Source organism: Lentzea sp. NPDC005914 (assembly GCF_040629405.1).
Taxonomy (GTDB): domain Bacteria; phylum Actinomycetota; class Actinomycetes; order Mycobacteriales; family Pseudonocardiaceae; genus Lentzea.
In genome coordinates, this window is the sequence record NZ_JBEXVQ010000031.1 from 1 (window position 1) to 57,378 (window position 57,378).

The window sequence follows — 57,378 nt, forward strand, 5'->3', positions numbered from 1 at the left end:
CACGATCCAGGGGAGCTGCTCGCCCTTCCTCACACCAAGGTCAACACGCGGTTGATCAACAGTATTCCAAGATCATTCTGTTAGGAGTTCTAAGCCCGACCCAGCACTCGCCGGAACGACGGGCACTCCAGGTGGGACGGTGCCGGGCAGGCCGCCGCGTGCCGCAGGTCGTCCCGCATGGACGCGAGCCTGCGGATCGTCGCGTCCAGCTCGTCCGCCTTCGCCGCCAGCATCGCGCGGTTCGGGCTGGGCCGGCCGTCCGGAGCGAACATCAGCAGGATCTCCTCCAGCGAGAACCCGGCCGAGCGGCACACCGCGATCAACGCCAGCTGCTCCAGCACGGTCGTGGAGAAGACACGGGCGAGGCCACGGCGGCGCACGCAGGTGATCAGGCCGCGTTCTTCGTAGTAGCGCAGGGTGGAGGCGGGCACGCCGGAGCGGCGGACCACCTCTCCGATGCCGATTTCGAGTTCGTCCACGACACTTGACCTCAAGCCGACTTGAAGTAGGACGGTGGGAGCATGACATCAGAGGTCAACAGCGAACAGGCCGAGTGGTGGAACGCGGCGGGTGAGGGCTGGGCGAAGGCGCAGGCCATCGTGGACCTGGTGCTCCGGCCGTTCGAGGAGGTGCTCGCGCAGAAGGCGCTGGAGCGGCCGCGGGACAGGGTGCTCGACGTCGGATGCGGCACGGGTGCGGTGACCAGGGCGATCGCCGACGCTCTCGGGGACGGTCCGGAGTGCGTCGGGCTCGACATCTCGCGGACGATGATCGCCGGGGCCGAGCAACGCGGCAAGGTGCGGTTCGTGGTCGCCGACGCGCAGGTGCACACGTTCGACGAGACGTTCGACCTGATCGTGTCGCGGTTCGGGGTCATGTTCTTCGACGACCCGGTGGCCGCCTTCCGCAACCTGCTGCGCGCCGCCACGCCCGGCGGTGAGCTGTGCTTCATCACGTGGCGGACGGCGGAGGAGAACCCGTTCATGACCACGGCGTCCCAGGCCGCCGCGTCGCTGTTGCCCGACGCGCCGCCGCCTGACCCGAATGGGCCGGGACCGTTCTCACTCGCCGACGCCGACAGCACGAGGATGCTCTTCGAACAGAGCGGGTGGGGCGGAGTCGTCATCGAGCCGGTGGACCGGATCTGCACGATGCCCGAGAAGCTGCTCGTGCCGTACCTGAGCAACCTCGGACCGATCGCCCGTGCGCTCAAGCTCGCCGAGGAGCCCGAACGGGTCATCAACGACGTCCGTGGCGCGTTCGACGAGTTCGTGCACGGTGACGAGGTGCGGATGCCGGCCGCCTGCTGGCAGATCACGGCGTCAGTGCCACTCTGACTGGCGTTGCCACGTGAGCAGGTTGTCGAGAACCTCGCCCGACCAGCCGCGCGTGTCCAGTTCGGCGTGCGCGGCGTAGCGGCCGCGGTAGAACAGCAGCGGCTGCGCGTCACGTGTCGGCCCGAGCTCGACCACCGAGCCGATGACCATGTGGTGGTCACCGGCCTCGTGCACCGCTGACACCTGGCAGTCGACCCAGGTCAGGGCGCCGTCGAGCACAGGAGAACCGGTGCTCGACGGTGTCCACGCCACGGAGGCGAACTTGTCCTCGCCCGCTCGCCCGAACACGGCCGAGACGTCTTTCTGGTCTTCCGCCAGCACGTTCACGCAGAACGAGCCCGCCGACGCCATCGCCGCCCAGCTGCGCGAAGTCCGTTGTGGACAGAACAGCACGAGCGGCGGATCCAGCGACAGGGCCGCGAAAGCCTGGCAGGCGAACCCGACCGGGCCGTCCGAAGACATGCCGGTCACCACGGTCACCCCGGTGCAGAAGTGGCCGAGAACCGAACGATAGCGGGCTACTTCTGGCCCACGCTGAAGTCGTGTCCCCACAGGCTCACCGCCGTGCTCTCGCGTGCGATCCAGTCCTCATCGGACACCTGCCGTCCCTCGCAGCCGAACTCGACGTCGAACCCACCGGGTGTCTTCATGTAGAACGACAGCATCAGGTCGTTGACGTGTCTGCCCAAGGTCGCCGACATCGGCACCTTGCGCCGCATCGCCCGGTCCAAGGTCAGACCCACGTCGTCGGTGTTCTCGACCTCGACCATCAGGTGCACGATCCCACTCGGCGTCGGCATCGGCAGGAACGCCAGGCTGTGGTGGCGCGGGTTGCAGCCGAAGAACCGCAGCCACGCGGGCGGTCCGTCAGCCGGACGGCCGACGAACTGCGGAGGCAGCCGCATCGAGTCCCGCAACCGGAACCCGAGCACGTCCCGGTAGAAGTGCAGCGCGGCCTCGTCGTCCGAGGTGGACAGCACGACGTGACCGAGGCCCTGCTCCTCGGTCACGAAGCGGTGGCCGTAAGGAGAGACCACCCGCCGGTGTTCCAAAGCGGCGCCGTGGAACACCTCGAGCGTGTTGCCGGACGGGTCCTCGAACCGGATCAGCCCGTTCACGCGACGCTCGGCCAGGTCCTCGGCCGTGCCCTCGACGTAGGAAACACCAGCCGAAGCCAGCCTCTTCGCCACTTCCTCCAGCTCGGCTTCAGTCGCAGCCTCCCAGCCCGACGCCTGCAAACGATCAGCGTCGCCCGGCACGATCACCAGCCGGGCCGGGAAGTCGTCCATCCGCAGGTACAACGCACCAGGGGTGGAGCCCTTGCCCTCGACCATGCCGAGAACCTTCAACCCGAACTCGCGCCACCGGTCCATGTCGGTGGCCTCGATCCGGAGATACCCCAGAGAACGGATACCCATCACGCCTCCGTCAGGAAGTCGAGAGCGAGCCGGTTGAACTCGTCGAACTTCTCCAGCTGCGCCCAGTGCCCGCACCCGCCGAACACGTGCAGCTGTGCCCGCGGGATCAGCTTCATCGCCAGCAACGCGCCGTCCAGCGGGTTGACCCGGTCCTCGCGGCCCCATACCAGCAGCACCCGCTGGCGCAGCTTGTAAGCCTCGCGCCAGAGCATCCCCTGCTCGAAGTCCGGCCCGGCGAACGACTTGCCCAAAGCCACCATGGCGCGCAACGACTCCGGCTGACGAGCGGCCTCGAACCGTTCGTCGATCAGCTCGTCGGTGACCAGCGACTGGTCGAACACCATGATCCGCAGGAACTCCTCGATCTTCTCCCGCGTCGGCGTCCGGGCGAACGCGCTGAGCTTGCGCACGCCCTCCGTCGGATCCGGCGAGAACACGTTGAGGGACAACCCGCCCGGCCCCATCAGCACGAGCCTGCCCGCTCGTTTTCCGTGGTCCAGCGCGAACCGGACCGCGGTGCCGCCTCCGAGCGAGTTGCCCAGGATGTGCGCCTGCTCGACGCCCAGATCGTCGAGCAGGTCGTTCAAAGCCCTTGCCGCGAAGGTGAAGTACTGGTCGTGCTCCGCGGGCTTGTCGGACTGGCCGTACCCAGGCAGGTCGACGGCCAGCACGCGGAACGACTTCGCGAACACCGGGATGTTGCGGCCGAAGTTGCTCAGCGACGACGCGCCAGGTCCGCCGCCGTGAAGCAGGACCAGCGTTTCAGAATGGTCCGTACCGGCTTCGTGGTAGTGCAACCGAACCTTCACAGCACTCCCTCACCACAACCCGTCGCGGACCTGGATGCCGAGCTCGTTCTTGCCGTACAGCACCAGCACGCGCTCCGGGTCGTTGGCCGCGTGCACGCGTGCGGCGTGCGCGTCACGCCAGAACCGCGGCAACGGCGAACCCTGGTTGATCGCCTTGCCGCCCGCGCTCTCGAAGAGCCTGTCGATCGCGGAGATCGCCCGCGCACTGCCCAGAACCTGGTCGCGACGCGCCCGCAGCCGCAGGTCGACGGGGATCTTCGTGCCGGCGACGGCGTGCTCCCACTCGTCGTTGATGTCCTTCTCCAGCTGCCACCACGCGGTGTCGATGTCGTTGGCCGCCGTGGCGATCCGCACCTGTGCGAACGGGTCGTCGACCGACTTCTCACCGAGGTAAGCCGCCCGGACGCGCTCACGAGTCGCGCCGACGTGGATGTCGTACGCCCCAACAGCCATGCCGATCATCGGTGCAGTGATCGCGTACGGGTGGATCGTGCCGTACGGCATGCGGAACAACGGCCCGGGGTTGACGTCCTGACCAGGGCAGATGCAGCGCGCGGTGTGCATCATGCTCAGCGCCCGATGTTCCGGCACGAACACGTCCTCGACCACGATGTCGTTGCTGCCCGTGCCCCGCAGCCCGACCGTGTCCCAGACGTCGTTGATCGTGTAGTCGGCAATCGGCAGCAGGAACGTGCGGAAGTCGACGGGCTTGCCCTCGTCGTTCATCACCAGGCCGCCGAGCAGCACCCACGTGGCGTGGTCGCAGCCGGAGGAGAAGCTCCACTTGCCGCTGAACTGGAACCCGCCCTCGACCGGCGTCGCACGGCCCGTCGGCGCATACGACGACGAGATCCGGGTGTCCTGGTCCTCGCCGAACACCTCTTCCTGGGCCTGCACGTCGAACAGCCCGACGTGCCAAGGGTGCACGCCCAGCACCGACGCGACCCAGCCCGTCGACCCGCACGCGCTCGCGATCAGCTTGACGGCGGTGTAGAAGTCGAGCGGATGCGACTCGAAGCCGCCGTACCGCACGGGTTGCAACATCCGGAAGAACCCGGTCTCCTGCAACGCCTTCACCGACTCCGGCGGCACCTTGCGCAGCTCCTCCGCCTCTGCCGCGCGTTCCCGCAGGCTGGGCAACAGGTCCCGCACCTTGCCGAGGATTTCCTCGCTCATCGGACTTTCTCCCTGCTCAGCTCCAGTGCGATGTCGATCAGCTGGTCCTCTTGCCCGCCGACGAGCTTGCGTTCGCCCGCGCGGACGAGGATCTGCGCGCCAGAGACGCCGTAGCGTTGGGCCTGCGTGTACGCGTGTTTGAGGAAGCTGGAGTAGACGCCCGCGTAGCCCATCATCAGCGCCATCCGGTCGAGCAGGCACTCGTCGGGCATGACGGGCCGGACGACGTCCTCGGCCGCGTCCACGATCTTGAAGAAGTCGACGCCGGTCTCGAACCCGAGCTTGTCGCACACGCCGACGAACGCCTCCAGCGGCGTGTTTCCCGCGCCCGCCCCGAATCCACGCACGCTGCCGTCGATCTGCCTCGCGCCCGCCCGTGCCGCGGCAACGGAGTTCGCGACGCTCAGGCCGAGGTTCTCGTGCCCGTGGAACCCGACCTGCGCGTCGTCACCGAGTTCGGCGACCAGTGCCTCGACCCGTTCGGAAACCTGTTCCAGCACAAGGGCTCCGGCCGAGTCGACCACGTAGACGCACTGACAGCCCGCGTCGGCCATGATCCGCGCCTGCTTCGCCAACGCCTCGGGCGGCCGCGAATGCGCCATCATCAGGAAGCCGACGGTCTCCAGCCCGCGCTCACGAGCCAACTGGAAGTGCTGCACGGAGACGTCCGCTTCGGTGCAGTGCGTGGCGATCCGGACGATCGAAGCGCCGTTGTCCTGCGAGATCAGGATGTCGTCCTTCACGCCGACGCCGGGAAGCATGAGCACGGCGATCTTGGCCTGCGTGGCCGTCTCGACCGCGACCTTGATCAGCTCCTGTTCGGGGGTGTGGCTGAAGCCGTAGTTGAACGACGACCCGCCCAGCCCGTCGCCGTGTGTCACCTCGATGACCGGCACACCGGCGCCGTCGAGGGCCGCCACGATCGAGCGGACGTCCTCAACCGTGAACTGGTGGCGCTTGTGATGCGAGCCGTCACGCAGTGACGTGTCGGTCAACCTGAGCTGCACGGGCGATCTCCTCCCCCACCTTGGTCGCGGCGGCCGTCATGATGTCGAGGTTTCCGGCGTACTCCGGCAGGAAGTCGCCCGCTCCCGCGACCTCCACGAAGATCGCCACCCGGCCAGCGTCGTACTGCGGTTCGCGCAGCAGCCGGAATCCCGGGACGTACGACCGGATGTCGGTCTCCATCCGGGCGATCGAGTCCGTGATCGGATCCGGATCGGCGTCGTCGGGAATCGCGCAGAAGATCGTGTCCCGCATGATCATCGGTGGGTCCGCCGGGTTGAGCACGATGATCGCCTTGCCGCGCGCAGCTCCGCCGATCGCCTCGATGCCATGGCTCGTCGTGCGGGTGAACTCGTCGATGTTGGCCCGCGTCCCCGGTCCCGCGGAGACGCTTGCCACGCTCGCGACGATCTCCGCGTACGACACCGGAACGACGCGGGAAACCGCGTGCACCATGGGAATCGTGGCCTGACCGCCGCACGTGATCAGGTTGATGTTGGGCGCGTCCCGGTGCTCGCCGAGGTTCACCGGCGGCACCACGTACGGCCCGACCGCCGCCGGTGTCAGGTCGATCGCCCGGGTCCCCGCCTCCGCGTAGCGCGGCGCGTTGGCCCGGTGCACCGCCGCGGACGTCGCCTCGAAGACGATGTCCGGCAGCTCGTCCTGACGCAGCAGCCACTCCGCGCCGTCGACCGACACCTCCAGGCCCAGCGACGCCGCGCGCTTGAGCCCCTCGCTGGCCGGGTCGATGCCCACCATCCAGCGAGGTTCCAGCACTTCGGAGCGCAGGAGCTTGTAGAGCAGGTCGGTGCCGATGTTGCCGGACCCGACGATGGCCGCCTTCACCCAGTCACCTCTATTCGAACTTCAAGTCGACAGAACCAAGTCCGGCGAACTCGGCGTGGAACTCGTCGCCGGGCCGCGCGTCGATCGCCCGCGTGCACGATCCCGGCAGCACGATGTCGCCCGCCAGCAGCCGGACACCGAACGAGGCGACCTTCTGCGCCAGCCACGCCACCGCGATCGCCGGATCACCCAGCACCGCGTCGCCACGTCCCTCGGCGACCACTTCACCGTTGCGGCGCAAGGTTGCTGCCACCGCGCCGACGTCCAGTTCGGACGGTCGCACCCGATCGGAACCCAGCATGAACCCGGCCGACGACGCGTTGTCCGCGATGGTGTCCTGCAGGCCGATCCGCCAGTTCTCGATCCGGCTGTCGATCAGCTCGATGGCCGGCGCCACGAACTCGGTCGCGTGCAGCACGTCCTCGACCGTGCACCCGTCACCGGGCAGATCGCGAGCCAGGAGGAACGCGATCTCCACCTCGACGCGCGGGTACAGATACGCCGACGCGTCCGCCGTTCCGGCCAGTTGCATGTCGTCGAGCAGGTGGCCGTAGTCCGGTTCGTCGACGCCCATCATCTGCTGCATCGCCAACGACGACAGCCCGACCTTGTGGCCGATGACGTCGCGGTTGCGGTGCCGGACGTTGAGCAGCTGGATCTCGTACGCGTCCACGACGTCGATCTCCGGATACAGCTCGACCAGCGGTTTGATCGGCACGCGGTCCCGTTCCGCCACGCGCAGCAGCTCGGCGGCCGCCTCCCGCTTCTGGATCGTCAGCACCTGGCCTCCTCAACCACGCTCTGCCCGGCGCGGCGGCCTGAGAAAACGCAGTCGGCGAGTGCGAGCCCGCTGACGTAGGACTCCGAACACACCCCGACCGCGGATCGGCCCGCTGCGTACAAGCCGGGAACTCCTTGCACCTGACCGGTTTCCTCGTCGACGACAAGCCCGCCGAGCGTCAGCATCGGGCACGGGTAACCGAAGCCGGCCCGCACCGACACGTTGATCAACGAATAGGGCGGCGTCCCGAACGGTTCGGGCGTCCCGATTCCCGCCTTGGCCGCTACTTCCTCCACCGTGGGCGCCGTGACCCTGCCGCGGTTCAGGAAGTACCGGACCTGCCACTTCTGGAACCGCGCGGTCTGCGTCCTGACCTGGGCCCGCGCGACCCGGAGGATGTCGTCGTCGATCAGCAGCCACGCCTTGCCGCCGCGCTCGACGATCTCGTTCCCGATGGCCGCGCCGTACCGCGTCGCATCACCGAACCGCTGCCCGCCGGAGTCGACGAGGACCCCGCGCTGCAACGCGCTGGGCGGCGTCACGAACCGCCACACCGAGACCTTGTCCAGCCGCGCGGCCTTGCCACCAGCGGCGATGCCGAGCCGGATCCCGCCGCCGTCGTCACCGGGCGTGCCCAGCGCGAGCCCGCCGCGATACGCCGGCGCGTGCTCGTGCACCATCTTCCGGTCGGCGATGAACCCGCCGGCAGAGATGACGACACCTTGCCGGGCGTTGATCACGACCGCACGCCCGAAGCGGCGTTCCAGCCACGCTGCCAGCCCGAACAGCCTCCTGCCCAGCGGCGGGTAGTAGATCCACGGCTTGGCACCGGCCCTCGTCAACGCCCCGTGCACAGCGCGTGGAAGTCCTGAGAGAGTCCGGCACCGCACGCCCGTGACGCGGCCGTCGGTCGTGATCAGCTCCTGAGCACGGGTCTGCGGCATGATCCGCGCGCCCGCCCGTCGGGTCGCCTCCGCCAACCGGGTGAAGAAAGCCTTGCCGGACGTGCCTTTCGCCCTCGCCCGATGCCCGCGCGGGGCCGGGTTCGGCCAGGCGTCCTCGCTGCCGGACTGGTACAGGTAGTAGTCGTCGGTCGGGTACGAGGTCTTGAACGGGCACAGGCTCGCGTCGAACGGCACGCCCTGGTCCTCCAGCCAGGCCAGCATCTTGGCGCTGTCCTCGCAGAACCGCCGCAGCGTCGCCTCCGAGACCGCGTCCCGGACCTCGTGCTTCAGATACTCGAACATCGCTTCGGGCGTGTCGGCGACGCCGGCCTCGACCTGCTGCCGCGTCCCACCACCCGCGTAGACGACGCCACCGGAGAGTGCCGTGGCGCCACCGCCGGTGAACCGGTCCAGGACCACCACGGACGCACCGGCCGCCGCGGCTTCGATGGCGGCGCACGCGCCGGCCGCACCGAAGCCGATGACGACCACGTCAGCGGTGACTTCCACGCAACCCTCCAGAAACAGGTTCCCAGAACGTGTTCTCAGCGAGTCGACTTGCCTGGAACTCCTACACCATAGCGCCAAAGCGCCCCAGAACTATAACCTGTTCTAGTCTGACTTCCTGGGAGGTGCGATGTACGACGTGATCGTCGTCGGCAGCGGCGCGGCAGGCATGACAGCCGCGCTCTGCACCGCTCAGCACGGCCTGCGCACCCTCGTCGTCGAGAAGGCCGAGCACTTCGGCGGCTCGACAGCGCGGTCCGGCGGAGGCATCTGGGTGCCCAACAACCACGTCGTCGCCGCGGCCGGACGACCCGACTCGCCCGAGCAGGCCAGCGCCTACCTGGAGCACATCGCCGCGGACGTGCCCGCGGACCTCCGCGAGGCCTTCCTGGACGCCGGACCCGCGATGCTCGCGTTCGTCGTCGCGCACACACCGCTGAAGTTCCGCTGGGTCCGCGACTACGCCGACTACTACCCCGAGGCGCCCGGCGGACAGCCGCGCGGCCGCTCGGTGGAGCCCCTGCCGTTCAACACGACTCTGCTCGGCGAGGAGATCAAGGACCTCGAGCCGCCGTACGTGCCGACGCCTGCGGGCATCGTGATCACCCAGACCGACTACAGGTGGCTGACGCTGATCGGCAGGCATCCCCGCGGTCTGCTCACCGCCGTGAAGGTCTTCGCCCGCCGGTTCCTGCCGGGCAGCCGGCTGACCATGGGCCAGGCTCTCGCCGCCGGACTGCGGGCCGGACTCAAGGCGCTCAACGTCGAGGTTCGCCTCAACACCGCGATGACCGACCTGCACTACGAGAACGGCCGGATCGCCGGAATTCTCGTCGGCGAGAAGCTGATCCTGGCGAAACACGTCGTCCTGGCGTCCGGAGGGTTCGAGAACAACGAACAGCTGCGCAAGCAGCACCAGGACATCGGTACGGAGTGGACAGTCGGTGCCAAGGCCAACACCGGCGACGGCATCGAAGCAGGCATGAGGGCAGGCGCGGCCGTCGGGCTGATGGACGAAGCCTGGTGGGGCCCGTCGGTTCCGTTGCCGCGCGGTCCGTTCTTCCTGCTGGCCGAACGCTCGCTGCCCGGCTGTGTGCTGGTCAACAGCACCGGCCAGCGGTTCGTGAACGAGGCCGCGCCCTACATCGACGTCGTGAAGGCGATGAACGGCAAGACGTGGCTGGTGTTCGACCACAACTACCGCAGCCGCTACCCGTTCTGCGGCATACCTCCGCGCAGGCCGTTGCCGCGCCGCTGGAAGGACACCGTGCTCACCGCGCCCAGCCTCGAAGAGCTCGCGCAGGAAGCCGACCTGCCCGAGCTCATCGACACCGTCCGCCGGTTCAACACGCTGACCGTCGACGGCAAGGACACCGACTTCCGCCGCGGTGACAGCGCATACGACCGCTACTACGGCGACCCGCGCAACCACCCGAACCCCAACCTCGCTCCCCTGACCACCGGCCCCTTCTACGCGGTCAAGATCGTGCCCGGCGACCTCGGCACCAAAGGCGGGCTCAAAACCGACACCCACGCGCGGGTGCTGCGCGAGGACGGTTCGGTGATCGAGGGCCTGTACGCGGCGGGCAACACCATGGCGTCCGTGATGGGCCACACCTACGCGGGTGCCGGCGCCACTCTCGGACCGGCGATGACGTTCGGTTATCTCGCCGGACTCGACATCACTGGAGGAATGTCATGACGCAGGACGCTGTGCGGACGATCGACAGCGGCGCGCCTCCCGCACGGTTCGCGCGCGGCTGGCACTGCCTCGGACTGGCCGACAGCTTCCGCGACGGCAAACCCCACGCCGTGGAGGCGTTCGGCACCAAGCTCGTGGTGTTCGGGACCGAGGACGGCACGCTCAACGTGCTCGACGGGTACTGCCGGCACATGGGCGGTGACCTCACCCAGGGCACGGTCAAGGGCAACGCCATCGCGTGCCCGTTCCACGACTGGCGCTGGGCGGGCAACGGCAAGTGCGTCGAGATCCCTTACGCCAAAAGGGTTCCGTTGCGGGCGCGCACCCGGTCGTGGATCACGCTGGAGGAGAACAAGCAGCTCTTCGTGTGGAACGACCCGCAGGGCAACCCTCCCCCGGAGCACGTGACGATCCCGCGCATCGACGCGGCGTTCAGCGGCGAGTGGAGCAACTGGACGTGGGACTCGGTGGTGATCGACAACGCGAATTGCCGCGAGATCATCGACAACGTCGTCGACATGGCCCACTTCTTCTACATCCACTTCGCGTTCCCGACCTACTTCAAGAACGTGATGGAAGGCCACGTCGCCTCGCAGTACCTCACCACGCGCGGACGACCGGACGTCGCGATGGGCTCGAACTACACCGGTGACGTCGAGGTTCGGTCCGAGGCCTCGTACTACGGGCCGTCGTACATGATCGACTACCTGTGGAACGACTACAAGGGCATCGAGATCGAGACCGTGCTGGTCAACTGCCACTACCCGATCTCGCCCACGTCGTTCCGGTTGCAGTGGGGCGCGATCGTGAAGAAACTGCCCGGGGTGTCCGACGAGCACGCCGACAAGATCGCGCACAAGTTCGCGCGCGGCATCGGGGTCGGGTTCCTGCAGGACGTGGAGATCTGGCAGAACAAGACCAGGATCGACAACCCGTTGCTGTGCGAGGAGGACGGGCCGGTCTACCAGCTGCGGCGCTGGTACGAGCAGTTCTACGTCGACGTGGAGGACGTCACCGACGACATGGTGCGGCGCTTCGAGTTCGAGGTCGACACGAGCCGCGCGGTCGAGGTGTGGGAGAAGGAGGTCGCCGAGAACCTCGCCAAAAAAGAACCGGCGCCTCAGCAGTCATGAACGAGCGGGACGAGTTCCTCGTCGGCGGCATGGCTCCCGTGGCATGTGACTGCGGGAACCGGGTGCTGGTGAAGAAGAACAGCCCGCAGCACACGAGCGTGCAGTGGTTGTCCGACACGAGCACCTGTCCTGAGCTGTGCGGGCCGCGGTCGGCGTTCATGCGGACGTGCCTGCGGCTGCGGGACAGCATCGAGAAGGCCGTGCGCGATGGGACGCTGGAGGTCGCCGATGGCTGAGGTGCACCGGTTGCGAGTCGACGAGGTGATCGAGGAGACCGCCGACGCGCGCTCGTTCGTGCTGTCGGGCGCGGACTTCTCGCCGCGCCCTGGGCAGTTCCTGACCGTGCGCGCGGGTGACGTGGCGCGCTGCTACTCCCTGTCGAGCGCGCCGGGTGAACCGTTGAAGATCACGGTCAAGCGGACGCCGGACGGGTACGGGTCGCATTGGATGTGTCGCGAGCTGTGCGTCGGCATGGAGTTGGACGTCCTGGCACCGGCCGGGGTGTTCACCCCTGCCTCGGTGGACGGGTCGCTGCTGGCGTTCGCGGCGGGCAGCGGGATCACGCCGGTCATGTCGATCATCAAGTCGGTGCTGGCCGCGTCCGGGCGGGTGTTCTTGTTCTACGCCAACCGCGACGAGAGCTCGGTGATCTTCGCTCGCGAGCTCGACGAACTGTCTCGGGCGCATCCCGATCGGCTGACGGTCGTGCACTGGCTGGAGTCGGTGCAGGGATTGCCGTACCTGGGGGCGTTGCGGGCGTTTGTACGGGAGTGCGACGAGGCGTTCGTGTGCGGGCCTGGGCCGTTCATGGAGGCCGCGCGCAAGGCCTTGCACGACGTTCCGGTGGTGCACGTCGAGAAGTTCGTGTCGTTGTCGAGCGATCCGTTCTCGGACGTTGTCGCTGTGGTGGACGACCGGCCGGACGCGGTGGTCGAGGTTTCCTTGGACGGCGTCGAGCACCGGTTCCCGTGGCCCGCGCGGCAGAAGCTGCTCGACCTGTTGCTGGACAAGGGCCTCGACGCGCCTTACTCGTGCCGGGAGGGTGCGTGCAGCGCGTGCGCGTGCCGGCTGGTCGAGGGCGAGGTCAAGATGCTCAACAACGACGTGCTCGACTCCGAGGACATCGCCGACGGCATCGTGCTGGCGTGCCAGTCGGTTCCGGTCACCGACACGGTGAAGATCACCTACGAGTGAGGGGCCTGGGAATGCCGATCGACCCGGATGTGGCTGTGGGGGCGGAACTTCCCGAGATCAAGTTCTCCTGGACGCACTCGGACGTGCTGCTCTACCACCTCGCTCTGGGTGCTACCGAGCTTCGGTACGTCTACGAGCAGGGCCTCGAGGTGCTGCCGACGTTCGGTGTGGTGGCGCCCCGGTTCCACGAGACCGCGCCGCCGGCCGTGTCGTTCCCCGGTGTCGACATCGACCTCGCGCGGGTTCTGCACGGCACGCAGGAGATCACCGTGCATGCTCCTTTGCCCGCCGAGGGTGAGGCCGTGTTGCGGACGCGGATCGCGGACGTGTGGGACAAGGGCAAGGCCGCGGTGATCGTGCAGGAGTCGACTGCTGTGACGCCCGACGGCACCGCGCTGTACACGACTCGTTCCAGCATCTTCGCTCGTGGCGAGGGCGGATTCGGCGGTGAGCGCGGGCCGTCGGGCAAGGTCGAGGTGCCTGCACGCGCACCGGACTTCGTGATCGAGACCCCGACTCTGCCGCAGCAGGCGTACCTGTATCGGCTTTGTGGCGACCGGAACCCACTGCACGCCGACCCCGAGTTCGCTCGGATGGCCGGGTTCGACCAGCCGATCCTGCACGGGCTGTGCACGTACGGCGTGGTGTGCCGGGCGGTGATCGACGCCGTGCTGGACGGGCCGGAGCAGGTGTTGTCGTTCGGGGCGAAGTTCGCGGGCGTGGTGTTCCCCGGCGAGACGTTGACGACTCAGGTGCGGCGGGACGGTTCACAGCTGGTGCTGACGACGTCCGCCGGTGATCGTCCCGTGCTCTCCGACGCCGTGCTCACCCTGACCTGACCAGGGTCTCCATCCCCTCGTCCCAGCGCCAGTCTCCGCGGAGGTGCACTCCCCCGATCCACCTGTCGATCCCGTTGAGCGTCACGTGGTCCGCCCGCCCGGCGAGCACTTCCGCGCCCGCTGGAGTCAGCCGCAGGGAGGGCGCGGCCTCCAGCAGCGGGACGGTTGCGCGCGCCATCCGTTCCATCATCGCGAAGCACCAGGTGTCGCCCAAATATGGACGGGTTTCCCTGGCAGCGGCACGAACGAACGCGGTGCCGGCGTCTTCGGCGCCACCGGCGATCGCGGCCAGCACGCGTCGTTCGGTCAGCGACAGACCGTCGCGAGTGGACGGATACTCCCGGCTGAGGCGGTCGAAGGCCTCGCCGAGGAACCGCAGCTCACCGTTGCGGGTGGCGGCTGTGGCAGCCACACCTTCCGGGGTTGGTGCGCAGAACGCTGCCCACGCCACCTGGGCGAGCTCCAGCGCTGCCGGGGTCAGCCGGGCGCATGCGTTCGTCGCGGGCAGCTCGCGCAACTGTGCCGCCGTCAACTCGCCGAGTCCGCCGAACCGGGCAATACCGGGGTACTCGCCGATGCAGATCAGGGTGATGCGCTCGGCGGGCACGCCGAGGCCGGCGAGCCGGTCGAGGATCTGGATGATCTGCAGCTGGTCGTACAGGTCGGCCTCGAACCACAGGACGTACTCGCGGTCTTTGGCGGCTTCCAGGGTCTGGTCGCGCTCGGCGAACATCGCCAAGCCCTCCGCGCGGTCGTCGACGCCGCTCTCCACCAGGAAGTCGGCCCTGACCCGGCGGAGCTCCTCCGGCCCGACCGCGGGCACCGGGCCCTCGTGCAGGGAGTCGCGCCAGTACAGAACCTGCTCAGCGGGCACGTCGGTGGCGTCGCCGTTGCTGACGTGCAACGCCGTCGGGTCGAACTCGGTCACCTGCCCAACAGTAGCCCGCTCGTCGGAACCCCGGTACCTGCCGTGACCAGCACATGTTCCACGTTCGCGACCTGGTTCGCCGCAGTGCCGCGCACCTGGCGCACGCCCTCGGCGATGCCGTTCATCCCGTGCAGGTAGGCCTCACCGAGCTGGCCTCCGTGCGGGTTGAGCGGCAGGTCGCCGTCCAGTTCCAACGCGCCTGACGCGACGAAGTCTTTGGCCTCTCCCCGGCCGCAGAAGCCCAGCTCCTCCAGCTGCACCAGCACGAACGGCGTGAAGTGGTCGTAGAGCACAGCGACGTCCACATCGGACGGTCCGATGCCCGACTTCTCCCACAGTCCCCTGGCTACCACGCCCATCTCGGGGAGCCTGGTCAGGTCGTCGCGGTAGTAGCTGGTCATCGTGAACTGGTCGATGCCGCTGCCCTGAGTGGCCGCCTTGATGTGGGCGGGCTTCTGGGGCAGGTCGCGGGCGCGTTCCGCCGACGTGACGACCAGCGCCACGCCGCCGTCGGTTTCCTGACAGCAGTCGAGGAGGTGCAGTGGTTCGGCGATCCAGCGCGATGCCTGGTGGTCTGCCAGGGTGATCGGCCTGTTGTAGAACCACGCGTGCGGGTTCGTGGCGGCGTGCTTGCGGTCGATCACCGCGATCCGGCCGAAGTCCTCACTCGTCGCGCCGTACTCGTGCATGTACCGGCGCGCGAACATCGCGACCATCGCACCCGGCGTGCCCAGCCCCATCGGGTACGACCAGCTGTTGTCGATGTTCGCGACGGCCGCGGTCTGGACCTGCCCGAACCGGTGGCCCGAGCGTTCGTTGAAGGCCCGGTAGCAGACCACCACCTTCGCCGCGCCGGTCTCGACGGCCATCGCGGCCTGCTGGACGGTCGCGCACGCCGCCCCGCCGCCGTAGTGGACGCGGCTGAAGAACGTCAGCTCCGGGATGCCGAGCTCACGGGCGACCGCGATCTCGGCGTTGGTGTCCATGGTGAAGCTGACCAGTCCGTCCACATCGGACGGTTCCAGCCCGGCGTCCTGCAACGCGGCTCTGACTGCCTCGGCGGCCAGTTGGAGTTCGCTGCGGCCCGAGTCCTTCGAGAAGTCGGTCGCGCCGATGCCCACGATCGCGGCGCTCATGCCGGCACCTCGATCTTCACGACGCCGGTGACGTGGTCACCGTGCCCGGTCCTGCCGACGACCTCGATGGTCAGGTCCTGGTCCTCACGTTCGATCACCTGACCGAAGAACTTCAGCGTGTCGTAGGCGTAGCAGGGCGCGCCGAGCCGGATGTTCACCTGGCGCACCAGGGCTTGCGGGCCTGCCCAGTCCGTGACGTACCGCTGCACCAGGCCCGTTGTGGTGAGGATGTTGATGAAGATGTCCTTCGAGCCTCGTTGTACCGCCAGGTCGCGGTCGTGATGGACGTCCTGGAAGTCACGGGTGGCCAGCGCGGTGCTGATCACGAACGTCGGCGTGGCCTCGACGTGCCACTCGGGCAGGGAATCACCGATCCGCACGGGGCCTCCAGCTCGGCATCGTCAGTTCGTCGTCGACCTTGGTGAACACGACCTCGACCGGCAGTCCGATGCTCGGTTCGCCGTCCAGCTCGCCGAGCATGCGCACGCCCTCGTCCAGTTCGACCAGGGCGATGACGAACGGGGTCTGCTTGCCCGGCACCTGCGGGTGGTGGTGCACGACGTAGCTGTAGACCACGCCGCGGCCGTCGGAGACGAGGTACTTCGGTTTGGTGGCACCGCATTCCGGGCACATCGGGCCGGGTGGGTGCCTGAGCAGCCCGCAGCCGCCGCACCGCTGGATGCGGAGTTCGCCTTCTCTGCACCCTTCCCAGAAGTACTCGGTGTCGCGGTTGACGGAGGGACGGATGACCTGGGTGGACTGCGGTTCGGGCGTGGGCGCGGGTTTCTGCGCGGGACGGAACTTCAGCACCCGGAACCTCATCTCCGCCACGGCCTCGTCGCCCACCCACCAGGTGCTCCTGGTCGTGACGAACCACCCCTCGCCCAGCCCGGTCTTCTTCGGGCCGGTCACGTCCTCCAGGCTCGTCGTCACCGACAGGTGCTCGCCGACCTTCAGGTACCGGTGGTAGGTCTGGTCGCTGTTCGTCGCCACGACGGAGGTGAACCCGGCCTCGTCCAGGACCTTCATCATCGCGCCGAGCGGGTCGTCGAGGGTGCGCTGACCGTGCAGCCCGGCCATCGTCCACACCTGCACCATCGCGGGCGGCGCGACCTCGGTGTAGCCGGGATGCTGGTCGCCGATCGCCTCCAGCCAGTTGTTGATCATCGGCAGGTTGACCGGGTCGCGTGCCAGCCGCGGCGCCGACTCACCCTGTTCGGCGATGCGGGCGGCCTCCTTCTCGATGTCGATCATCGCACCACCCGTGGTAGGCCGAGCCCGATGTTCGCGATCAGCTCGCGCTGGATCTCCTGCACTCCCCCGCCGAACGTCAGCACGAGGTTGCGGCGCGCCTGCACGTCCAGCCAGCGGACCAGTTCCGCGTCGGCACCGTGGCGTCCGACGAGCTCTTCCAGGATCCGGCCGACGCGCTGGGTCCGGTCCGCGGCGAACACCTTGGTGGCTGAAGCGTCCGCGACCTCCACCTCACCGCTCGCGACCTGCCAGTTGAGCAGCTCGTTCACCCGGTGCACCGCGCGTGCCTCGGCGAACGCGCGCTTGACGTCCGGCTCGTCGAGCAGCTGGCGTTCGGCGGCCCAGCTGTGCACGCGTTCGACGAGCGCACCGAGCCGGCCGGACGGGCCGAGCATCACGCGTTCGTGGTTGAGCTGGGTGGTGATCAGCCGCCAGCCCTTGTTCTCCTCGCCGACCCTGCGGTTCTCGGGCACACGCACGTCGTTGTAGTAGGTGGCGTTGACGTGGTGCGCGCCGTCGCACGTGATGATCGGCGTCCACGAGTAACCGGGATCGCGAGTGTCGACGATGAGGATCGTGATGCCCTTGTGCCGCGAGTCCGGCGTTCCGGTGCGGCACGCCAGCCACACGTAGTCGGCGTCGTGCCCACCGGTCGTGAAGGTTTTCTGGCCGTTGACGATGTAGTGGTCGTCCTCGCGAACTGCCTTGGTGCGCAACGAGGCCAGGTCCGTGCCCGCGTCCGGCTCGGTGTAGCCGATCGCGAAGTGGAGGTCGCCGCTGAGGATGCGGGGCAGGAAGAAGTCCTTCTGCTCCTGCGTTCCGAACGCCTGCAGCGTCGGGCCGACGGTCTGCAGCGTCACGTACGGCAGCGGGACGTCCGCCCGCGCGGCCTCGTTGACGAAGATCTGCTGCTCGACCGGCCCGAACCCGAGCCCCCCGTACTCGACGGGCCACCCGACGCCGAGCCTTCCGTCGCGCCCGAGCCTGCGCACCAGCTCGCGGTAGGTCTCGCCGTGGCGTTCGGTGAGCATCGCCTCGCGCTCCTGAGGCGACATCAGCCCGGCGAAGTACTCGCGCAGCTCATCCCGCAGTTTGCGTTGCGAATCGGTGAAGTCAATGAACATCGATGGCCCCCAAGCGGTGCTCCACTCCGCCGACGAACCGCGTCAGCTCCTTGGCCATGCCGTAGTACCGGTGCATCGGATACGTGATGTCGAGGCCGAGGCCGCCGTGCAGGTGGTGGCACGTGTGGACGGCCGGCAGCGCTTCCGCCACCAGCCAGTAGGCCGCGGTGCCGAGGTCGTTGTCGTCGAGGCTCCAGCAGGCGGTCAGGGCCGCGAGGTGGAGCGTGCGGGAAGCGATGTAGACGTCCGCGACCTGGCACGCGGCCGATTGGAAGGTGGACAACGGCTTGCCGAACTGGTGGCGCGTGCCGACGTGCTTGACGGTGAGGTCGAGTGCTCCCGCCAGGACGCCGTCCGCGACCGCACATGCCCCGGCCAGAGCGAATCGGCGCAGGTCCTCGGCCGCGCCACGCAGTTCCTCACCGCGGGCGCCTTCGAAGCGCACGGTCCCGTCCGATGTGGACACGCCGGGCTGTGCCGGGTCGACGACGAACACACCGGCGTCCGTGCTCACCAGGATCCGTCGCGCCTCAGCCGCGTACGGCACGTTGATCTTCACGCCGAAGATCCCGTCCGGCCCCGCGGTGGTGCTCGGCTTCGCAGGCAGCGGCGCGGACGGCTCGCTCAACGCCGCGGTCAGCACCGCGTGTTGCTCGGTCACCAGCGGCAGCAGTTCGTCCTGCTGCTCCGGCGTCCCGTACTTGACGATCGGCAGCACGCCGAGCGCCAGAGTCGCGAGCGCCGGCACGTCGACCGCACGCCGTCCGACCTCCGTGAGCACCACCGCCGTCTCCAGGACGCCGAGCCCGTCGCCGCCGAGCCGTTCCGGAACGGCGAGGGACAGCAACCCCGCCTCCCCCAGGGCTTTCCAGGGCGTGTCGCTCTCCCTGCCCAGCACGTCGGCGGCCAGCCGGCCGATCTCCCGCTGGGTGTCGTCGAGGCTGAAATCCATCAAGGCTCCCTCGGTAGACCGAGAATCCGTTCGCCGGCCAGGTTCATCAGCACCTGCGTGGTTCCGCCGGCGATGCTCAGACACCGGGTCAGCAGGAACTCGTGGACCTCTCCGCCGTTCACCGCACCGTCCGGGCCGAGCAGCTCGACGGCGAACTCCGCGACGTCCTGCCGCTGCCGCACCCCGGCCAGCTTGCGCACGCTGGACTCCGCGCCCGGCTCCTGCCCGCTCAGCACGCGCAGGCTCGCCCGCAGGTCCAGCGCCGCGACCGCGAGCCCCTGAGCCACCAGCTCACCGAGCTGTTCCGGGCGTTCGGCCGCGGCCGGAGACTCCAGAACACGTTCCAGCGACTCACCCAGCGACGACCCCATCGCCACGCGCTCGTTGGCCAAAGTGGTGCGGGCCAGCCGCCAGCCGTCGCCGATCTCGCCGACCACGCAGTCATCGGGCACGAACACGTCGTCGAGGAAGACCTCGTTGAACCGCGCCTCCCCGGTGATCTCCCGCAACGGCCGCACGTCGACACCTTCGGAGCGCATGTCGACCAGGAAGTACGTGATGCCCTTGTGCTTCGGGACCGACGTGTCCGTGCGGGCGAGGCAGATCGCCCAGTCGGCCTCGTGCGCGAGCGAGGTCCACACCTTCTGCCCGCTGAGCTTCCAGCCGCCGTCCACCCGCACGGCCTTGGTCCGCAACGACGCCAGGTCCGACCCGGCCTCGGGCTCGCTGAAGAGCTGGCACCAGGTGAGCTCGCCGCGCAACGTCGGCCGCACGAACCGTTCCTGCTGCTCGGGCGTTCCGTGGCGGAGGATCGTCGGCCCCGCCCAGCCGCCGATGATCAGATCGGGCCTGCGCAGCCCGGCTCGGGCGAACTCGTCGTCGATCACCGCCACCCGAGCCGGATCGGCATCCAACCCGTACGGCCGCGGCCAGTGCGGCACGAGATATCCGCTGTCCGCCAGTCGTTCCCGCTGAACGCCGGTGTCCAGCCCGGCGATCTCCTCGGCGAACGCCCGCACGTCCTCGTCGCGCTCGAGCTCGACGGAGTGCGACCGGCGCGCGCCCGCCATCGCCAGCTCCGCGACCCGTCGGCGCCACACCCCGACACCGCCCGCGAGCTGCTGCAACGACAACGCGCGCCGCAGATAGCGGTGAGCCTCGTGCTCCCAGGTGAACCCGATGCCACCCAGGATCTGGATGCAGTCCTTGGCGTTGCGGACCGCCGCGTCGAACGCCACCGCCCCCGCGACCGCCGCCGCCAGCGGATGTTCGTCCTCACCGAACGCGCGCGCCGCGTCCCACGCGACCGAACTCGCCTGCTCGGCCCGGCACAGCATCTCGACGCACAGGTGCTTGATCGCCTGGAACGACCCGATGACACGCCCGAACTGCTGTCGCTGTTTCGCGTACTCCACGGCGGTGTTCAGGCACCACTGCGCGATCCCGCTCGCCTCGGCGGCCATCAGCGTGATCGCGAGATCGGTCGGGTCGTCGATCTTCGAGCCGGGCTCGTCGACCACCACCGACCCCAGCGACCGCGACAGGTCCACCGCGTCGAGCGGCGTGACGGTCACCTGAGAGGCGGGCACGAGCATCCAGGAGTCCGTTCGCACCAGCAGATGCGTCGCCTCCGCGGCACCGACCACGTGCTGAGACGAAAATCCGAACCCGGCGATCCCGTCGAACTCCGGAACCAGCACCGACACCAGTGCCGTGGGCAGCAGCGGCCCCGGCACGAGGTTCTCCGCCGCCCGTTCCAGCATCACCGCGAGATCGGCGACCGTGCCGCCCTCCCGCGTCACCTCGAAGAACCCGACCCGGACGAGGTCAGCCCACTCGCCCTTCGCCGCGTCAACACTGTCGCGCAACGCTCGTTGTTCCCCGGTCGTGGCGATCGGCATGCAGCCTCCTCCATACGTGAAGGAGTTTATAGAACGTGTTCTAATTCCGGCAACAGATCATGGCTGCCAAACCGATCGAGTACGATGAAGGGGCTGCTGCAACACGTTCCAGGAGGATCATCTCCGTGTCACCTTCGAAGGCGCGCACCGACGCACTCATGGCGGGCGAGGAGCTCAGCTCCGCGGCCCAGCGCGAGCGGCGCAAGCGGATCGTCGACGCGACCATTGCGCTGGCGTCCAAGGGCGGGTTCGACGCCGTCCAGATGCGCGCCGTCGCGGACAGGGCGGACGTCGCGCTGGGCACGTTGTACCGCTACTTCCCGTCGAAGGTCCACCTGCTCGTGTCGAGCCTCGCGGTCGAACTCGAGCGCGCCCAGGAGAAGATGGACCGCACCACGGTCCCCGGCGACAGCCCCTACGAGCGCGTCCTGTTCGTCCTCGGCCGCATCACCAGGGGCCTGCAGCGCAACCCGCACCTCACCGAGGCCATGACGCGCGCCTTCACCTTCGCCGACGCCTCCGCGGGCGCCGAGATCGACCGCGTCTCGCTGCTCATGGAGAGCATGTTCACCCGCGCGATGAGCGACGAGGACCCGACCGACGAGCAGAAGGCCATCGCCCGCGTGATCGGCGACGTGTGGCTGTCCAACCTGGTCGCCTGGGTCACCCGCCGCGCCACGGCCACCGACGTCGCGAACCGCCTCGAACTGACGGTCCGCCTGCTGCTCAAGTAGGCCTGCGGGACGACCCCGCAATCACTCCCCCGAATGATGCCGGCGCACGCCGGTCGCCCTACCGTCTGTCCTATGAAGACGCTCGCGGTCGTGCTCGGGGTGCTGGTGGTGCTCGGCGGCGGAACCGTCGCCCTGGTGAACCACCTCGGCGGCTGGAACACGCTGATCGGCAAGTCCTGGGCCATCACCTACGAGGTGACGACCGAGCCCGCCACCGGCACTCCCATGCAGATCGAGTACCTGGAGAACCCCGACCGCAACAGGAAGGAGTCACCGCACGTCATCACCAAGGCGGTCGCCATCCCGTTCACGTCGGAGGTGATCATCAACGCCGGGGAGAAGGCAGAGGTCACCGCCACGCCCAACGCCGACCAGGTGCTGACGTGCCGCATCCTGCTCGACGGCGTGAAGGTGCTGGCGAGCGCGACCTCGACGCCCGGTCAGAAGGTCAGCTGCGAGACGGTGACCGGAACCTGAGTCACTCAGCGGGCTCGTCCTCGCCGGACGCGAGCTCCGGTGGAAGGTCCCGCAGGAAGTCCGCCAGCGTCTGGCTGTTCATCTGCGACCCCGCCACCAGCGGCAACGCGCCGTTGGCCATACCCGAGTCGACCCAAGCCCTCTCCGTCTCGATCCGGAGGTACTGGATCCGCTGCTCCAGTTCCGCGTTCTTCAGCTCGTACAGCAACGTCTGCTGCTTGTCGCGCACGCCGGCCTTGTCACGCCGCCTGGCATCCAGTTCCTCGTCGAGCTCGATGATCGACAGGCTGCAGCGGCCAGCCTGCACGCCCCACTCCTCGAGCGCCTCGGCAACTCTCTCCTGCACCTCCATGCGCACCTCGTTGAGCCCTGAGACGAACTCGAGCACCTCGCGCTCCGCCGCACAGCTGCTGAAGTAGCTCTCGACGGTGCCGCCGAGCACGCGCTCGACGAACCTCTGCACGGGGCCCAGTCCCGTCCCGTCGCTGTCCTGACCGAACCTGCGCACCAGTCGCGGCGCCGCCTCCGCGGGGATGCGGATGATCTGGGCCATGGTGAACCGGAGACGGTAGCCCTCGACGTCGACCACGATCTCGTCCAGCGCCGTGTCGAAGCACTCGGCCCTTTTCCGGCCGGCCCATTCCAGCATCAGCTCGCGGGTGGGGATGATCACGACTCGGGCGAACCACGGGTTGATCCGGTACACACCGCCGGGCGGCAGTGTTTCCGCCTGCGCGCCGCGCCGGCCTCCGTTGTCCAGGAACACCCACGGCCGCTGGAAACTCGAGTGGCCGGCCACGACCGGGCCGACGACGTTGTCGTTCGCGTCGGGTGCCGCGCCCTCCTTGGCGATGACGACGCCGGTGGCCCCCTCCGGAACGCTGACGTCCATCAGGTCCGAGCGGACGAGGCCGTACTTCTCCCCCAGCGTTTCCGCGGTGATGACCTCGAACAGCGCCGGGTTGATGTCGTAGGAGGCACCGCCGGGCAGGACCATGGGCTGCTTGCCCATCTGCCCGCCCTCCCGCAGGAACCGGGGCCCGTCCTGGAAGTAGTCGCACTCCACGTGCTCGCACAGCGTCCGGTCGACGGGTATGACGGCGCCGACCTTCGCGATGACGACGCCGATGGTGCCCGTGGGAACGACGGTCCGTTCGACGTACTGGACCCGGTACAGCAGCGGTGGCAGGAAGTAGCGGTGATCGGCCCGCAGCGTGGCGGCCTGCACTCCCTGGCCACCGTGCACGCGAAGTGGGTAAATCTCGTTCTTCAAGCCGCCGAACCGCTTGTACACCACACCGACCTTCCCGGTCGGCACCGTCCGGAAGCCGGTCAGCACCACCACCAGGGCGAGGGCGACGACCGCCACTATGACGCTGACGATGACCATCAGGCCCCCACCCCGCTGTTGCGCAGGCGCATGTGCACGGCCATCACCGTGTCGGTCCACCTGTCGTGCCAGCTCTCGAACCGTTCCAGCTGAGGGTTGCGCATCGTCGGGAAGAAGCCCGGCGGGAACTGGTCCACGGCGACCAGCTCCTCGTACCGCGGGGACACCTCGCCGCGCAGGTTCTTCCAGCCCACCGACAACGCCAGCGCGAGGAAGTCCCGGTAACGGCCGGGTGGCGCGCCGGGCGGCGGACCGGGGTGCCGGGACAGTTGCAGCGCGAACCCCTGCTGTCCCTGGGTGAACTTCGACCAGATGGTGTCGATGTCGGCGAGCAGTGCCGGTGACAGCCGCACGCCGTCGGCTTGGCGCAGCCAGCCCTTGTCCAGGCGCTGCACGGACTCCAGCAGCAGTGCCGTAGTCAGGATGTCGGCGTGCGCGAACCGGCCGTCCTCCAGCGCCTGCCGCAGCCGGCGCAGCGAGCCCTCGGTGGACGACGTGGCGACGGGCACGACCGGGCTCGGCCGCTGCGAGGGACGGACCACCGGACCGCCCAGGAGGTCCCGCAGGTCGGTGATCTCCCGCTGGCCGGGCAGCCCGCAGTCCCTGGCGTCGAAGAAGCTGGTGGCGGCCAACAGGAAATGCCGCTTGCCGCTCAGCAGGACCGGCAGGAACGGCCGCCCGTGCCGCTGCCCCTCGAGAATCTCGCGTTCGACCCGCTCCGACCGCTCGGACGCGGGCGACATGATCACGATGACGCCGGGCGCGGCAGCCAGCCCGTCATGGATCTCGGCCGGATCCCTGCGCAGCTCGGCGTCCAGCCACACCGGGAGGTCCGACGCCGCCAGGTGCTCGGCGAGCCGCTGCACGTACGCCGCGTCCGCCTGGGCGTACGAGAGGAGGAAACCGGCCGATCCAAACGACATACCGCACGCTAACCACGCGGTCACAGCCCTGACATCAGCGTCGCCCGCATTGACCATGTATTGACCACTCCAGGATTCAGCCCAGTGAACGGCCAGCTGCGGACAATCCAGACAAAACCCCTCGATAGATCGGATCTCTGGGTACCTGAACTGACGTTACCGGCCAAATTCGGCACCTTGGCGCATTGACCCATCGGAGCGATACTGCTTGTGTGGCCCCGAGCACAGGGGGTCACATGACAACCAGCAGGCGGCAGTTCTTCGGCCAGGCGGCGGCGGTCTCGGCCGGAGTCGCGGTCACCTCACCGGCGGTGGAGGCCCTTGCAGCGGTCGACGCGCCCGAAGGCGCAGGCCTCGTCGAGGTGGCGTTCAAGGTCAACGGCGAGCGCCGGAAACTCAGCCTCGACCCTCGCGTGACGCTGCTCGACGCGCTGCGGGAACGGCTCCAGCTCACCGGCACGAAGAAGGGCTGCGACCGCGGGCAGTGCGGCGCGTGCACGGTCCACGTCGACGACAGGCGCGTGCTGTCGTGCCTGACTCTGGCGGCGACGTTGCAGGGCAAGGAAGTCACCACGATCGAAGGCATCGCGGACGGCGACGAGCTCCACCCGGTGCAGCAGGCGTTCATCGACCACGACGGCTTCCAGTGCGGATTCTGCACGTCCGGTCAGATCATGTCCGCGGTCAAGGTCGTCGGGGACCGCGAGGTGCGGACCGACGACCAGATCCGGGAAGCGATGTCCGGCAACCTCTGCCGTTGCGGCGCCTACCCGAACATCCTCGAAGCGATCAAGCAGGCCAAGGACGGTGACCGCTGATGCGCGCGTTCGACTTCGCCACGCCGTCGACCGTCCCCGACGCGTTGAAGCTCGCGAAACCCGGCTCGGCGTTCCTCGCGGGCGGCACCACGCTGGTCGACCTGATGAAGCTCGACGTCATGACGCCCGACCGCGTGATCGACGTCAACAACCTGCCGCTCAGGGGAATCCGGCTGCACGAGGGCGCGTTGCGGATCGGGGCGCTGGAGCGGATGGGCGACGTCGCCGCGCATCCCGTCGTCACCTCGGTGCACCCGATGATCTCCCGTGCGTTGCTGCTCAGCGCGTCCGGTCAGCTCAGGAACATGGCGAGCATCGGCGGGAACCTGATGCAGCGCACGCGATGCGACTACTTCCGCGACGTCACCTCGGCGTGCAACAAACGGCTGCCGGGCAGCGGATGTCCCGCGCTGACCGGGATCAACCGCACGCACGCGATCCTCGGCACCAGCGACTCGTGCGCCGCGACCCACGCCAGTGACGTCGCGGTCGCGTTCGTCGCGCTGGAAGCCCAGGTCGTGCTGCGCGGCAAGGACGGTGACCGGACCGTGCCGCTCGAGGACTTCTACCGACTGCCCGGCAGCACGCCGGAACGCGAGAACGTCCTCGGGCCCGGTGAGCTGATCGCCGAGGTGGTCGTGCCGGCGCTCCCCTGGGCCCGCACCTCGACCTACCTCAAGATCCGCGACCGGCAGTCCTACGAGTTCGCGCTCACGTCCGTCGCGGCGGCCGTCAGCCTCAAACGCGGTGTGGTGCAGGACGTCAGGCTCGCCGCGGGCGGAGTGGGCACGAAACCGTGGCGGCTGCGAGCCGTCGAGGAGGCCTTGAAGGGCGGTGTGGCCATGGAGCGAACGTTCGCCGACGCCGCCGAGTCCGCTGTGGACGGAGCGCGAACCTTGGCGCACAACTCGTTCAAGCCCAGCCTGTTGAAGCGCACGATCGTCCGCGCCCTGCTCGACGCGGCGGGTGTGCGGTGATCGGGCGCTCGGTCGACCGGGTCGACGGCCGCATCAAGGTCACCGGCGCGGCACCGTACGCCGCCGACACCAAGATCCCCGGCCTCACCTACGGCTACCTGGTAACCAGCACGATCGGGCGCGGTCAGGTCACCGCGATGGACACGAGCGCCGCGCTCGCCTCCCCCGGTGTGCTGGCCGTGTACACGCCGTTCAACCCGCTCAAGCTGTTCGCGTACGTGCAGGAGCAGAACGACGAGCGCTTCCCTCCGTTGCAGGACACGGAGGTGCGGTTCTTCGGCCAGGCCATCGGGTTCGTCGTCGCCGAGACGTTCGAACAAGCGCGGGACGCGGCCGGTCTGGTCACCGCGACCTACCAGCAGCTGCCGCCGGTGACCGAGTTCCCCGGCCTGACCCTGCAGAAGTTCGAGGAGGTCGAAGAGGTCAAGGCCGACGTCCAGGCCCTGGGCGACATCGTCTTCACCCAGAGCTACACCACCTCGTTCCAGCACCACTGCGCGATGGAACCGCACGCCACCGTAGCCACCTGGAACGGCGACCACCTGACCGTCTACTCGGTCTCGCAGGGCGCCCTTCTGGTGCAGCGCAGGCTGTCCGAGACGCTCGGCGTCGACGCCGCCAAGATCCACGTGCTCAGCCCGCACGTCGGCGGCGGCTTCGGCGGCAAGTGGGGCAACTGGGCGCAGGTCCCGCTGGCGTGCGCGGCCTCCAGGGCACTCGGCAGGCCGGTCAAGGCGATGCTGTCGCGCGAGCAGGTGTTCCTGATGGCCGGTCACCGGCCGATGACCAAGCAGACCCTGCAGATGACCTGCACGCCCGACGGCAAGCTCACGTCGATCGTCAACGACGGCGTGACCAGCCGCGGCTTGGGCGGCAACTGGTCCGAGTCCGTCGCGAACTGGACGCTGACCACCTACGCGAGCCCGAACATCCGCGTCACCAAGACGATCGTGCCGCTCAACCTCGGTGCGGCGACGGTGATGCGCGCACCAGGCGAGGCCAACGGCTCGTTCGCGCTGGAGAGTGCAATGGACGAGCTCGCCGAGCAGCTCGGCATCGACCCCGTCGAGATGCGGTTGCGCAACTACGCCACGTTCGTGCCGAACACCGGGAAACCGTGGTCCAGCAAGCATCTTGACGAGTGCTACCGGATCGGCGCCGACCAGTTCGGCTGGTCGAAACGGCCTGCCAAGGCCCGCGCGACCGTCGACGGCGACTGGCTCGTCGGCACCGGCATGGCCACCGCGACCTACGGCGCCTCCCGCGGCCAGGCGTCGATCAAGGTCCGGCTCTACCCGGACGGCACCGCGTCCGTCTCGGGCACCGCCGCGGACCTGGGCACGGGCCAGTACACGGTGTTCGCCATCCTGGCCGCCGACGAGCTGGGCATCCCGGTCTCGCGCATCCGGCCGGAGCTCGGCGACTCCACCTCCCCCGCCGCGGCCAACGCCGGCGGCTCGAACTCCACGTGCACCAACGGTCCCGCGGTGCAGGTCGCCACCAAGGCGGTGCAGGCCGAGCTCATCACCCTGGCCACCACCAACACGCGTTCTCCCTTCTACGGCAAGGAAGTCACCTACCGCGACGGCAGCGTGTCGTCCGGCGGCCTCACGATGAGCTTCGGCACGCTGCTCACCACGTGCGACGTCGGTGGAGTCGAAGCCGTCGGCACCTCACCCAAGCTCACCGATCCCGAACACGGCTTCCGCTCGTTCGGCGCGCACTTCTGCGAGGTGCGGGTGCACCGCCTGACCGGCGAACCGCGCGTGACGCGATGGCTGTCCGTGTGCGACGCGGGCACGATCGTCAACACCAAAGCGGCTCGCAGCCAGATCCAGGGCGCGGTGGTGATGGGCATCGGGCAGGCGTTGCTGGAGGCCACCGAGGTCGACCACGCGACCGCGCGGTTCTCCAACGCCAGCCTGGCGAGCTACCTGGTGCCGGTGCACGCCGACATCCCTCGCATCGACGTCCGCTTCCTGGACCACCCGGACGGCGTGATCAGCGGGCTGGGCGCGAAGGGCATCGGCGAGCTCGGCATCGTGGGCGTGGCCGGCGCGATCGCGAACGCCGTCCACCACGCCACCGGTGTCCGGGTCCGCGATCTGCCGATCACACTGGAGAAGCTGCTCTAGACGTTGTCGGTGTGCTCGACGCCCGAGTTGCGGTAGTTCTGCACGGCGGTCTTCACCTGGGCCGGGCTGAGCACCCGGTCCTTGGCGAAGTACACCCAGTCGACGTCCTGCTGGTAGGCCCGCTCGGCGCTGCTGCCCTGCAGGCCGCCGGAGATGAACCACAGGTTGAAGTTGATCGACATCGGCGTCTCGGGGTAGTACTTGTCGCCGTGGTCGGCCACCTGTGTGCCGTCGATGAAGTACTTCACGCGGCCGCCGCCGACCTGGATCACCAGGTCGTGCCAGCCCGCGTAGCTGACGCGCTGCTCGTTGTGGATGTTGTCGGCGACCCACGGCTCGTTCTGATAGGTCTCCCAGGTGGTCTCGTACAGGATGTTGGACGATTCACCCCAGCCGCCGTTGGGCAGGTACTCGAAGTCCAACTCGCCGTAGTCTGGGTCCATCGGCGCGTTCAGCGGGGTGATGGTGAAGAACGTCTGCACGACCTGGTCGCCGTCCGGGCCGAACACCGGGGCGTCGCTGAACTTCACGCGTGCCGCGTAGGTGCCCTCGAAGAACTTGCGCTGGTGGAACATCTCGGTCTGCCTCGCGGCGGAACCGTTGTTCCACGAGTCGAGGCGCAGCACCTTCGAACCGTCGACGGTCGGGAACGTGACGCGCGACGGGTCCCATTCCGCGCCCGGCACACCGGGTCCGCCACCGCCGCCGCGCACGGTCCAGCCGCGCTGGCTGATCCGCGAGTCGCTGGAGCTCGTGTAGCTGAAGTCGTCGAACATGGTGGGGCCGTTGGGGTTCGGCGGCGTTGACGTGGTCGTCGTCGTGGTGGGCGGGCTGCCACCGGGCGGGGTGCCCCACAACAGCGTGCCGCCGCGGTAGACGGCGACCTTGTTCCACGCCGAGTACGAGCTGTCGGCGCGGAACGAGTAGTCGTCGGACTGCGTGATCGGGCCCCAGTTCGTGCGGTAGAACCTCAGCTGCAGGTCGCCGGTGTCCTGGCCCGCCGCCAGAGTTCCCGCGCCCGAGGTGAACCCGACCTCCAGGTAGCGGTCGGGGTTGCCGCTCAGGTTCCCGAACGTGCCGGTGACGTTGGCGCAGCCGCGGACCGCCCACGAGCAGGCGAAGCGGTACCCGACGTCGGGGGTCTCGCTGCGGAAGTAGTAACGGATCTTCACCTCCGCCAGCGGCACGGTCGTCGTGCCGGAGTTGACCAGCTTGAACCACGGTTCGACCTGGTCGGTGGTCGCACCGGACGCGCTGGTCCGGTACTGGGCGGTGAGCGCGTCGGCCGCGAAGGCGTTGGGCGCCACGGCCAACGCGGCGACGGTGAGCGCCGCGCAGGAAACGGCTATGAGTGCTCGCAAGGTTCTCTCCTCACTTCGGCAGGGATGGACAGTGCGGCGAGCCTTGATGCGTGGTGACGCATCCGTGTCGTGAAGCCCTCCCACTCCCGGCGCTGCGACCACAGGGTGTCGGCCAGCGCGGCGAGGCGCGGAAAAGCCATGTACTCCAGGTGTTCTCTCGTGCGGATGTGCTCGGTCCACAGCTGGCACTGGGCGCCGAGCACCCCGTCCGGCAGTGGCACGTGGTAGACGTCCTTCACCGTCACGACATGGCCGGGCTGGCCGGGCGGTTCACCCGTCTCGGACTGCGGATAGTCGAGGTAGGTGGACGTGTGCGGGGTCATCACGACGGGTTGGCCCCGCTCCAGCGCCTTCGCGGCCTGGGTGACGTCCTTCCACGGCATGACGACCGAGCGCGCGTCGCCGGTTGGTTCCCAGGCAGCCGGGATGCGGCCGCGGCCGAGCAGGTACTTGGCTGCCTGCTTCAGGAACCTGCCGTGGACCTCCTCGGGCAGCAGGCATTCGTCGCCGCCGAGGTGGACGTACTCGCCCGGGAACACCTCCAGGACCTCGGCCAGCACCTCGCGGACGAAGCCGAGCGAGTGCAGGCCGAACGCGGAGTCGCTGATGCCCCACCGGGTCCAGACCGGCAGCGGTTGTGGGGCGATGCCCAGGTCCGGATAGGCGGCGAGCGCCGCGCGGGCGTGGCCGGGCATCTCGATCTCCGGCATGATCCGGATGCCGCGCTCGGCCGCGTGCGCGACGAGACCTTCGAGCTCGGCGCGGGTGTAGGAACCGCCGTGTGGGACGCCGTCGCCGTTCGTCTCCGCACGCAGGCCGCCGACCGAGGTCAGCAGCGGGTGGCGCGGGATCGGCATGCGCCAGCCCTGGTCGTCGGTCAGGTGCAGGTGCAGGACGTTCAGCTTGTGCAACGCCATCAGGTCGATGAACCGGCGCACCACGTGGACCGGCTGGAAGTGCCGGGCGACGTCGAGCATGAACCCGCGCCACGGCAACCTGGGCACGTCCCGGATGTCGACGCCGGGCACGACCCAGTCCACATCGGACACTCTGGACCGCTTGAGCGCCTCGACCGGAAGGAGCTGCCGGATCGTCTGAACGCCGTGCGCGAGACCGGCCGCGGTTCCGGCTCGGAGCAGGACGCCGTGCTCGTTGACGGTCAGCGCGTAACCTTCCGCGCCGAGGCCGACGAGCTTGGCGTCCAGGGCGATGACGATCTGGCCGTAGTCGGCGATCGGCAGCGGAAGTCCCGTGGCGGGCCGCAGGAGGGTGCGGAGCAGTCTGGCCGCGTGCTCCGCGCCGGGCCTGACGCGGATCGTCGTGCCGCAGTCGAACGTGAAGCCCTTGCCGCGGCGGACGATCCTGGTCGGGTGCGGGACGATCATCCCTTCACCGCCCCTCCGACGATGCCCGTGGTGACCCTGCCCTGCAGGACGAGGAAGATCAGCAGCACCGGGAGCATGAACAGCGTCGAGGCGGCCATCGTGGCGCCCCAGTCGGTGCCGAAGGTGTTGTTGAACGACGAGAGCCAGACCGGCAGCGTGCGGTCGTCCTGGTCCTTGATGATCAGCACGTTGGCGAAGGCGAACTCGTTCCACGCGGTGATGAACCCGAACAACGAGGTCGCCAGCAGACCAGGCGCCAGCAGCGGGAACACCACCCTGCGAAACGCCTGGCCGCGCGAGCAGCCGTCGACCTGCGCCGCTTCCTCGAGGTCGACCGGGATCGCCGCGAGAAACCCGCGCAGGGTCACGATGGTAAACGGCAGCGTGATCATGAAGTAGACCAGCGTGAGCATCCAGAGGGTGTCGAGCATGCCGGTGTCCCTGGCGATCACGTAGATCGGGATGAGCAGCGCCTCCCACGGCGTCATCTGCGCGATGAACACCATCAGCACGAACGCCCTGCGGCCCTTCCACTGCAGCCTTGCCACCGCGTACGCCGCGAGCAGGGCGACGACCAGCGCGAGCAGGACCGCCCCGCCCGCCACCAGAAGACTGTTGCGCCAGAACGAGAAAAAGCCCTTCGCCGCGACCGCTGTTCCGAAGTGGTCGAACGTGATGCTCGCCGGGAGGAACGTCGGTGTGGCGCTCTGGATGTCCCGTGTCGGTTTGAACGCCGTGAGCACCATCCAGTAGACCGGGAAGACCGAGAGGACGAAGACCACGAGCGCCGCCGTGTTCTTGGCGATTCTCATGCCTCTCGCTCCTGCCGGTAGAGCTGCCGGAAGTAGGCCAGCAGCGCGAGCACGAGCAGCACGACCATGAGCATCGAGACGGCCGCACCGAGGTCGTAGCGCTGCAACGACTGCGCGACCTGGAACGCGTAGACCGGCAGCGTCGTCGTGGCCCGGCCCGGACCGCCCTGGCTGATCACCCAGATCTGCACGAACGCCTTGACCACCCAGATCACCTCGAGGCACGTGATCAGGCCGAACATGGCTCGCAGCATCGGGAAAGTGATGGTCGAGAAGACCCGCCACGCGCCCGCGCCGTCGATCCGCGCGGCCTCGTACAGCTCCTGCGGCACGGTGATCATCGCCGCGTACAGCGACAGCGCGGCGAACGGGATCGACTGCCAGACGATCAGCGTCACGAGGATGCCGAACGTCGCCTCGCCGTCCGCGAACCAGGTGTAGTCGCGGTACTCCTCTAAGCCGAGCGCCGTCAGGGCCCAGTTCACGACGCCGAGCCTGGACTGGAAGAGCCACTGGAACACCGTGGTCGCGGCGATGACCGGCGTGGCCCAGGTGAGCACGAGGCCGCCCATCACGAGCAACCTGAGCCAGCGGTTGAGTTTGACCAGCAGCAGAGCGACGGCGGTCGACAGCACCATGATCAGCACGACGTTGATCGCGGTGAACCACAGCGTCCTCCTGACCACGCCCCAGAACTCGGGGTCGGTGAGCACCTTGACGTAGTTCGCGAGTCCGACGAACTCGGCGTCGCCGCGCACCAGTTGCGGCAGGCCGAACCGCTGCAGCGAGATGATCACGTTGCGCACCAGCGGGTACAGCAGCAGGTACGCGGTGGCCAGCAGGGTCGGCGCGATCAGCAGGTACGGCAGGATCGGCTTCTTGCGCCGTCTCGGGGTGGCCGGCGCAGATGTCCGCACCGGCCGTTCCGCGAGGAGCGTCATTTGCCCGAGTTGAGCGCTTGGGTGATCACTTCGTCGGCCTTCGCCGCTGCCGCCTTGGGATCGGTGCCGGTCAGGACGGCGGTCTGGAACTCCTTGATCGGGTTGCGCGCCTCGACTGCGGCCCAGTTCGGCGAGTTCGGGGTGGCGTGCCCGTTGGCCGCGCCGGCCGCCATGGCCGCGGTGCCGGGATCGCCGCTGACCTTCTCGGCGAGCGCCTTGCGGTTCGGCACGTAGTTCATCGCCTTGGCCAGCTCGACCTGCCACTTCTCGCCCGCGAGCGCCTTGACGACCTCGTAGGCGCCGTCCTGACGCGGACTCGCCAGAGGAATGATCAGGTCGGAGCCGCCGGTGAACACGGCGCCGGGCTTGTCGGCGGTCTTGCCGGGGATCGGGAAGAACCCGATCTTGCCTTCCAGCGCCGGGTTGGCCTTGGTGACGAGCTTGGCCGCGCCCGGTACCGCGATGAACTGCGCGACCTTGCCGCCCGCCACGACGTCGGTCTGCTGCGGCTTGGCCTCGTCGGAGTCCTTCGGGCCGTCACCGAGCGCTTGGAGCTTCCGGTAGAAGTCCATGCCCGCCAACGCTTCCGGCGTGTTGAGCGAACCCTTCCAGGTGGGGTCCTGTTCGGCCAGGTCGCCGCCCTCGTCCCAGATGAAGCCCGATAGCGTGTACCAGTTCTGTCCGGGCAGGTAGATGCCCTGCTGGTCACCCTGGTCGAGCTTCTGCGTGGCGGCGAGCCACTCCTCGCGGGTCTTGGGCAGCGTGACCTGTGCCGCCTCGAACAGGTCCTTGCGGTAGATCACGACCCGGTTGGCCGCGTAGTACGGGATGCCGAACTGCTTGCCGTCCACCGCACCGGGTTGCGCGAGACCGGGGATCCAGTCGTCGCCCTGGAACTCGCCCGTCTTGCCGCTGAGGTCCGTGACGCCCTTGCTGGCCACGTACTGGGCGACCTGGGTGTTGCCGACCTCGATCACGTCGGGCGGATCGGTGCTGGCCAGAGCGCTGGTCACCTTCTGCGTGATGCCGTTCCACTCCTGGATCTGGATCTTCAGGTCGAGGCCCGCGTGGTCACGTTCGAACTCGGTCTCGAACTTCGTCACGAAGTCGTCCGTGGCCGTGTCCTTCATGAGCCACACGGTGATCTCCTGCTTCTCACCTCCTCCGGCAGTGGTGCCACAGGCGGACAACGCGAGCGCCAGGACGAGCAGAGCGGCGGAGCGCGACACGACTCACCTCTCACCGGGATGTGACCAATTGGTCAGGTCTGCTGAGGTGAGGTAGAAAGTGGCATAGACCACTTCCCGCGTCAATACCCAGGCCGGACGCGTGAGAGCGCTCCCGATCTTGCTGGGAGTGGTTACTTACCACTGGTATGCGATACTGGCCGCCGACGAAGCGGAGAGGCATGGCCGAAGCGATCCTGAAGCGCGAGCGGGTCCGCGACTACCTGCTGGAACTCATCGAGACCCACCCGGCGGGCGCCCCGATCCCCGCCGAGCGCACGCTGTGCCAGCAACTCTCCGTGTCGCGCCCCACCGTGCGCTCGGCCGTGGACGAACTGGTCAACACGGGCCTGCTGGTCCGCCAGCACGGCCGCGGCACCTTCGTGGCCCGCGCCAAGATCACCCAGGAAATGGTCTCCGGCACGGGTTCCATGTCGCTCCCCCAGGCCGGCGGCACCTGGGAGTCACGCGTGCTCGAACACGCCCGCATCCCGGCCGGCGCCCGCGTGGGCCGCCGCCTGCGCCTCTCCCCCGCCGCCGAGATCCACTACATCGCCCGCCTGCGCCTGGTCGACGGCGAACCGATGGCGCTGGAGTACCTCCACGTGCCCGCCGCTGTCGCGCCCGGATTGACCTTGCACGACATGGAGTCCGGCGACTTCTACGACCGGCTGCGCGAACACGGCGTGCACGTCCGGGACGCGATTCAGTCGATCGAACCGACCGTGACGAACGAGTCCGAGGCCGCGCTGCTGTCGGTACCGGTGCTGGCGCCCGCGTTGTTGTTCGAGCGGCTCACCACCGACACCGAGGGGCGGCAGGTCGAGTACGTGCACTCGATCTACCGGGGTGACCGGTACCGGATCGTCTCCCGGCTCACGCTGGGAGACTCACCACGCAGCACAGTGGACGTGCAGGCCAGGGTGGGCAGCTCGGACCCGTTCTAGAGCTTTCGGAGATCGACCGCCTCCGCCATCGCCTTGTAACCCGCGTCGTTGGGGTGCAGGTGGTCGCCGGAGTCGAAGACGGGCCGCAGAATCCCAGGGTCGGTGGCGTCGCGCAGTGCGGCGTCGAAGTCCACCACGTCGTCGAAGATCCTGGCGGACCTGATGTACCTGTTGACCTCCAGCCGGATCTCCTCCCGCTCGGGCGTGTAGGTCCGCCATCCCTTCCACGGCGCGATCGTCCCGGCCACCACCCGGACCCCGGCCGCGTGGCCGCGCTCGACGACCTGGTGCAACCCCATGATCAGCTGAGCGGCGGGCACCGAGCTCTGGATGTCGTTGATGCCCTCCATCAGCACGATGGTCCGCACGCCGGCCCTCGTCAGCGCGTCGCGATCCAGCCGCGCCAGCCCGTTCTGCCCAGCGGTGGCGCTGGTGCCCTGGCTGGCAAGACGATTGGCACTGATGCCCGCGTTCAGCACACCGAACCGCAGCGGGGCCGGACGCTTCATCAACCGGTCGAACAGCTGGTCCGGCCACCGCAGGTTGGCGCCGCGCGTCGACCAGGCGCCGTCGGTGATCGAGTCGCCGAACGCCACCACGGCTCCCCGCGCCTGCGACGAACGAACTTCGACGCCGCTGACGTAGTGGAACGACGTGCTGCCAACAGCGAAAGGCGCACCGGTCTCGTCAAGCGCCCGATCACCATCAGCGAAGTAGGTCTCGCGATAAGCCTGCGGGTGGTAGGTCGCGGGCCCGGACTCGGCGGGCGTGTATACGGTGACCGCGAGGTCCCCGTCCGGTGGCACGGTCAGCGAAACCGCGTCGCTCACCACCTCCGCACCCACCGGGATCGTCACGGAAGGCAGGCCACCGAACGTCACGTCACGCAGGCTGCCAGGCACAACGGCCGAAGAACCGGTGGACAGCCCGACCGTCACGTGCCCCATCAACACAGGCGCCGTGCCGAAGGCGTTCGACAGCCGCACCCGCGCGGACTTGCCGCCGATCGAAGTGTGGACGACGTTGCGGATCGTCTTGTTCGGATGGCCGAGGTCGGTTCCGGCCTGAGCGCTCGCGGGCGCGGCCTGCCAGGTGCCGATCCACTCCGCAGCGTGCCCTTGCACCTCGGGAACCGACGAGCCACCGACCACCAACGCCAGCACCAGGCTCGCCAAGCCGACTTTCGCAGACATGCCACCACCCCTGAAAGGCCGTGGCGGCGGCGAAGGTCACGCTAGCCCATCACAGGAACCGGGCGGACTGGTTGTCGATGAAGCTTTGGGCCCGTTCCAGGGTGTGCGAGGCATAGGTGCCGCTCGAACGCGCGTCGAGCAACGCGTTCTGCTGAGCTTCCGTCATCATCCGCTGCAGCTCACGGCGTTGGTGCAACGGACTGTCCGGGTCCTGTTCCACGAACATCTTCTCGACGCCCTCGCTCATCGCGAGCGTGCGTTCGCGAGTCTGCTCCAGCAGCTCGGAGTCGAAAGATTGCCCGTTCTCCCAGCACAGGTCAGGGTTGCCCAGGAAGCTGTGGGTCGCCGTCATCAGCTCGCCCGCCAGTCGCGCGTACTCCCGGCGCTCGTGATCGTCGTCGTTGCCGCGGACGCCGAGCCACCGGATCACCACCGGCAACGAGCCACCCTGCACGACCAGGGTGACGATCGCGACCGTGAACGCGATCAGGATCAGCTCCGGGCGGTGCGGCAGGTCGGTGGGCAACGTCTGGGCGGCCGCCAGCGTCACGACCCCGCGCATGCCCGACCACGCCAGCACCGCACCGCCGCGCCAGCTGAGTCCCTCGCTCGCGTAGAACGCCACATCGGCCTGTTTGCGTTGCAGCGCGCGAACTCCCCGGTCGTAGCGCTTCTCGTCGCCAGGACGGGGGCCTCGCGCGGTGAAGCGGTCCAGAAAGGACTCGATCTTGTCGGCGAACGCGTCCGCACGGCGTTGCTGACGGCGTAGCAGCGCGATCAGCGGGATCACGAAGACACCGCGCAACAGGATCAGCGCCGACGTCACCAGCAGGCCGATCACCAGCGTCCGCGCCAGCCCCTCCTTCGCGACGTCGGCGACCACCGAGGTGAGCTCGAAGCCCATCAGCAGGAAGACGCCATTCTCCAGCAGCAACTGGATCGTGCGCCAGTTCGTCCGTTCGGAGATGCGGTCGTGCGCGGCGAACTTGCGAGCGCTCAGGTGCCCGGTGATCAGGCCGGCCACCACGACGGCGATCACGCCGGACGCGTGCACCTCCTCGGCCGGGATGAACGCGAGAAACGGGACCACGTACGAGATCGCGGTGGTCAGCACCGGCTGCCCGTGGATCCGCGAGCGCGCCCACACCGAGCCGATGCCGACCGCGGCCCCGATCACGACCCCCACGGACACGGCGAACGCGAAGTCTCCCAGCGCCCCGCCGAACGACACGCTCGCCGTGATCGCGACGATGGCGGTGCGCAGCAGCACGAGCGCCGTCGCGTCGTTGACCAGCCCCTCGCCTTCGAGAATCGTGACGAGCCGTGGCGGCAGGCCGAGCTTCTTGCCGATCGACGTGGCGGCGACCGCGTCCGGCGGGCTGACCACCGCGCCCAGTGCGAGCGCCGCCGCGAACCCGATGTCCGGCAGCAGCCACCAGATCAGCAGCCCGGTCCCGAACGCGGACAGGACGACCAGCACCACCGACAGCGACCCGATGGTCGTGAAGTTGCGCCGGAAGTCCACCACCGGCACGTTCACCGCCGCCGAGTACAGGATCGGCGGCAGCACGACCGTCAGGATCAGTTCCGGTTCCACGAACACGTGCGGTGCACCGGGCAGCTGGCTGCAGCCCATCCCGACGAGCACCAGCAACACCGGCACCGCCACCCCGAGCTTCGGGGCGAAGTACGACACCACGACGATGATCAGCACGCCGGCGACGGCCAGCAACGCCAGTTCCTGCATGGGGCGGATCTTGCCCGATCAGCGCAGCACGTGCAGACCTGCCCTGTCGGTGCTCAGGCACAGTGAACAGATCGTGCCTTCCACAGCACTCGCCGTCATGTCCGGCCGCTCGTACGACTCCCCGCACACCACGCAGTCGTAGAGCGTGCCGCTCGGGTTGCCGGTCTCGTCCAGCACCGGCTCGGCGATGCCGTCGTCGGTGCGGCGCAAGTAGAAGCGGCCCTTCGTGAGCACCGCCAGCAACGGCGTCAGCACGATCGGGATGCCCACGGCCACCAGCGGCGAGTACGGCTGGATCGCCGCGCCGAAGAGTCCGAAGTAGACGGAAATGGACAGGATGGACGACGCCAGGAACGACCCGACCCCGACGGGGTTGACCGCGTGAAGCATGCCGCGCCGGAACTCGGGCTGCTTCGGCGACAGCTTCAGCACGTACTTGTTGATCGCGATGTCGGTGGCCACCGTGACGACCCACGCCATCGCGCAGTTGGAGTAGAAGCTCAGCAGGTTGTTGAGGAAGCTGAACATGTCGGCCTCCATCAGCACCAGCGCGATCGCGAGGTTCACCAGCACGAACACCAGCCGCCCCGGATACCGCTTGGTGACGCGCGTGAACGAGTTCGTCCAGGCCAGCGACCCGGAGTAGGCGTTGGTGACGTTGATCTTCACCTGGCTCAGCACCACCAGCACCAGCGCCAGCGGCACCACCAGCCACGCCGGCATGAACTGCTTGAACACCCCGGTGAACTGCTCGATCGGCTCCACCGCGGCCACCGCCCCGACCGCGTCGAGCACGTAGACCGCCATGAACACGCCGATCGCCTGCTTGAGCGCCCCGAAGACGACCCAGCCCGGACCGGCGAGGATCGTCGCGGTCCACCACGCGCGCTTGTTCTCGTCGGTGCGCGGCGGCATGAACCGCAGGTAGTCGATCTGCTCGCCGATCTGCCCCATCAACGACAAGCACACCCCGGCGCCCAGCATCACCGCCGCCGTGCTGATCCCGTTGTCGCCGTACTCCAGCCACCGCCGCACCGAGTCGGGTTCCTTGACGACGAGGAACACCAGCGGCGCCACCATCAGCAGCAACCACAACGGGTTCGTCCAGCTCTGCAGCTTCGCGAGCACCTTCATCCCGTAGATCACCAGCGGGATGATCAGCAGCGTCGAGGTCAGATACCCCAGCCACAGCGGCAGTCCCAGCGCGTACCGCAGGCCCTGCGCCATGATCGAGCCCTCGAGCGCGAAGAAGATGAACGTGAAGCTCGCGAAGATGACGCTGGTGATGACGGACCCGTAGTAGCCGAACCCGGATCCGCGCGTGATCAGGTCGAGGTCGATGTTGTACCGGGCCGCGTAGTAGGCCAGCGGGAACCCGGTGACGAAGATGACGACGGCCGCGAACCCGATGGCCAGCAACGCGTTCCCGGTGCCGTGCGTGAGCCCGATCCCGGCGCCGATCGAGAAGTCCGCCATGTAGGCGATCCCGCCCAGCGCCGACGCCCCGACCACCGCGGGCGTCCAGCGCCGGTAGGTGCGCGGGGCGAACCGCAGGGTGTAGTCCTCCAGCGTCTCGTTGGACGCTTCGAGCGATGGCGCTCGCACCTCGTCGTCAACGGTCATGAGCCGTGACGCTAGGAAGCCCGCGTGTCGTTCGATCACCGCAACTGTGACGGGTGTGTGACGTAGTGTCAGCGTCCGTGGATGATCTCGTGGCGTTCATGAAGGAACGCAGGCGTGCCGACGAAGCCGCCGCGGCCGCGTGGGCAGCGCGGGCGGCGACCGTCTCGGCGTGGGCGCAGAAGGTGGCGACCCTGCTGACCCGCCACCAGATCCCGGCCGAGCAGACCCTCTACGACCGCGTGGGCGAGCAGAAGGTGCGGATCGCGTCCGGCTGGCTGGTGCTCACGACGAGGACTCCCAGCGCTGCACGTCCCGGCGTGCTCAAGGACGCCGGGATTCTCCTGACCCCGAGTGCGGAGCTCTGGCAGTACGACAACGAGTGGCCGATGTCCGCCCGCCTCACCGCGACCATCCCCGCCTTCCGCACCGCGGAAGGCGCCGCGTTGATGGCCAGGTGCGAGTGGATCCTCGACAACGTGATCGAAGCCTTCGCGGACACGCTGGACCGCAACGGAATCGACGTCAGCGAGCTCGAAGAGCTCTAGCGCTGGTTCAGCTTCCAGATCCGGATGGTCTTGTCGCCGCAGCCGGCCGCGATCCGCTCCCCCTTGGGGTCGAACGCCACCGTCTCGATCGCCCCACCGGCGCCGATCACGGTCGCCCGGATCCGCTTCGTCGCCACGTCCCACAGCTGGATGAAGTTGCCCTGACCCCAGGCGGCGATCGTCTTGCCGTCCGGGTGGAACCGCGCGTGGGTGATGGTGATGTGCAGGTCGTCGTCGGGACGATCGAAGACGGCCTTGCTCTTCACCGTCGCCACGTCCCAGAGCTGCATGGCGTTCGTGCCGTCCGCGTCGACCACCGCGAGGGTCTTGCCGTCCGGCGAGAACGACACGCCGCTGCCGGTCGAGTCGTTGATGGTGCTGACGGTCTTGCCGGTCGCCGGGTCGGACAGGCGGATCTCCTGGTACTTGGTGCCACCGTTGGCCAGCAGCTTGCCGTCCGGGCTGAAGGTGAGGTCGTGGCCGCCGTCGGCGTCGGGCAGGCCGATCTTCACCGCGCGCGTCGCCACGTCCCACACCTTGATGCTGCCGGTGTGGGTCAGCCCGGCCACGGTCTTGCCGTCCGGGGAGAACACCAGCGAGTTCATGATCGACCTGCTCTGGTCCAGCGGGCCGATCTGCGTGCGGTCGGCGAGGTTCCACAGGTACGTGGTCGCGTCGCCGGTGCGGTTGCCGCCCACCGCGAGGATCTTGCCGTCGGGGCTGATCGCCACGGCATCCGCCGAGGCGCCGCCGGGGCCGTCCGGGTTCGTGACCGTGCCGACGGGCTTGCCCGTCGCGGCGTCCCAGATGGTGGCCACGGCGCCGTCGTCATCGAGGTGGCCGTCGCAGCTCGCGAGCAGTTTGCCGTCCGGGCTCCACGCGATCGACTGGACGGCGTCCTTCGAACCGGTGAGCTGGACGTGCTCGGTGAGCTGCTCCACCTGTCCCGGTTTCGCGTCGGACGGGGTCGTCGTCTGCTCGGAGCCGCCCTCCGCGTTGGAGAGCTTCTTGTCGCCGGTGGTCGGCAGCTGCGCCGCGTCACCGTTGTTGTCCTTCTGGCTCAGCCACCACGCGGTGCCGCCGCCGAGCACCGCGACCGCTCCCACACCGGCCAGCAGCAACGTCCGCCTGCTCGGCCCGGACTTCACCGGCATCGGCAGCACGACGGGTGTGCCGGCCAGCAGGGCCTGAGCCTGGTCGACGGACGCGCGCGCGGCCGGGTTCTTGCGCAGCAGCCCGCCCAGCAACGACGAGAGCTGCCCGGCGCGCACCGGAGGCGGCGGCTCCTGGGTCAGCAGCATCGACAGCGTCGTCATGAAGTCCTGGCCCTGATACGGCGGCCGGCCCTCCACGGCTGCGTACAGGGTCGCGCCGAGCGACCACATGTCGGTCGCCGGGGTGATCGGCGCGCCGGTGCCCTGCTCGGGCGCCATGTAGGCGGGCGTGCCGACGATCGAGCCGTCGGTGGTGAGCGGGACGTCGCCGGTGAGCCTCGCGATGCCGAAGTCGGTGATCACGACCCGGTCGCCGGACAGCAGCACGTTGGCGGGCTTGAGATCGCGATGCACGATCCCGGCCTGGTGCGCCGCCCGCAACGCGCCCAGCATCGCGTTGGCGATGTAGGCGACCTGGTCGACGGGCAGCGCGCCACGGGACTTGATCGCGTCGGCCAGTGAGCCGCCGCGCACGAACTCCATCACGATCATCGGCGTGCCGTTGTACTCGACGACGTCGTGCACGGTGACGATGCCGGGGTGGTTCAGCTGGCCGGCGAGCTGCGCCTCACGCATGGCGCGCTGGCACAGCAACGCCCGCTGCTGCCCGTCCAGGCCGGCCGGCAGCAGCAGCTCCTTGATGGCCACCTCACGGCCGATGACCTCGTCACGGCCGAGCCACACCCGGCCCATGCCGCCGGTGCCGATCACCTGCACGAGCCGGTAGCGCTGCGCCACCAGACTCCCCGTCGCATCTGTCACGGCGCGCAGCGTAGATGAGAACACGCTCCAGTTCGCGCGGGTCCCTCAACTTCGCGAAGTACCGGAACTGTTGGCAGCAAAGAAACATTGTGCGTGTTCAATCGGTCGGCAATGGACGTGTCTCTAGTGGACTCGCGCCACCTCGATGCCGACCTCGCCGACCATCCGCAACTTCCGCGTCCTGGTCGGCTCGACGGTGAACCCGGCCGCGGCGATCCGCTGCGCCACCGCGTGGCCCACGTTGTCGTGCAGGTGCTCCTGCATGTGCCCGCTCACACCGCGTTTGTGACCGAGGTGGGAGTGGTCGTGCACCGCCGCGTCGGCCAGCACCAGTACGCCGTCCGGCCGCAGCACCCGCCGCACCTCCGCGAGCATCGCGTCCTTCGACGGCGTGTCCAGGTGGTGCAGCATCAGGCTGGAGAACACCACGTCGAACGAGTCGTCCGGGAACGCCAGCTCCTGCGCGAACCCGCGGTCGAGCTGCGCCGCCAGCCCGGCCCGGCGGATCTTGCGCTCGGCCCGCGCCAGCATCTTCAGGTCCGGGTCGACACCGGTCAGCGAGACGGTCCGATGCCGCTTTCCGGTCGCCCGCAACAGGTTCCCGGTGCCGCAGCCCACGTCCAGCACGCGCTGACCGTCGCGCAGCCCGGCCAGCGCGACCATCTCCTCGTGCACGCGACCGAGCCCGGACACCCGGTGCAGCACGTCGTAGAACGGCAGCAGGTAGTGCTTGCCCATACCGGGCAGGTAGTCCCGCTCCTGGGACGATATTTCGGCCATGACCCCATTCTGCCCCGGCTTCCAGCAAGGTTTCTGTGTCGATCCGTGGTTTGAGTGGGATGATCTGACGGTGCGTTCCCGACGAATGGCCCCCAGCGGTGACGAGCCCGCGACCTACACCTGGCAGCCCGTGCCCGGCGAACTGGCCGTGGCAGTCATGCGCCTGGGCCACGACCCCGTGGCGGACGGCTCCCACGAGGCGCACTCGCACGACTTCCCCGGCATCGCCTACTTCTGGGCGGACGGCGGCGTCGTGCGGACCGGGAAGCAGGTCCGGCACGTGGAGGCGGGCGACCTGTTCGTGATCGCGCCGGGCGACGTGATGGGCCAGGCCCACAGCGACGACCTCGCGGGCGCGCAGGGCTGGGGCGTGTTCTTCACCGCCGACGCGCTCGGCCTGGACACCCCAGGCGCGCACCTGGCCTGGCGCACGCATCCTCTGCTGTTCCCGTTCGTCCACGGCGGCGCGACGAGTGCGTTGCGGCTCAAGGTCCCCGAAGCGCTTCGAGCCGAGTGGACCGCGCGCATCGAGGCACTTCAGCGGGAACTCGAGGACCGTCGCGAGGGCTATCGGGAGGCCGTCTCCGCGCACCTGGTCCTGCTGCTCGTCGGCGTGTCCAGGCTGGCCGCGGACGTGGTCGGCGACCTGCGCGAGAACGCCGAACCGCTGCTCGCCGAGGTGTTCGACGTGATCGAGCGCCGCTACCCGGAAACGTTGTCGCTGCGCGAGGTCGCGGCCGCTGTCAGCATCTCCCCCGGCCACCTGACGTCGACCGTGCGGCGCCGGACCGGGCGGACCGTGCAGGAGTGGATCACCGAGCGGCGGATGGTGCAGGCGCGGCGGCTGCTGGCCGTCACCGAGCTGCCGGTGAGTGACATCGGGCGGCAGGTGGGGTTCCCGGACGCTGGGTACTTCGCCCGGACGTTCGGCAAGCTGCACGGGATGAGCCCGACGTCGTGGCGAAGGGTGAACGCGGGCTGAACACCTGCGAACAGCCTGACGAGCCGTGGGCGATTCGTCGGATTCGGCCCGCGTGATCGTGGCAATGTCGTGCCATGACCGGCGGGGAGCACTCCACCTTGAGTGCCAACAAAAAAGACTTCGGACAGCGGTTCCACGCGCTGATGGAAGTCGTCGTGAGGCGGCTGCCGTTCGGCTTGTCACGCGTCGTCGCGCCGAGCTTCCTGGGCTTCGCGATCATCAACGGGTTCACGTTCGGCATCGACCTGCTGCTGCTCATGATGTTCCGCAGCGGTCTGGGCCTGCCGGTGCCCATCGCCTTCACCTTGGCGTACGTCCTCGCGTTCGGCCTGAGCTTCGTGCTCAACCGCGCCCTGAACTTCCGCTCGCACGCACCGGTCGGCCCCCAGGCGGGCCTGTACGCGGTGGCGATCCTGATCAACTACGTGGCGTTCATCCTGGGCGTGGGCAGCGCGCTCACCGCGATCGGCCTGCAGTACGTGCTGTCCCGCATCGTCGCCGGCGCCTGCGAGGCCGCCTTCATGTACAGCGTGATGCGCTGGATCATCTTCCGCGACACCAAGGGCCAGTAGTTACGTCAGCAGGCGATTACCGTCCAGTTGGCACCAAATGAGCTGCGCGTCGTGACAGAACAAGATCGTCACTTTAGTTTAAAGCGCAATCATTCGTTGTCAAACGCGTAGCCCTCCTGAGGGCGCGTGTGCCAGGAGGACCGGCTGATGAGGCTGGTTGATCGGGAATCCCAGTTGACCGCTCTTGACCGGATGCTCGCCGACACGGTGGCGGGCCGTTGCCGGGTGGCGCTGGTGAGCGGCGCTCTCGGTAGTGGCAAAACGGCTCTGCTGCAGACGTTCGCGGACCGTGCGGCGCTCACCGGGGCGAATTTCGTCACTGCGACGGGGTCGTGGGCCGAACGCGGGCTGCGGTTCGGGGTGCTGGGCCAGATCGTGCCCGGCACAGGTCTTCTCGCGGCCTGCTCCAGACTGCGAGAGCTCGCCGAACGAACACCGCTGGTGATCGGCATCGACGACGTGGACCTCGCCGACCAGCCTTCACTGACCTGCCTGTTGTCGCTGGTCCGACGCATGCAGCCCACTCGGGTGCTGTTCCTGTTCACCGAGTGCGCGCAGGTGCGGTCGACGTTCCGAGTCGAGCTGCTGCGGCTGCCGCACTGCACACAGGTGACTCTGGAGCCGCTCACCGAACACGGGATCGCTGCCCTGCACGGCAAGCGCGACGCCCGACGAATCCACGCGCTGAGCCGCGGCAATCCGCTGCTCGTGCACGCGCTGACCTCGGACGACCTGCCTCAGGCCGTGCTGCGCTGCCTGCATCGCGGTGGACCGGCCGTCCGGCAGACCGCGCAGGCGTTGGCGGTGCTCGGCGAGTTCGCCACGCCGGCCGCGGTCGGCCGCCTGACCGGGGTCGGCGAGCGGGCTGTGACGTGGGCGGTGGAGGTGCTGACCGCGGCGGGGCTGCTCGACGAGGGCGGCTTGCGGCACCCCGGCACGCGCGACACCGTGCTGTCCGGCACCGCACCGGTCCTGCACGCCCGTGCGGCGCGGTTGCTGCACGAGCAGGGCGCGGCCGCCGAACTCGTGGCCTCTCATCTGCTGGACGGACCGCCGCGTCGGCAGGAGTGGGCGGTGCCGGTGCTGCGGACGGCGGCCGCACGGGCCGGTCCACGCACGGTCTTCGCGTCGCGGTGCCTCGAGCTCGCCCGGGAGTCCTCTGTGGACCCAGTGGAGCAGGCGGCGGTCACCGGTGAGCTGGCCCAGCTGGAGTTCCGGTCGAATCCGCTGACGGCCGCCCGGCACCTGACGGCGTTGCGATCCGCTCCTGCCGACACGAAAGTCATGTTGATCAGCCAGTTGCTCTGGCACGGCCGGGTCGCTGAAGCTCGCGAGCTGTTACCGGACAACGATTCGGACGTCGAGCTGTGGCTGGCTTCGGCGCATCCGTCACTGGCCCGGTGGAGGCCCTCGGCCTCACCCCTCACCAGTCTGCTGTTCCGCGACGACGAGTCCGCCGCGAGCCGCGCCGAAACGTACCTGCGAAGCGCTCGGCTCAGCGGCGACATGCCGTGGGCGGCCGTGTTCGCGTTGCTGACGTTGATCTACAGCGACCACCTGGACAACGCCGCCACGTGGTGCGAACGGCTGCTGGAACAGGCCGCCGACCACGTGACGTGGCAGGCGATGTTCTCCGTCCTGCGGGCGGAGATCGCGCTGCGGCAAGGTGATCTGCCCGCCTGTCTTCGCCTGGCGGGCATCGCTTTCGGGCTGCTGTCGCCGCAAGCCTGGGGCACTGCCGTGGTGGGGCCGCTGAGCTGCCTGATCCTCGCCTGCACCAGGACCGGCCGCTATGCCGAAGCCGGTGAGTACGTCGCCCAGCCGGTGCCGGAGGTGGCGTTCCAGACGCGGTTCGGACCGCACTACCTGCACGCGCGCGGCGAATACCACCTGGCCACCGCTCGGTACGAGGCAGCGCTGGCCGACTTCCTGTCGTGCGGTGAGCTGATGACCTCCTGGGGCCAGGATCATCCCGGTGTGGTGCCGTGGCGTGCCTGTGCCGCGCAGGCGTTGCTCGGCCGGGGTGTGCGCGAGCGCGCCCGGCGGCTCCTGGTCGAACAGCTGACGCTCACCACCCGGCGATCACGCGCGCGCGGCCACACGTTGTACGTGCTGGCGGCGACGAGCGATCCGGCGACCAGGGCGCGGATGCTCGCGGAGTCGGCCGACATCCTGGAGGAACGCGGCGACAGGTTCGGGTTGGCACAGACGCTGGCCGGTCTGAGTGACGCGCTCGGCCACCGGCCGCGAGCGCGGATGACCGCCCGCCGTGCCTGGCGCGTCGCCCGTGAGTGCGGCGCCACACCGTTGTGCGACCGGCTTCTGCCTGCCGACGAACCCCTTCCCGAACGGGTCGCGGCACTGACCGAGGCGGAGCGCCGCGTGGCGGGGCTGGCGGCGGACGGTCACACCAACCGGGAGATCGCGCGCAAGCTGTTCGTGACGACGAGCACCGTCGAGCAACACCTCACGCGCGTCTACCGAAAGCTGGACATCAGGCATCGCGAGGAAATTCCGGCAGGATCTCGTCGACGACCTCGCCGGTGAACATCACGAACCCCGCCTGTGCGAAGTTCGCCATGTCGGCCTGCGCGGCCCGGCCTTCCGGCGTGCTCATGGCCGCCTGCAACGCTTCTGCGGAGTCGGCGGCGATGTCGACCTTGACGTAGAACGGTGGCGGCGTGCCGTCGGGGAGCGGGTCGAGCCTGGTCGCGGTGGCGCTGCGCAGCCCCAGTTCCACGACCTTGCGGGCCAGCGGCGCGTGCACCGTGAAGAAGTGGTCGTCGAAGGCCCGCGGGTCTTCGGGGTGGTGGTACAGGCAGGTGAAGACGTACATCTTCGTTCCTCTCACTGGGATTTCCGGGCGTGGCCGCCGTAGCCGCCGGAGATGTCGGTGCGGGACACGGTGATCCGCATCTGCCGGCCCATCTCGCCGTAGCTGAGCTTGCCGCGCGCACGGTCGCGCAACAGGGACAGCACCTTCAGCGGGTGGCGGCCGGGCACGAAGCCGACGAACTCCTCGTTCTCGAGGCCGTGCCTGGTGAGCGACCGCTCCAGCTCCTCCGGCGTGACGAACCTGTCCCAGTCGTGCAGGTCCCGGGGCGCCCAGCTGAACGCCGGCCACTCCTGGAACAGCTTGATCATGATGATCTTCGACTTGGCCGTGCGGTTGATGGTGTCGTAGAGGTACCAGCCGCCGGGCTTGATCACTCTGGCCGCCTCGCTGATGGATCTGTCCACATCGGACACGTGTTCCAGCACGTCGCAGCAGTAGACGATGTCGAACTCGTTGTCCGCGAAAGGCAGCTGTTCGGCGATGCCGTGCCGGTACTCGATGTCCAGGCCGTTCTGCCTGGCGTGAATCCGGGCGGCCTCCAGTGACTCGAGTGACGGATCGATGCCGGTCACCTCGGCTCCGGCCTTGGCGAACTCCTCGGCGAGCAGCCCGCCGCCGCAGCCGATGTCCAGCACCCGCTTGCCCTGCAGGCTCACGCCGTGCTTGCCGAGTGCGTCCTCGAAGTAGCCGAAGCGCGCCGCGGTGAGGGCGAGCAGCGTGGCCATCGGCCGGTCGTCGTCCCACCACGTGCCCGGCTCGTTGTACAGCTCGTTGTCGACCGCCATCGCACACCTCTCACGGGTTGATCAGATCGGGCACGATCCAGCCGTTCAGGTCGTACTCGGCCATGCACTGCTCCGCGAAGCCCTTGAGGGAGTCCGTGGTCCCCGACTGCTGCGAGGCGAAGAGCAGCTCGGCGCGCACGCTTTCGTGGTTGCCGGAGTAGTTGCGTTCGTAGAGCTCGTGCCGTCCGCCGAACTCGGTGCCGATGGAGTCCCAGATGAGCTTCATCAGCTTGACCCGCTCGACGGCGTCCATCCCGTTGCTGCCGCGCACGTACCTGTCCAGATATGGCCGCAGCTCCGGCTCGTCGAAGTCCCTGGTGCTCGACGGCAGGTAGATGAGCGCGCTGCCGAGGTCCTGCATGATGATCTCCCTGACCCGCGGGTAGCCGAGAGTCATGAACCACCGGTAGGACATGGCGTAATCGAGCTTGGGTAGCAGCGCGCCGCCGTGCCAGGGGTCCGGTGTGGACACCATCGCGTCGGTCAGCGCCCAGAACATGTTGCGCCACGCCAGCACCTCCCCGACGCGGGTTTGAACGCCGCGGAAGTCCTTGGTGCCAGTGGCTTCCACGCCCTTGAGCAGCAGTCCCGCCAGGAAGTCCAGCTTGACCGCGAGCCGCGTGCAGCCGTGGAACGTCATCCGGTGCACCAGCCCGGAGTTCGGGATCAGCGAGTTGACCTTCTCCGGGTCGCCGTAGCTGAACACGTTCTCCCACGGGATCTTCACCCGGTCCAGCACGAAGATCGTGTCGTTCTCGTCGAACCTGCTCGACAGCGGGTAGTCGAACGGGCTGGTCGCCGCCATCTCGTAGGACTGCCGGCAGATGAGCTTGAGTCCCGGCGCACCCATCGGCACCGCGCAGACGAGCGCGAACCGCTTGTCCTTCACCGGCAACCCGTAGTGCGCCACGAGGTTGAAGTGCGTGATCGCAGATCCCGTCGCGACCACCTTGGCGCCGCTGACGATCAGCCCGTCGTCGCGTTCCTCCTCGACGTGCACGAACACGTCGTCGACCTCGTGCGGCTCGCGGTCGCGGTCGACGGGCGGGTTGACCAGCGCGTGGTTCCAGTACAGGACCTTCTCCTGCGACTCGGCGTACCAGCGCCTCGCGTTGTCGCCGAACGGTTCGTACAGCTCCGTGTTCGCGCCGAGCGTGCCGAAGAACGCCGCCTTGTAGTCGGGACTGCGGCCCATCCACCCGTAGGTCATCCTGGCCCACTCGGCGATGGCGTCCCGGTCCGCCCTCAGGTCTTCCTCGCTGCGCGGCGTGCGGAAGAACGGGTGCGTGAGCCCAATACTGCCGGTGTCGGTCGGTGCCGTGAGCGTTTTCTGGCGCTCGGGGTCGTGCAGCGAGTCGTAGAGCCGTGCGGCCATCCGCGCCGAGTTCCGGAACGCCGGATGTTTCGTGACGTCCTCGACTCGTTCCCCGTGCAGCCACACCTCCCTGCCGTCGCGGAGGCTCTCCAGGTACTCCTCGCCGGTCAGCGGCCGGGTCACCCGTTGCTGGGCCATTTCTCACGCTCCTGCCTCGCGGAAGGCGCCGCGGTAGAACACCAGCGGATCACCTTGGTGGACCTCGATCTCCTCGACCTCGCCCAGGTAGAGCACGTGGTCGCCGCCGTCGTAGCTGCGCCAGGGCGCGCAGACGATGTGCGCGAGCGAGTCCCTGATCCTCGTGCCGTCCCAGGGAATCGGTCTCGCCGCCGGTCTGCCGGCGAAGTGCATGGCGATGTCGCCCTGGTCTGCTTTGAGGACGTTGACGACGAACGGCCTGTTGTCGAGGTGGTGGCACGCCTTGCTTCTGCGGTCGAGCGACACCAGCACGAGCGGAGGTTCCAGCGACACCGCAGTGAACGAGTTGACCGTGGCGCCGTGCTTCACCCCGTCGATCTCGCAGGTCACCACGGTGACGCCGGTGGCGAAGTGACCGAGGCAGTCCCTGAGCTCCCTGGTCATCGTTCCGCCTCGGGGAAGTAGCCGGTGCGCTGGAAGAACCCGATGCAGGTGTCCAGCAGCTCGTCGGTGATCTCCGGGCACGCGCTGTCGGTTTCGTGGGTGATGTGCAGGCGTTCCTCTTGCGTGACAGCCGTGAACACGTCCAGGAGGGCGTTCGCGGCGTTGTTCTGGTCTCGCCGCACCTTGTCGTTCCACTGCTCTCGCGGGATCTCGTCGATCCGGTAGCCGTGGTTGCGGAGCCGTTCGATGATCTTCGCGAGGCTGATCGGGTTGCCGTTGCAGAGGTGGTGCACCGGGCTCTTCGGGCCCTGGGAGATCTGGGTGATGGCCGCGCTGACGTAGTCGACCGGGGCGATCGTGAACAGTGCCTTCGCGTCGTCCGGCACCGCTTTCGCCTGCAGACATCCTTTGATGCTCAGCCAGATGAAGTCGTTGGCCTGGCAGGCGCCGTCGACCTGGCTGCCGCACACCGTGTCCGGGCGGTACACCGTGACCGGTATTCCTCTGTCCCTGGCTTGTGCCACGAGTTTCTCGGCGACCCATTTGCTCTGCTGGTAGCCGGTCGGCAATCGTTCCGGCGGCCCGGTCTCCGCGTCCCGGGGTTGTGCGAAGACTCCTGTGGTCGACACGTGATGTACCGGCACCGTGCGGTGTCGCGCGGCGAGGCGCAGCACCTCTTGCGTGCCGTTGACGTTGGCAGCCTTGAGCTCCTGGTACGGCAGCAGCCAGTTGACCTGCGATCCCGCGTGATAGATGACGTCGATCTCTCTTGCCAGCTCGTCGAACTCGGTGTCGGTGAGGCCCAGTCGCGGTTCGGTCAGGTCGCCTGTGATGACCTCGATCCGTTCGGGGTCAACGAATTCCCGCAATCCGTACCACTCCATGTTCTTCTGCAGGCGTTGCGCGTCTCCCCGCACCAGGCAGTGGAGTTTCGCGTTGGTCTGCTTGACGAGGTCTCGCAGCAGGAACGCGCCGAGGAAGCCCGTCGCCCCGGTCAGGAGGATGTGTTCCGGTTCGCCGGTCTTCGGTTCCGCCGGCTGGATGTCGCTGGCCAGCACTCCTTCTTTGGCGAAGTCGATGGACGTGCTTGTCGTTTCGCCCTTCAGGAACTCGGCCAGCCTCGCGGGCGTCGGCCAGTCGAACACCACGGTGGCCGGCAGCGTCCGTCCGGTCGCCCTGACCAGCCGGTTGCGCAGCTCCACCGACAGCAGCGAGTCAAACCCCATGTCCTTGAACGGCTTGCCGGCGTCGAACTCGTCGTCTTCCAACTTCAGCACGGCTTTCGTCGTCCTGAACACCAACTCCTGCAGGTCGATGACGTCTTCCTGTGGCGTTTCTTCCGGGTGCCACGTGGTCGTCACGTCCAGCCAGTAGCGCCGCAGCTGGAACGGGTACGTCGGCAGCTTGACCTTCCGTGCTCCCGGGAACATCCCCGCCCAGTCGACCGCGGCCCCGCGCACGAACGCCTCACCCAGCGCCACGAGGAACCGCTCGGGGGTGCCGTCGTCCCGCCTGAGCGTGCCCGTGACGGCGCAGGGTTCTCCGTCGAGCGTCTCCTCCACTGCCGCGGTGAGCACCGGATGCGGGCTGATCTCGATGAACCTGCGGTGCCCTTCGCTAGCCAGCGCCCTGATCGCCTCCTGGAAGCGCACCGTCTGCCTGACGTTGCGGTACCAGTACTCGGCGTCGAGCTCCGTCGTGTCGAGCCACTTCCCGTCGACCGTCGAGAAGAACGGGATCTCTGCTTGCCGCGGTGTGATGCCGTGGAGTGCTTCTTGCAGGTCCTCCCGGATCTCCTCGACCTGCGGAGAGTGTGATGCGTAGTCGGCCGGGATTCGCTTGCCTTCAACGCTCGCTACCGCGCCGGGCTCGCCCGACAACACGATCGACGTCGGCCCATTGATCGCCGCCACCTCGAGCCGGTCGTCGTCAGGCAGCTCCCGGACGACGATCATGGCGCCCTTGCCCGCGAGCTTCTGCCCGATCACCTTGCTGCGCAGCGCCACGACCTTCGCGCCGTCTTCGACCGACAACGCCCCCGCGACGACCGTGGCCGCGATCTCTCCCTGCGAATGCCCTACGACCGCCCGAGGCTTCACGCCGTGCGCGCGCCACAGTGCCGCCAACGACACCATGACCGACCACAGAGCCGGCTGAACCACGTCGACCCGTTCGAGCGCTTCCTGGTCGCCGAGCACCTGGAACAGGTCCCACTCAACGTGCGGCCGGAGGGCTTTCGCGCACTCCCGCATCCGTTCGGCGAACACGGGCTCGGCCGCGATCAACTGCTCGGCCATGCCGGCCCACTGCCCGCCCTGTCCCGGGAACACGAAACACGCGTCGCCCTCGACGTCCGCCACACCCTCGACCTCGTGGTCGCCGATCACCACGGCCCGGTGCTCCAGCATCGCTCTTGTGGTGACCAGCGAGAACGCGACGTCCTCCGGGCGTTCCGGCGCCAGCTCGCGGACCTGCTGGATCCGCGCCCGCAACGCCTTCGCGCTTCTGGCCGAGACGACGAACGGCACCGGCCGGCTCGTCACCGGCCCGCCCACCACCGGCCCGCTCGTCACTGGCCTGCTCGTCACTGGCCCGCCCAGCACCGGCCCGCCCAGCACGGCGAACGACACTTGCCCGCTCGTCTCTGGCCCGCCCGCCACTGGCCCGCCCGGCACCGGCCCGCCCGCCACCGGCTCGCTCGACACTGGCCCGCCCGTCACCGACTTGCCCGCCACCGGCCCGCTCTTCGGAATCGATCCCGATTGACCGGCCCCCTGGGGGGATCGGGTCCCCATCCCAATCATCTCAGGCAGGTCTGACAATTCCTGGCGCCCGAAAACACCGCCGTCCGGCGCCTCCAAGATCACGTGCACGTTCGTGCCGCTGACCCCGAACGACGACACCGCCGCCCGCCGCGGCCGATCCACCTCCGGCCACGCCCGCGCCGAGGTCAGCAACGACACCGCACCCGCCGACCAGTCCACGTGCGGCGACGGCGAGTCGACGTGCAAAGTCGCCGGCAACACCCCGTGCCGCATCGCCTGCACCATCTTGATCACGCCACCCACACCTGCCGCCGCCTGCGCGTGACCGATGTTCGACTTCAACGACCCCAGCCACAGCGGCTCGGCCCGATCCTGGCCGTACACCGCCAGCAAGGCCTGCGCCTCGATCGGATCTCCCAGCACAGTCCCGGTTCCGTGAGCCTCCACCGCGTCGACCTCAGCAGCAGACAGCCCAGCAGACACCAACGCCGCACGAATCACCCGCTGCTGCGAAGGCCCATGAGGCGCGGTCAACCCGTTCGAAGCACCATCCGAGTTGACCGCCGACCCCCGCACGACCGCCAAAACCGGGTGCCCATCGCGTCGCGCGTCCGAAAGCCGCTCCAGCACCAACACCCCGACACCCTCGGCCCACCCCGTGCCGTCCGCCGAAGCCGCGAAAGCCTTGCACCGCCCATCGGCCGACAACCCGCGCTGCCGGCTGAACTCGACGAACACCGCCGGACTCGCCATCAACGCGACCCCACCGGCCAACGCCAGCGAACACTCCCCCGCCCGCAACGACTGCGCGGCCAGGTGCAGCGCCACCAACGACGACGAGCAAGCCGTGTCGACCGTGATCGCCGGCCCCTCGAACCCGAACGTGTAAGCCACCCGCCCGGACGCGACGCTCCCCGCGCTGCCGGTCCCGAGATGCCCCTCCAGCTCGGCGGGCACCCGGTCGAGCAGCCGCGATGCGTAGTCGTTGTACATGACCCCGGCGAACACCCCGGTCCTGCTGTGGCGCAACGACAACGGGTCGATCCCCGCGTCCTCGAACGCCTCCCACGACGTCTGCAGCAACAGCCGTTGCTGCGGGTCGATCGCCAGCGCCTCCCGAGGCGAGATCCCGAAGAACCCGGCGTCGAACTCCGCCGCGTCGTACAGGAACCCGCCCGACCGCGTGTAGCAGGTCCCACTCACCGACGGATCCGGCGAGTACAACGCCTCCAGATCCCAGCCACGATCCGACGGGAACGGCCCCACCGCGTCGACCCCGCCGGCGACCAGCCGCCACAGGTCCTCCGCCGACCGCACGCCACCCGGATACCGGCACGCCATCCCGACGATCGCGATCGGCTCGGTCAGCCGCGCCAGCAGCTCCTCGTTCTCCCGCTGCAGCCGCTGGTTCTCCTTCACCGCGACCCGAAGCGCCTTGACGACCTGATCCTCAGCCACGTGATCCTCCCCGCTCAGTACCGAGCACGAGCCGCACCAAGTCGTCGGTGTCCAAGTCGTCGATCTCGTCCGGCTCCTCGTCCACCACGCCGGGCAGCAGCACGGACATCAGGTGATCGGCCAGCGCACCCGGACTCGGATGGTCGAAGACCAGCGTCGACGGCAACCGCGACCCGATCGCCGCGCTCAGCCGGTTCCGCAGCTCCACCGCCGTCAGCGAGTCGAACCCGAGCTCTTTGAACGTCCGCCCCGGCGCCACCTGCCCGGAATGCCCGAGCACACCGGCCACCTCGCCGCGCACCAGGTCGAGCACCACCTGCCGAGGGTCCCCAGCCGTCCGCAACGTCTCCTGCAGCGGCACCCGCTCCGTCCGCGCCGGCACCCGGACCAGCCCCCGCAGCAACGGATGCAGCGCCCCGGCCACCGCCTGAGCCCGCAACGCCGCCATGTCCAGCGGCATCGGCACCAGCGCGGTCTGCCCGCCCCTCAACGCCGCGTCGAACAACCGCAAGCCCTCCACCGCACCCAACGGCCGCACGCCGCTCCGCGCCATGCGCGCCCGGTCAGCCTCGCCAAGGTGCCCGGTCATCCCGCTGTCGTCGGCCCACAACCCCCACGCCAGCGACACCGCCGGCAGCCCCCTCGCCCGGCGATGCCACGCCAACGCGTCCAGAAACGCGTTGGCCGCCGCATAGTTGGCCTGCCCCGGCGCGCCGAACGTCCCCGCCGACGACGAGAAGAACACCATCGGCACGTCCGGCACCAGCTCGTGCAGGTGCCAAGCCGCCTCAGCCTTGGGCCGCCACACCGCGTCGACCCGCTCAGCCGTGAGTGACGAGATCACGCCGTCGTCGACCGTCCCCGCCATGTGCACCACAGCATCCACCGGCGTTTCCGCCAGCAGCCGCTCCAACGCCGCACGATCGCTCACGTCGCACGCCACGACGTCGACCTCGGCACCCAGCTCGTCAACCTCGGCCGCGCCGCGCCTGCTCGCCAGCACCAGACGCTTCACTCCGTGCTCGGCAACGAGATGCCGCGCGACCAGCCTGCCCAGCGTTCCCGTGCCGCCGGTGACCAGCACCGTGCCTTCCAGCCTGACTTCCGGTCCACCAGCCGCGGCCCGCACCAGCCGCGGTACAAGAATCTCGTTACCTCGCAATGCAATCTGCGGCTCACCTGTCGCCACCGCCGCTGCCAGCAGCTCCGGCGTCACCTCGCGCTCGACATCGACCAGCACGATCTTGCCGGGGTTCTCCGCCTGCGCGGACCGCACCACCCCCCACACCGCGGCCCCGGCCAGGTCAGGATCGGCACCGGTAGCGTTCTTCGTGACGAGCACCAGCCGTTCCTGCTCGCCCGCAACCCATTCCTGCAACGACTCCAACGTCTCGTGCACGTCAGGTTCGTCGAGCTCGACGACGTTCCCCGTCATCTCAGCGGGCGCGACCGGAATCGGCGTCCACGCCACCGCGTACAGCTCCTGCCCGAACCGATCAGCCGAGACAGGCTTGATCACCAACGACTCCACGTTCACCACAGCGCGACCGTTCTCGTCGGTGGCCACGAGCGACACCACGCCGTTCCCGATCGTCCTCAACCGCACGCGCAACTCCGGCACCCCGGTCGCCGCAAGGGAAACCCCATTCCAAGCGAACGGCAGCCCACCCTCGCTGCCCCCGAGTCCACCCAGGGCGATCGCGTGCAACGCCGAGTCGAGCAGCGCCGGATGCAGGCCGAACCCGGCCTCGCCGTCCAGCCGGACCTCCGCGAACACTTCGCTCTCGGCGCGCCAAACCCGTTGCAGCCCTTGGAACCGCGGCCCGTAGTCGAACCCGATGCAGCTCAGCCGCTCGTACAGGTCGCCGACCGGAATCTCCTCCGCGTCCGGCGGCCACTCGCCCAGCTCACCCTGCTGCCCGCCCGGCGCCAGTACGCCGCTCGCATGACAGATCCACTCCGCATTCGTCCGCGAATACACCTCGACAGTCCGCCGTCCGGTTGCGTCCGGCCCGCTCACCGACACCTGCAACTGCACCGCCGTGTCCTCCGGCAGCACCAACGGCACGGAGATCGTCAGCTCCTCCACAACATCGCAACCGGCCTCCCGCGCCGCCCCCAGCGCGAATTCGAGGAACGCCGTGCCCGGCAACAACACCGACCCCAGCACCGCGTGGTCCGCCAGCCACGGATGCGTCGCCAGCGACAACCTGCTGATGAACAGGACCCCGTCCGTCCCCGCCAAGCTCGTGGCCGCCCCCAGCAACGGATGCCCGGCTGTGGGTACATCCCCAGTCCCTTTCAGCCAGTAGTGCTCACGCTGGAACGCGTACGTCGGCACATCCACCCGCCGCGCACCCTCGAACAGCCGCTTCCAGTCAACGCTCGCCCCGCCGACCCAAGCCCGCGCCGCCGACTCCAGGAACCGTTCCCAGCCACCGTCGTCCCTTCGCAACGACTCAACGACGACCCCGCCGTCCTCCACTGTGTCCTGCACGCCGATCGTCAGCACCGGATGCGAACTGGCCTCGACGAACACCCCGCACCCGTCCTCGACCACCTTCCGCACGGCCTGCTCAAACCGCACCGTGCTGCGCAAGTTCTCATACCAGTACTCGGCGTCGAGCCCGATGGTGTCGAACCGCTCCCCCGTCACCGTCGAGTAGAACGCGATCCCGCTGCTGCGCGGCATAATCCCTTGCAGCGCTTCCAAAATCTCGTCCCGGATGACCTCAACATGCGGCGTGTGCGACGCGTAATCCACCGGAATCCGCCGCGCGTGAACACCTTCCGCCTCGCATGCCCTCAACAACCCCTCGAGCGCCTGCGTTGTGCCGGCAACCACCGTCGCGGCCGGACCGTTGACCGCAGCAACGTGCACGTCGTGGCGCTCCGCCAGTTCCGCGGCCCTCTTGGTCGGCAGCGCAACAGAAACCATCCCGCCCGTACCCGCCAGCGCAACAATCGCTTTGCTACGCAGACAAACCACGCGCGCACCATCCTCAACAGACAGCGCACCCGCCACCACCGCAGCCGCGATCTCCCCC

General features: G+C 68.6%; 50 protein-coding genes (1 of these 50 only partly in view). 16 read left to right on the plus strand and 34 right to left on the minus strand.

The window, feature by feature from the left end:
• Nucleotides 1-89: 89 nt before the first annotated feature.
• On the minus strand, nt 90-479 hold the full coding sequence (locus ABZ345_RS34275; protein ID WP_359858123.1) for a helix-turn-helix domain-containing protein: 390 nt from the start codon (nt 477-479) through the stop codon (nt 90-92).
• A gap of 42 nt (nt 480-521) precedes the next feature.
• Between ABZ345_RS34275 and ABZ345_RS34280 the strand changes: the two genes are divergently transcribed.
• The gene (locus tag ABZ345_RS34280) at nt 522-1,337 is read left to right on the plus strand and encodes a class I SAM-dependent methyltransferase (protein WP_359858126.1); all 816 of its coding nucleotides are present in this window, start codon (nt 522-524) and stop codon (nt 1,335-1,337) included.
• Here ABZ345_RS34280 and hsaB read toward each other — a convergent pair.
• From hsaB to ABZ345_RS34320, 8 genes are read right to left on the minus strand one after another with little or no spacing between them, the layout of a single operon-like run.
• Nucleotides 1,323-1,889 carry a 3-hydroxy-9,10-secoandrosta-1,3,5(10)-triene-9,17-dione monooxygenase reductase subunit gene (gene hsaB, locus ABZ345_RS34285; RefSeq protein WP_359858129.1) on the minus strand — a complete coding sequence of 189 codons (567 nt, stop codon included), beginning with the start codon at nt 1,887-1,889 and terminating at the stop codon, nt 1,323-1,325. The genes ABZ345_RS34280 and hsaB overlap by 15 nt on opposite strands.
• The gene (gene hsaC, locus ABZ345_RS34290; RefSeq protein WP_359858132.1) at nt 1,856-2,755 is read right to left on the minus strand and encodes an iron-dependent extradiol dioxygenase HsaC; all 900 of its coding nucleotides are present in this window, start codon (nt 2,753-2,755) and stop codon (nt 1,856-1,858) included. Before hsaC ends, hsaB begins: the two co-directional genes overlap by 34 nt.
• On the minus strand, nt 2,755-3,564 hold the full coding sequence (gene hsaD / locus ABZ345_RS34295; RefSeq protein ID WP_359858135.1) for a 4,5:9,10-diseco-3-hydroxy-5,9,17-trioxoandrosta-1(10),2-diene-4-oate hydrolase: 810 nt from the start codon (nt 3,562-3,564) through the stop codon (nt 2,755-2,757). The genes hsaC and hsaD overlap by 1 nt, the downstream gene beginning before the upstream one ends.
• Before the next feature lie 9 nt (nt 3,565-3,573).
• Nucleotides 3,574-4,740 (minus strand): 3-hydroxy-9,10-secoandrosta-1,3,5(10)-triene-9,17-dione monooxygenase oxygenase subunit, encoded by a 1,167-nt coding sequence (hsaA, locus tag ABZ345_RS34300; protein WP_359858137.1) that lies wholly within the window; start codon nt 4,738-4,740, stop codon nt 3,574-3,576.
• Nucleotides 4,737-5,747 carry a 4-hydroxy-2-oxovalerate aldolase gene (gene dmpG / locus ABZ345_RS34305; RefSeq protein ID WP_359858140.1) on the minus strand — a complete coding sequence of 337 codons (1,011 nt, stop codon included), beginning with the start codon at nt 5,745-5,747 and terminating at the stop codon, nt 4,737-4,739. The genes hsaA and dmpG overlap by 4 nt, the downstream gene beginning before the upstream one ends.
• Nucleotides 5,713-6,591, minus strand: coding sequence for an acetaldehyde dehydrogenase (acetylating) (locus tag ABZ345_RS34310; RefSeq protein ID WP_359858143.1), 879 nt, complete (start codon nt 6,589-6,591; stop codon nt 5,713-5,715). The genes dmpG and ABZ345_RS34310 overlap by 35 nt, the downstream gene beginning before the upstream one ends.
• A 10-nt stretch (nt 6,592-6,601) precedes the next feature.
• Complete coding sequence (locus ABZ345_RS34315) at nt 6,602-7,372, minus strand: 2-keto-4-pentenoate hydratase (RefSeq protein WP_359858146.1); 771 nt, start codon at nt 7,370-7,372, stop codon at nt 6,602-6,604.
• Nucleotides 7,366-8,826 (minus strand): FAD-binding protein, encoded by a 1,461-nt coding sequence (locus ABZ345_RS34320; protein WP_359858149.1) that lies wholly within the window; start codon nt 8,824-8,826, stop codon nt 7,366-7,368. Before ABZ345_RS34320 ends, ABZ345_RS34315 begins: the two co-directional genes overlap by 7 nt.
• Nucleotides 8,827-8,953: 127 nt before the next feature.
• Between ABZ345_RS34320 and ABZ345_RS34325 the strand changes: the two genes are divergently transcribed.
• The 5 genes from ABZ345_RS34325 to ABZ345_RS34345 are packed head-to-tail and all read left to right on the plus strand — an operon-like array spanning nt 8,954 to nt 13,691.
• Nucleotides 8,954-10,525: an FAD-dependent oxidoreductase gene (locus ABZ345_RS34325; RefSeq protein WP_359858151.1), complete on the plus strand. Its 1,572-nt coding sequence runs from the start codon at nt 8,954-8,956 to the stop codon at nt 10,523-10,525.
• Complete coding sequence (locus tag ABZ345_RS34330; RefSeq protein WP_359858154.1) at nt 10,522-11,658, plus strand: Rieske 2Fe-2S domain-containing protein; 1,137 nt, start codon at nt 10,522-10,524, stop codon at nt 11,656-11,658. Before ABZ345_RS34325 ends, ABZ345_RS34330 begins: the two co-directional genes overlap by 4 nt.
• A complete protein-coding gene (locus ABZ345_RS34335) occupies nt 11,655-11,894 on the plus strand; it encodes a hypothetical protein (protein ID WP_359858157.1) in 240 nt (79 codons plus the stop codon). The genes ABZ345_RS34330 and ABZ345_RS34335 overlap by 4 nt, the downstream gene beginning before the upstream one ends.
• A complete protein-coding gene (locus tag ABZ345_RS34340; protein ID WP_359858159.1) occupies nt 11,887-12,852 on the plus strand; it encodes a ferredoxin--NADP reductase in 966 nt (321 codons plus the stop codon). Before ABZ345_RS34335 ends, ABZ345_RS34340 begins: the two co-directional genes overlap by 8 nt.
• 11 nt (nt 12,853-12,863) lie before the next feature.
• A complete protein-coding gene (locus tag ABZ345_RS34345) occupies nt 12,864-13,691 on the plus strand; it encodes a MaoC/PaaZ C-terminal domain-containing protein (RefSeq protein ID WP_359858162.1) in 828 nt (275 codons plus the stop codon).
• Here the strand turns inward: ABZ345_RS34345 and ABZ345_RS34350 are convergent.
• Genes ABZ345_RS34350 through ABZ345_RS34380 form a run of 7 tightly spaced genes read right to left on the minus strand, consistent with a single transcriptional unit; the run spans nt 13,678 to nt 20,986 of the window.
• Entirely contained in the window at nt 13,678-14,619 is a 942-nt protein-coding gene (locus ABZ345_RS34350) for a hypothetical protein (RefSeq protein ID WP_359858165.1), read from the minus strand. The genes ABZ345_RS34345 and ABZ345_RS34350 overlap by 14 nt on opposite strands.
• Entirely contained in the window at nt 14,616-15,755 is a 1,140-nt protein-coding gene (locus tag ABZ345_RS34355) for a lipid-transfer protein (protein ID WP_359858168.1), read from the minus strand. Before ABZ345_RS34355 ends, ABZ345_RS34350 begins: the two co-directional genes overlap by 4 nt.
• Nucleotides 15,752-16,135, minus strand: a complete 384-nt coding sequence (locus tag ABZ345_RS34360) for a MaoC family dehydratase (protein WP_359858171.1) — start codon at nt 16,133-16,135, stop codon at nt 15,752-15,754. Before ABZ345_RS34360 ends, ABZ345_RS34355 begins: the two co-directional genes overlap by 4 nt.
• Nucleotides 16,122-17,006, minus strand: a complete 885-nt coding sequence (locus tag ABZ345_RS34365; protein WP_359858410.1) for an OB-fold domain-containing protein — start codon at nt 17,004-17,006, stop codon at nt 16,122-16,124. Before ABZ345_RS34365 ends, ABZ345_RS34360 begins: the two co-directional genes overlap by 14 nt.
• Nucleotides 17,006-18,133, minus strand: coding sequence for an acyl-CoA dehydrogenase family protein (locus tag ABZ345_RS34370; protein ID WP_359858174.1), 1,128 nt, complete (start codon nt 18,131-18,133; stop codon nt 17,006-17,008). Before ABZ345_RS34370 ends, ABZ345_RS34365 begins: the two co-directional genes overlap by 1 nt.
• A complete protein-coding gene (locus tag ABZ345_RS34375) occupies nt 18,123-19,085 on the minus strand; it encodes an acyl-CoA dehydrogenase family protein (protein ID WP_359858177.1) in 963 nt (320 codons plus the stop codon). Before ABZ345_RS34375 ends, ABZ345_RS34370 begins: the two co-directional genes overlap by 11 nt.
• Nucleotides 19,085-20,986, minus strand: coding sequence for an acyl-CoA dehydrogenase family protein (locus ABZ345_RS34380; RefSeq protein ID WP_359858180.1), 1,902 nt, complete (start codon nt 20,984-20,986; stop codon nt 19,085-19,087). The genes ABZ345_RS34375 and ABZ345_RS34380 overlap by 1 nt, the downstream gene beginning before the upstream one ends.
• A gap of 158 nt (nt 20,987-21,144) precedes the next feature.
• Between ABZ345_RS34380 and kstR the strand changes: the two genes are divergently transcribed.
• Together kstR and ABZ345_RS34390 are read left to right on the plus strand one after the other, a co-directional pair.
• Nucleotides 21,145-21,720 carry a cholesterol catabolism transcriptional regulator KstR gene (gene kstR, locus ABZ345_RS34385; protein ID WP_359858413.1) on the plus strand — a complete coding sequence of 192 codons (576 nt, stop codon included), beginning with the start codon at nt 21,145-21,147 and terminating at the stop codon, nt 21,718-21,720.
• Nucleotides 21,721-21,792: 72 nt separating this feature from the next.
• Nucleotides 21,793-22,197 carry a hypothetical protein gene (locus tag ABZ345_RS34390; RefSeq protein ID WP_359858183.1) on the plus strand — a complete coding sequence of 135 codons (405 nt, stop codon included), beginning with the start codon at nt 21,793-21,795 and terminating at the stop codon, nt 22,195-22,197.
• A 1-nt stretch (nt 22,198) separates the two neighbouring features.
• Here ABZ345_RS34390 and ABZ345_RS34395 read toward each other — a convergent pair whose 3' ends face one another.
• Nucleotides 22,199-23,587, minus strand: a complete 1,389-nt coding sequence (locus ABZ345_RS34395) for an SPFH domain-containing protein (protein ID WP_359858186.1) — start codon at nt 23,585-23,587, stop codon at nt 22,199-22,201.
• Nucleotides 23,587-24,510: a toll/interleukin-1 receptor domain-containing protein gene (locus ABZ345_RS34400; protein ID WP_359858189.1), complete on the minus strand. Its 924-nt coding sequence runs from the start codon at nt 24,508-24,510 to the stop codon at nt 23,587-23,589. The genes ABZ345_RS34395 and ABZ345_RS34400 overlap by 1 nt, the downstream gene beginning before the upstream one ends.
• A gap of 362 nt (nt 24,511-24,872) precedes the next feature.
• Here ABZ345_RS34400 and ABZ345_RS34405 point away from each other — a divergent pair, with 362 nt between their 5' ends.
• Genes ABZ345_RS34405 through ABZ345_RS34415 form a run of 3 tightly spaced genes read left to right on the plus strand, consistent with a single transcriptional unit; the run spans nt 24,873 to nt 28,440 of the window.
• Complete coding sequence (locus ABZ345_RS34405; RefSeq protein WP_359858416.1) at nt 24,873-25,328, plus strand: (2Fe-2S)-binding protein; 456 nt, start codon at nt 24,873-24,875, stop codon at nt 25,326-25,328.
• Complete coding sequence (locus ABZ345_RS34410; protein ID WP_359858192.1) at nt 25,328-26,305, plus strand: xanthine dehydrogenase family protein subunit M; 978 nt, start codon at nt 25,328-25,330, stop codon at nt 26,303-26,305. The genes ABZ345_RS34405 and ABZ345_RS34410 overlap by 1 nt, the downstream gene beginning before the upstream one ends.
• On the plus strand, nt 26,302-28,440 hold the full coding sequence (locus ABZ345_RS34415) for a xanthine dehydrogenase family protein molybdopterin-binding subunit (RefSeq protein ID WP_359858195.1): 2,139 nt from the start codon (nt 26,302-26,304) through the stop codon (nt 28,438-28,440). Before ABZ345_RS34410 ends, ABZ345_RS34415 begins: the two co-directional genes overlap by 4 nt.
• Here the strand turns inward: ABZ345_RS34415 and ABZ345_RS34420 are convergent.
• From ABZ345_RS34420 to ABZ345_RS34440, 5 genes are read right to left on the minus strand one after another with little or no spacing between them, the layout of a single operon-like run.
• A complete protein-coding gene (locus ABZ345_RS34420) occupies nt 28,437-29,801 on the minus strand; it encodes a cellulose binding domain-containing protein (protein ID WP_359858198.1) in 1,365 nt (454 codons plus the stop codon). The genes ABZ345_RS34415 and ABZ345_RS34420 overlap by 4 nt on opposite strands.
• The gene (locus tag ABZ345_RS34425; protein WP_359858201.1) at nt 29,786-31,186 is read right to left on the minus strand and encodes a beta-N-acetylhexosaminidase; all 1,401 of its coding nucleotides are present in this window, start codon (nt 31,184-31,186) and stop codon (nt 29,786-29,788) included. Before ABZ345_RS34425 ends, ABZ345_RS34420 begins: the two co-directional genes overlap by 16 nt.
• Nucleotides 31,183-31,998 (minus strand): carbohydrate ABC transporter permease, encoded by an 816-nt coding sequence (locus ABZ345_RS34430; protein ID WP_359858204.1) that lies wholly within the window; start codon nt 31,996-31,998, stop codon nt 31,183-31,185. Before ABZ345_RS34430 ends, ABZ345_RS34425 begins: the two co-directional genes overlap by 4 nt.
• On the minus strand, nt 31,995-32,939 hold the full coding sequence (locus ABZ345_RS34435) for a sugar ABC transporter permease (protein WP_359858207.1): 945 nt from the start codon (nt 32,937-32,939) through the stop codon (nt 31,995-31,997). The genes ABZ345_RS34430 and ABZ345_RS34435 overlap by 4 nt, the downstream gene beginning before the upstream one ends.
• On the minus strand, nt 32,936-34,168 hold the full coding sequence (locus tag ABZ345_RS34440) for an extracellular solute-binding protein (protein WP_359858210.1): 1,233 nt from the start codon (nt 34,166-34,168) through the stop codon (nt 32,936-32,938). Before ABZ345_RS34440 ends, ABZ345_RS34435 begins: the two co-directional genes overlap by 4 nt.
• 179 nt (nt 34,169-34,347) lie before the next feature.
• Here ABZ345_RS34440 and ABZ345_RS34445 point away from each other — a divergent pair, with 179 nt between their 5' ends.
• Nucleotides 34,348-35,112: a GntR family transcriptional regulator gene (locus tag ABZ345_RS34445; protein WP_359858213.1), complete on the plus strand. Its 765-nt coding sequence runs from the start codon at nt 34,348-34,350 to the stop codon at nt 35,110-35,112.
• Here ABZ345_RS34445 and ABZ345_RS34450 read toward each other — a convergent pair.
• The 3 genes from ABZ345_RS34450 to ABZ345_RS34460 are packed head-to-tail and all read right to left on the minus strand — an operon-like array spanning nt 35,109 to nt 39,675.
• Nucleotides 35,109-36,305 carry an SGNH/GDSL hydrolase family protein gene (locus ABZ345_RS34450; protein WP_359858216.1) on the minus strand — a complete coding sequence of 399 codons (1,197 nt, stop codon included), beginning with the start codon at nt 36,303-36,305 and terminating at the stop codon, nt 35,109-35,111. The two genes, ABZ345_RS34445 and ABZ345_RS34450, sit on opposite strands and share 4 nt — an antisense overlap.
• Nucleotides 36,306-36,354: 49 nt before the next feature.
• Nucleotides 36,355-38,052, minus strand: a complete 1,698-nt coding sequence (locus tag ABZ345_RS34455; RefSeq protein WP_359858219.1) for a sodium:proton antiporter — start codon at nt 38,050-38,052, stop codon at nt 36,355-36,357.
• A gap of 18 nt (nt 38,053-38,070) precedes the next feature.
• Nucleotides 38,071-39,675, minus strand: a complete 1,605-nt coding sequence (locus ABZ345_RS34460) for an allantoin permease (RefSeq protein ID WP_359858221.1) — start codon at nt 39,673-39,675, stop codon at nt 38,071-38,073.
• 77 nt (nt 39,676-39,752) lie between these two features.
• Between ABZ345_RS34460 and ABZ345_RS34465 the strand changes: the two genes are divergently transcribed.
• On the plus strand, nt 39,753-40,220 hold the full coding sequence (locus ABZ345_RS34465; RefSeq protein ID WP_359858224.1) for a hypothetical protein: 468 nt from the start codon (nt 39,753-39,755) through the stop codon (nt 40,218-40,220).
• Here the strand turns inward: ABZ345_RS34465 and ABZ345_RS34470 are convergent.
• Nucleotides 40,217-42,196 carry a serine/threonine-protein kinase gene (locus tag ABZ345_RS34470; RefSeq protein WP_359858227.1) on the minus strand — a complete coding sequence of 660 codons (1,980 nt, stop codon included), beginning with the start codon at nt 42,194-42,196 and terminating at the stop codon, nt 40,217-40,219. The genes ABZ345_RS34465 and ABZ345_RS34470 overlap by 4 nt on opposite strands.
• A 123-nt stretch (nt 42,197-42,319) precedes the next feature.
• The gene (locus tag ABZ345_RS34475; protein ID WP_359858230.1) at nt 42,320-42,976 is read right to left on the minus strand and encodes a methyltransferase domain-containing protein; all 657 of its coding nucleotides are present in this window, start codon (nt 42,974-42,976) and stop codon (nt 42,320-42,322) included.
• A 70-nt stretch (nt 42,977-43,046) separates the two neighbouring features.
• On the opposite strand from ABZ345_RS34475, the gene ABZ345_RS34480 reads away from it, so the two are divergent.
• From ABZ345_RS34480 to ABZ345_RS34490, 3 genes are all read left to right on the plus strand, one after another.
• Nucleotides 43,047-43,958: an AraC family transcriptional regulator gene (locus ABZ345_RS34480; RefSeq protein ID WP_359858233.1), complete on the plus strand. Its 912-nt coding sequence runs from the start codon at nt 43,047-43,049 to the stop codon at nt 43,956-43,958.
• A gap of 98 nt (nt 43,959-44,056) precedes the next feature.
• Complete coding sequence (locus tag ABZ345_RS34485; protein ID WP_359858235.1) at nt 44,057-44,530, plus strand: GtrA family protein; 474 nt, start codon at nt 44,057-44,059, stop codon at nt 44,528-44,530.
• A gap of 147 nt (nt 44,531-44,677) precedes the next feature.
• Complete coding sequence (locus ABZ345_RS34490) at nt 44,678-47,077, plus strand: AAA family ATPase (RefSeq protein WP_359858238.1); 2,400 nt, start codon at nt 44,678-44,680, stop codon at nt 47,075-47,077.
• Here ABZ345_RS34490 and ABZ345_RS34495 read toward each other — a convergent pair.
• The 6 genes in view from ABZ345_RS34495 to ABZ345_RS34520 are tightly spaced (at most 11 nt apart) and all read right to left on the minus strand, a layout consistent with a single transcriptional unit that may run on beyond the window.
• A complete protein-coding gene (locus ABZ345_RS34495; protein ID WP_359858240.1) occupies nt 47,025-47,366 on the minus strand; it encodes an EthD family reductase in 342 nt (113 codons plus the stop codon). The two genes, ABZ345_RS34490 and ABZ345_RS34495, sit on opposite strands and share 53 nt — an antisense overlap.
• 11 nt (nt 47,367-47,377) lie before the next feature.
• A complete protein-coding gene (gene ubiG, locus ABZ345_RS34500) occupies nt 47,378-48,151 on the minus strand; it encodes a bifunctional 2-polyprenyl-6-hydroxyphenol methylase/3-demethylubiquinol 3-O-methyltransferase UbiG (protein WP_359858242.1) in 774 nt (257 codons plus the stop codon).
• 10 nt (nt 48,152-48,161) lie between these two features.
• Nucleotides 48,162-49,664, minus strand: coding sequence for a 4-hydroxyphenylacetate 3-hydroxylase N-terminal domain-containing protein (locus ABZ345_RS34505; protein ID WP_359858244.1), 1,503 nt, complete (start codon nt 49,662-49,664; stop codon nt 48,162-48,164).
• Between the two features lie 3 nt (nt 49,665-49,667).
• Nucleotides 49,668-50,108, minus strand: coding sequence for a flavin reductase family protein (locus ABZ345_RS34510; RefSeq protein WP_359858247.1), 441 nt, complete (start codon nt 50,106-50,108; stop codon nt 49,668-49,670).
• On the minus strand, nt 50,105-54,331 hold the full coding sequence (locus ABZ345_RS34515) for a thioester reductase domain-containing protein (protein ID WP_359858250.1): 4,227 nt from the start codon (nt 54,329-54,331) through the stop codon (nt 50,105-50,107). The genes ABZ345_RS34510 and ABZ345_RS34515 overlap by 4 nt, the downstream gene beginning before the upstream one ends.
• Nucleotides 54,324-57,378, minus strand: partial view of an SDR family NAD(P)-dependent oxidoreductase gene (locus ABZ345_RS34520; RefSeq protein WP_359858253.1) — the 3' portion only. 12,227 nt of this gene lie beyond the right edge of the window; the window shows 3,055 of its 15,282 coding nt (coding positions 12,228-15,282); its start codon lies off the right edge, out of view — the gene reads right to left on this strand; its stop codon occupies nt 54,324-54,326. Before ABZ345_RS34520 ends, ABZ345_RS34515 begins: the two co-directional genes overlap by 8 nt.

Excerpts from the sequence above, each read along its gene's own strand:
- ABZ345_RS34280 (WP_359858126.1), top strand. The coding sequence starts at position 522 with ATGACATCAGAGGTCAACAGCGAACAGGCCGAGTGGTGGAACGCGGCG.
- hsaC (WP_359858132.1), bottom strand. The coding sequence starts at position 2,755 with ATGGGTATCCGTTCTCTGGGGTATCTCCGGATCGAGGCCACCGACATG.
- hsaA (WP_359858137.1), bottom strand. The coding sequence starts at position 4,740 with ATGAGCGAGGAAATCCTCGGCAAGGTGCGGGACCTGTTGCCCAGCCTG.
- ABZ345_RS34325 (WP_359858151.1), top strand. The coding sequence starts at position 8,954 with ATGTACGACGTGATCGTCGTCGGCAGCGGCGCGGCAGGCATGACAGCC.
- ABZ345_RS34330 (WP_359858154.1), top strand. The coding sequence starts at position 10,522 with ATGACGCAGGACGCTGTGCGGACGATCGACAGCGGCGCGCCTCCCGCA.
- ABZ345_RS34335 (WP_359858157.1), top strand. The coding sequence starts at position 11,655 with ATGAACGAGCGGGACGAGTTCCTCGTCGGCGGCATGGCTCCCGTGGCA.
- ABZ345_RS34340 (WP_359858159.1), top strand. The coding sequence starts at position 11,887 with ATGGCTGAGGTGCACCGGTTGCGAGTCGACGAGGTGATCGAGGAGACC.
- ABZ345_RS34345 (WP_359858162.1), top strand. The coding sequence starts at position 12,864 with ATGCCGATCGACCCGGATGTGGCTGTGGGGGCGGAACTTCCCGAGATC.
- ABZ345_RS34355 (WP_359858168.1), bottom strand. The coding sequence starts at position 15,755 with ATGAGCGCCGCGATCGTGGGCATCGGCGCGACCGACTTCTCGAAGGAC.
- ABZ345_RS34370 (WP_359858174.1), bottom strand. The coding sequence starts at position 18,133 with ATGTTCATTGACTTCACCGATTCGCAACGCAAACTGCGGGATGAGCTG.
- ABZ345_RS34375 (WP_359858177.1), bottom strand. The coding sequence starts at position 19,085 with ATGGATTTCAGCCTCGACGACACCCAGCGGGAGATCGGCCGGCTGGCC.
- ABZ345_RS34380 (WP_359858180.1), bottom strand. The coding sequence starts at position 20,986 with ATGCCGATCGCCACGACCGGGGAACAACGAGCGTTGCGCGACAGTGTT.
- kstR (WP_359858413.1), top strand. The coding sequence starts at position 21,145 with ATGGCGGGCGAGGAGCTCAGCTCCGCGGCCCAGCGCGAGCGGCGCAAG.
- ABZ345_RS34390 (WP_359858183.1), top strand. The coding sequence starts at position 21,793 with ATGAAGACGCTCGCGGTCGTGCTCGGGGTGCTGGTGGTGCTCGGCGGC.
- ABZ345_RS34395 (WP_359858186.1), bottom strand. The coding sequence starts at position 23,587 with ATGGTCATCGTCAGCGTCATAGTGGCGGTCGTCGCCCTCGCCCTGGTG.
- ABZ345_RS34400 (WP_359858189.1), bottom strand. The coding sequence starts at position 24,510 with ATGTCGTTTGGATCGGCCGGTTTCCTCCTCTCGTACGCCCAGGCGGAC.
- ABZ345_RS34410 (WP_359858192.1), top strand. The coding sequence starts at position 25,328 with ATGCGCGCGTTCGACTTCGCCACGCCGTCGACCGTCCCCGACGCGTTG.
- ABZ345_RS34425 (WP_359858201.1), bottom strand. The coding sequence starts at position 31,186 with ATGATCGTCCCGCACCCGACCAGGATCGTCCGCCGCGGCAAGGGCTTC.
- ABZ345_RS34430 (WP_359858204.1), bottom strand. The coding sequence starts at position 31,998 with ATGAGAATCGCCAAGAACACGGCGGCGCTCGTGGTCTTCGTCCTCTCG.
- ABZ345_RS34435 (WP_359858207.1), bottom strand. The coding sequence starts at position 32,939 with ATGACGCTCCTCGCGGAACGGCCGGTGCGGACATCTGCGCCGGCCACC.
- ABZ345_RS34445 (WP_359858213.1), top strand. The coding sequence starts at position 34,348 with ATGGCCGAAGCGATCCTGAAGCGCGAGCGGGTCCGCGACTACCTGCTG.
- ABZ345_RS34450 (WP_359858216.1), bottom strand. The coding sequence starts at position 36,305 with ATGTCTGCGAAAGTCGGCTTGGCGAGCCTGGTGCTGGCGTTGGTGGTC.
- ABZ345_RS34455 (WP_359858219.1), bottom strand. The coding sequence starts at position 38,052 with ATGCAGGAACTGGCGTTGCTGGCCGTCGCCGGCGTGCTGATCATCGTC.
- ABZ345_RS34460 (WP_359858221.1), bottom strand. The coding sequence starts at position 39,675 with ATGACCGTTGACGACGAGGTGCGAGCGCCATCGCTCGAAGCGTCCAAC.
- ABZ345_RS34475 (WP_359858230.1), bottom strand. The coding sequence starts at position 42,976 with ATGGCCGAAATATCGTCCCAGGAGCGGGACTACCTGCCCGGTATGGGC.
- ABZ345_RS34490 (WP_359858238.1), top strand. The coding sequence starts at position 44,678 with ATGAGGCTGGTTGATCGGGAATCCCAGTTGACCGCTCTTGACCGGATG.
- ABZ345_RS34495 (WP_359858240.1), bottom strand. The coding sequence starts at position 47,366 with ATGTACGTCTTCACCTGCCTGTACCACCACCCCGAAGACCCGCGGGCC.
- ubiG (WP_359858242.1), bottom strand. The coding sequence starts at position 48,151 with ATGGCGGTCGACAACGAGCTGTACAACGAGCCGGGCACGTGGTGGGAC.
- ABZ345_RS34505 (WP_359858244.1), bottom strand. The coding sequence starts at position 49,664 with ATGGCCCAGCAACGGGTGACCCGGCCGCTGACCGGCGAGGAGTACCTG.
- ABZ345_RS34510 (WP_359858247.1), bottom strand. The coding sequence starts at position 50,108 with ATGACCAGGGAGCTCAGGGACTGCCTCGGTCACTTCGCCACCGGCGTC.